Here is a 57,671-nt window from a genome sequence, read left to right as displayed (position 1 = left end):
AATTGGGGTTAGCACTCTTAGAGAAAGAGTGCTAAGATAGTTTCAAATGTTTATCACCGAGGTGAAAAATGAGTAAAGATTTATACGCAATGGCACTTACAGTCGGACAACAAAGCGCAAGCATGGACGGTTACCTTCAAGCGGTAAGCACTATTCCTATGCTTAAAGTTGAACAAGAGCAAGAACTTGCTAAAAGACTTCAGGAAGAAGGCGATCTTAGTGCTGCCAAGCAACTCATTATGTCGCATTTACGCTTTGTAGCACATATTGCTAAAAGCTACTCGGGATACGGCTTACCACAAGCTGACCTTATTCAAGAAGGTAATATAGGCCTGATGAAAGCGGTTAAACGTTTTGACCCTACAGTGGGTGTACGTTTAGTGTCGTTTGCAGTGCATTGGATTAAAGCCGAAATTCACGAGTTTGTTCTTAAAAACTGGCGCATAGTTAAAGTTGCAACCACTAAAGCGCAACGTAAATTGTTTTTTAATCTTCGTAAAAACAAAAAGCGTTTAGGCTGGTTCAACCAAGCTGAGGTTAGCACTGTTGCTAGCGAGCTAGGTGTGAGTGAAAAAGAAGTACGTGAAATGGAATCGCGCATGAGCGGCCAAGACATGGGCTTTGACCTAACTGGTGACGATAACGACGATGCACCAACAAGTACATACTCTCCAGTACAGTATTTAACAGATGGCGCAGCAGACTTAGCTGACGACGTTGAACAAGAGCAGTGGAAAGAGCAAGCGCATACTCGTTTATTTAGCGCACTTAAAACACTAGATGAACGTTCACAAGATATTGTTAGCGCACGTTGGTTGTCTGATGATAAAGCAACCCTTCAGGAGCTTGCACAAAAGTACAGTGTATCTGCTGAGCGTGTTCGTCAGCTTGAAAAAACAGCGATGAAAAAGTTACAAAGCGCTATGAGCTAATATTGCTCAAGCAGCAAAATTTAAAAAGCCCTGCATGAAAATGCGGGGCTTTTTGCTTTTGAGTAGGTTGGTTTGAGCGAAGCGAAACCCAACGATAAAATATCTAATCAAGTAATACCGATACTCTGCATTATCGAATGGTTATACCAATCCGCAATAATACTTAATCATTTTGCGAGGCTAAACGTGTCGCTACCTGCGTTAAAAAAGTCTCATTTAGAACAACTGAATAGTGAATTTTTTGCCTAGCTATCAACACGTTTTTCCGCCCTCAAAATAGACCACTTAATTAAGCGAATTGGTATTAGTTTATTATTCGGATATAGCATTATTTAAAGCTTATATTACCTAGCACTCACTCCCTTTCTCTCAGCATGCGCTAACTGAATGTACTTACGTTCAACTAATTGCGAAACCGGTACGAGTTCAAAACCTTGCTTAGTTAGCTCTGGTAAGGCATGGCGTAAAAATTCGATGGTTTCAGGGTAGGGATGAGCAATTGCAATGGCAAAGCTATGGGAAATGGCTAATTGTTTTAACTCTTCAAGCCTTAGCTGCAGTTGTTCTGGTGTAGTTATGTTGTCTAAAAACACTTGGCGACTAATATTAGCAACACCCAAAAAGTTAGCGGCATTTTGTGCCTGACTCAAATCGGTTGTGCGACTATCTAAAAAATATAAATGACGCTTTTTAAGTACTTCCATTGTCCACTTCATAGCTTGGCTTTTTTGTGTAAGCGCTGAGCCCATGTGGTTATTAACGCCTTTAACTTGCGGTAAACTAGCGAGAGCTGTTCCAAGAGTTTGCTGAAGCTGCTCTTTATTCATATTTAAAGTAAGCGCACCAGGCCCTAGTTCTTTACCGTTAAGTGCTTGCATAGGTACATGAAGCAATAACTCTTTATTTGATTGACTGGCAAGTGTTGCAAAAATTTGCGAATAAGGGGTATGGGGCAAAATTGAATACGACAATTGCCCAGGTAAGGAAAGGAACTCTAAGTCCCGTTGATGATAGCCTATATCGTCTATCACTATTGCTATTTGCTTGGCGCTAATTGTTGCAGAGCTAAAACAAATAGCTAATGTTAGCCATTTTATTATTTTCACGTTTATAGTTTTTATTATCTTTTTAGCTTTATTTATACAGCTTATACAAGCTATTGCATGCTGAGTAATTGTTTGGCTTTAACCAACTGTAAATCGGTTAGATTACCAGTAAGTAATTGCGCATTATTGTTAGTGTGTTCATTTTTTATTATAACGGCTTTATTACTTTGTGAAAGGTTTGTTTGATTAACCGCCACATCTGGGGTTATTCCTATTCCATCAATCGATTTACCTAACGGTGTGAAGTATTTCGCTGTGGTGAGCTTTAATGCGGTATTGCCATCACCGAGTGGAATGAGTGATTGTACAGAGCCTTTCCCAAAAGATTGGCTGCCAACAATGGTTGCTCGGTTATTATCTTTAAGTGCTGCTGCAAGTATTTCGGCTGCAGAGGCAGAATTTTCGTTTATAAGCACAACTATGGGCGCATTTTTTAGAATGTCTCCACGCTTTGCATAAAATGCTTGGTTAGCATCGTAAAAACGTCCTTTAGTCGTCACTATAGTGCCACTTTGTAAAAATAGGTCTGATACAGCCACTGCGCTTTGTAATGTCCCCCCTGGGTTATCACGTAAATCAATTACTAAGCCTTTAAGTGGGTAGCCAAAATGGCTTTGCAGGGCGGCAACTTGTAGTGCAACTTCATGTAATGTGTGGTTAGAGAAGTTATTGATAGCTATGTAACCAGTTCCAAAATCTAAAAGTTCGCTTGTTACACTTTCGAGGTTTATTTGGCGACGTGTGACATGAAAAGTGAGTGGGTTTTTATTGTTATCGCGATTTACAATTATATCTATATTCGAAAATTCACTGTCTCTTATTAGTGTTGCTACTTCGTCGATAGTACGGTTTTGAGCTGCGTTGTTGTTTACACTTACAATAATATCGCCTGGTAAAATACCTGCTGCTTTTGCGGGCGAATTATTAACCACGTTAACAATAGTCATATTCTCGTCTATGTTCTTAACTTCTATACCAATACCTGTGTAACGACCATTTGTATTATCAAATAATGAGGCTAACTCATACTCATTTAAGTACTTAGAATAGGAGTCGAGTTTTGAATATAAACGCTCAAACTGCTGGTTGTTATATTTAATATGGTGGCTATTTTGTAAGGTGAGATCTTCAACGTAATAGGTATGAATGTTAAAGAGTATTTCGTCTATTTGTTGTCTTTTAAGATCTTTAATTGAGCTTGCTAGTGCATTACTAGTAAAGGTAATTAGGGTTAGTAATACAAGTAAGTACAGACTTATATAAAAGTCTGTACTTTTTTTATTAACGGTATTTATTGTGTGTTTTTTAGTTGTCATCAGCTGCTCCAAGGCGGTGCAGCGATTTATCTAATTAAATACGTTTGCACCATTTTACAGGATTTACTGCGCGTCCTTTGTGCCGTATTTCAAAGTATAGACCAGAACTTGCCTGTCCGCCGCTTTGGCCTACTAAAGCGAGGGTTTCGCCTTCACGTACCATATCCCCTACATCTCTTAGTAGCGTTTGAGCGTGGCCATATAGGCTCATAAAACCTTCACCATGGTCTACAACAATTACCCATCCATAACCTTTTAGCCAATCGGCAAATACAACTTGGCCGTTGTGCACGCTATTAATATTAGTGCCTTCTTTTGCACCAATTAACACGCCTTTCCAATCAATACCACCATGCTTACGTTGGCCGAATGTGTGCTCTAACTTGCCTTTGCTCGGCCAGTCTAATTTGCCCTTGCTCTTATTTAGGCCAAGTAATTCTATTTTTTGTGTTTTTTCTTTTTCGAGCTCTTTAATCGTTGTTACTAAAGTTTGTTGGTTTTCTTTTAAATAATTTATTGAGCTTTTAGTGCTGTTGAGCTGAGCTTGTAAGTTTTTAAGATTAGCTTGGCGTTCACTTTGTGCATTAAGTAATGCAGTTTGGCGCCTTTTTTGTTCATCAAATAAAAGCTCTAGTTTTTCTTGCGTTTTAACGAGCTCTTCTTGGTTTTGTACTATTTGCTGTTGAAGATCTTTTAGATCTTCGATTTGTTCAATACGGGCTTTATTTAAGTAATTGTAATAGCTAAGTGTGCGCTCAAACTTGGCTGTGTCTTCTTGATTCAACAGCATTTTAGAGTAGTCGTCGCCACCGGCCATATAGGCACTTTTGAGTTGCGCGGCTAAAATTTTCTGAAACTGAGTGTGTTTTTTATCAAGCTCATCGGCTTTACTTTGTAACTCTTTTTGCTGTGTTTTAGTCTCTTTTACGGATTGCTCTGCCATGTTAAGTGCTTTAGCATTTTTAGCTATATCGAGTTCATGGCTTTTTAGATTTTTTTGTAGCGACGCTATTTTTTTTCTTTGGGCGTTATATTCAGCTTGGCTTTGCTCAAGTGCATTTTGAACCTCTGATAAGTCTTTTTTAGTACGATCTTCATTAGCAACTGCAGATGCAGCCACTAATGAAGTTAGTATCAAACCGCACTTAATTAACCGGTTAATACGTTTGTTCATGTGTTATTTCAACATCATGATAGGCGTACCAGTCATTTCTTTTGGTTGCTCCATACCCATTAAGTGAAGCATTGTTGGGGCTACATCACTCAAGGCTTTACCTTGCATTGGCTCTGCATCGCGACCAACATAAATAAAATGCACCGGTTCGCTAGTGTGGGCAGTATGTGCTTGGCCTGTTTTGAGATCAGCCATTTGCTCAGCATTACCATGATCGGCTGTAATTAGTGCTTCACCACCAAACTCTTCTAGCGCATCAACAACACGTCCGATACAGCTATCTACAGCTTCACAAGCTTTAACAGCGGCTTCAAATACACCTGAGTGACCAACCATATCGCCATTAGGGTAGTTACAAATAATAGCATCGTATTTACCGCTTTTAATTGCTTCTACTAGTTTGTCGGTTAGCATTTCTGAGTTCATTTCAGGTTGTAGGTCGTAGGTTGCTACTTGCGGCGAAGGAATTAGCTCGCGTGTTTCACCTTTAAATTCGCTTTCACGTCCGCCACTAAAGAAAAATGTAACGTGTGCGTATTTTTCGGTTTCTGAAATACGAAGCTGTGTTTTATTATTTTTTTCAAACCATTCACCAAGTACGTTTATTAGTGGTGTAGGTCCAAATGCAACAGGTGCGTCTATATCGGCTGCATACTCTGTCATCATTACAAATGCGCTAAGCTCTGGCGTTCTTTTTTTAGTAAAACCATCAAATTCAGGCTCAACAAAAGCGCGGGTAATTTCGCGGGCTCTATCTGCTCTAAAGTTAGCAAAAATAACGGTGTCGCCATCGTTTATTGAAGCCGGAGTGGCACCTGTTGGCGTAATAGTCGTAGCTGCTACAAACTCGTCGTTTTCGTCGCGCTCGTACGCTGCATTAAGTGCTTCAACACCATTATCAAAATTAAAGTCGCCTTCGGCGAGCGTCATTACGTTGTAAGCTTTTTCTACACGGTTCCAACGGTTGTCTCTGTCCATTGCGTAGTAACGGCCAATAAGTGATGCTAAACGTCCGCACTTAAGTTTACTAAATAACGCTTCAATTCGTTCAATTGATGCTTTTGCGCTACGTGGAGGTGTGTCACGGCCGTCTAAAAATGCATGGAAATAGACTTCTTTAGCACCACGTTTTGCCGCCAGCTCAATACTTGCAACTATATGATCTTCATGGCTATGCACACCACCTGGGCTTAAAAGACCCATTATGTGAACCGCTTTACCAGCACTTACTGCTTTGTCTATGTTTTCAACTAAGGCTGGGGTTGAATCAAACTCGCCATCGTTAATTGCTTTGGTGATACGGGTAAAATCTTGATACACAATGCGCCCTGCACCTAAGTTTACATGGCCAACTTCTGAGTTACCCATTTGACCATCAGGAAGACCAACATCTAAACCCGAAGCCGATATTAATGTGTGTGGGCGGGTGGCCCATAAGTTGTCTAATACAGGTGTGTTAGCTGCAAGAATAGCATTACTTTGCGTATCTTCGCGGTGTCCCCAACCGTCTAAAATCATTAATACCAGTGGTTTTTTATGCTCTGTCATAATAGCTCCTGAAAATTAGTATCTGTTGATGGATACTGTGCACCTAAAAAGGTTTATTAGCGTGGTTTTAGCATACCGTGTTTTTAAGCTAGGATCAGCATTGAAAACAAGATATTAAATTTTTTCACTTATACCTCATTGACTAACCTGAACTCTGCTTGAGATAGATTTATTATCCAGAGTTCTTGTTAACTATATATGGGGGGCTTTATCGTTTTTTAAACGCCTCTAAGTGCTCCTAAACTCGCATTTTAGGTTGGTTTGGGTATACTTGCGTGGCTAAAGTACAAAATCCTTAAAACATCACGTTTTAAAACATAATTTCATAGTGGAAGTAGAATGGAACAATATATTGAATTTATTACAAATCATCCCATTTTAAGCCTTGCTTGGGTTGGTATTGTTTTCCTTATTGTTAGTGGCTGGATAAAAAGTAAGCTTTCAGCTGTTCGTCAAATAAATCCCCAGCAGCTTACGTTACTTATTAACCGTGATGACGGTCAAGTAATCGATATACGTGCGCAAAAAGAGTTTAATGCAGGGCGTATTTCTGGTGCTGAGCACTTAAGCCCAGAGAATGCGAAAAAATCTGACTTTTCAAGCCTTGAAAAGTACAAGACTAAACCCATTATAGTTGTATGTACTACAGGTATGACTGCCCAAGGTACTGCAGCCGCTATGAGTAAAGCTGGTTTTGAACGAGTTTACTTATTAGCAGGTGGCATGGGTGCGTGGCAATCTGCCAGCTTACCAACTACAACAGGTCGCTAATCAGTTTAGCTAGGCCGATAGAGGATTTATTATGAGTAATGTTGTTTTATACACCAAGGCGTATTGTCCATTTTGTCAGCGTGCTCTTTCGCTTTTAAACAGCAAAGGCGTTGAATACACAAATTATGATATTGGTGTGCAGCCTGAGCTACGCGATGAAATGATTGCCAAAGCAGGTGGTGCAAGCACAGTACCGCAAATTTTTATTAATGATGAACATATCGGTGGCTGCGACGACATGATGGCTATTGAAGCGCAAGGTAAACTTGACGCTAAGCTAAACGCTTAATTTAATTATAATAACGAACAAGTTAGGAATAACAATGAACGAAGAAAATCAAAACGTAGCAGCTGCAGAAGCTGGCGCACAATTTACTATTCAACGCATTTACACTAAAGATGTATCGTTTGAAACGCCAAACTCTCCGGCCATCTTTCAAAAAGAATGGACACCAGAAGTTAAGCTAGACCTAGATACACGCTCAAACAAGTTGGACGAAGGTGTATTTGAAGTTGTTTTAGCGCTAACTGTAACTGCATCTATTGGTGAAGAAACTGCGTTCTTATGTGAAATTCAACAAGCAGGTATTTTTACTATTGCTGAAGTTGAAGAAGTGCAACTTGCGCACATGCTAGGTGCATTTTGTCCTAACGTATTATTTCCATATGCACGTGAAGCTGTTTCAAATCTTGTTAACCGTGGTACTTTCCCACAGCTTAACCTTGCGCCAGTTAATTTTGATGCGTTATTTGCACAATACATGCAACAACGTACTGCGCAAGCTGACCAGGCTTCAGCAGACGCATAACTTATGAGTACAGCAACTACAGCTGTTACTGTATTAGGGGCGGGGTCTTACGGCACCGCCCTTGCTATTTGTTTAGCCCGAAATGGTCACCAGGTGACACTTTGGGGAAGAAATAGCGACGACGTTGCCACGCTTGCAGCTGAGCGGAAAAATCAACGTTACTTACCTGATGCTCCTTTCCCAGATACTCTTACTCTTGAAGCTAACCTACAACATGCCGTTGCTAGCAGTGCTATTGTACTTGTTGTTGTGCCAAGCCATGCTTTTGGCGACACGCTTGCGCAGATAAAACCTGCATTGCAAGAGGGTGCTAAAGTAGCGTGGGCAACTAAAGGGCTTGAGCCTAATACTGGACGTTTGTTACAAGAAGTTGCTTTGCAAGAATTGGGTGATGACATACCACTTGCGGTACTTTCGGGTCCTACGTTTGCAAAAGAAATGGCGATGGGGTCACCTACAGCTATTTCAGTGTCTTCTACGTCACCTGAATTTGCGCAGCAACTGGCTGATTTACTTCATTGTGGTCGCTCATTCCGTGTGTATAACAATGATGACTTTATTGGTATACAGCTCGGTGGTGCGGTTAAAAATGTAATTGCAATTGGCGCCGGTATTTCGGACGGTGTAGGTTTTGGTGCTAATGCGCGTACCGCGCTCATTACCCGAGGCCTTGCAGAGCTCACTCGTTTAGGCTGTGCTTTGGGTGCTAAGCCAGAAACCTTTATGGGAATGGCAGGCCTTGGTGATTTAATACTAACCTGTACAGATAACCAATCACGTAATCGTCGATTTGGTTTGGCGTTAGGTAAAGGCGAGAGCGTTGATGCTGCTATTGAGTCTATTGGCCAAGTAGTTGAAGGCTTTAGAAACACTAAAGAAGTGTACTTACTAGCGCAGCGTGCTGGCGTAGAAATGCCAATCACTGAGCAAATTTATAAAGTACTTTATGAAAATAAAGACATGAAAGAAGCCGCTATGGCTCTTTTAGGACGAGAACAACGCGCTGAATAAGCGCTTGAGCTAGGCCTTAACTAAAAAACCGACACTATGTCGGTTTTTTATTGCCTAACGGATTATATTTACTGGGCGTTAGGGAAGCCCAACTGACGCCACGACTCGTAAACAAACACGGCGACTGCATTTGACAGGTTCATACTACGACTATTTGCTTGCATAGGAATACGTACACGCTGATCGTTTGGTAATGCTTGAATCATTTCATCAGGCAGGCCGCGTGTTTCAGGACCAAATACCAAGCAGTCGCCAGCTTCGTAACTTGCTTCATGATGAAATTGACTGCCTTTAGTTGTACAGGCATACACTTTTTTAGGTTTGCATTTCTCAAGGTAGTCCTCAAATGAGGCATGGCGTTGAACATGGCTAAATTCATGGTAATCAAGGCCCGCACGTTTCACGCGTTTATCGTCCCATTCAAAACCTAATGGCTCAATTAAATGTAATGCATAGCCAGTATTGGCACATAGGCGAATAATATTACCTGTGTTAGGCGGTATTTCAGGTTGGTATAAAACAATATCCAGCATAATGAGCCTTATAAAATAATCTGTAGTTTGACGAAGGGCAGTATACACGAAACCTTTTAAAAAAATGATATACTCAACACATTCAATACAGTGATTAATGGATACACGCGTGCATAACCGTAGCTACGAATTTTGGGTTAAAACTTCCAGCATTGTTACCATGGTCATGGTTAGCTTAATGATCGGCGCAAAAACATGGGCCTGGCTGGCTTCTGGCTCGGCTTCAATGCTTGGCTCGTTAACTGATTCGTTAATGGATATTACTGCCACCGCTATGAGCTTTTTAGTGTTGGGTTACGCACTGCGCCCAGCAGATGATGACCATAGATTTGGGCACGGAAAAGCTGAAGCACTTGCAGGACTTGGCCAAGCCGCATTTATTGCTGGATCAGGTTGCCTACTTGCTTTTCATGGTATTGAGCGATTATTTAACCCTATACAGTTAAGCCATTCTTTATTAGGTGTGTGGGTAAGTATTTTTGCTATTGCGTGTACGCTCGTCATTGTATTTGTACAAAACAAAGTGGTTAAGTATACCGATTCAATTGCTATAAAAGCCGACTCAGTACATTACAAAGGCGATTTAATATTAAACGCTGCTGTGCTGTTAGCTATTTTGTTAGCTTATTATGGCGTGTTGTATGCAGATCCTATTTTTGCAATAGGTGTAGCGGGTTACTTACTTTATAACAGCTGGGATATAGCTCGCGATAGTGCCGATCATTTAATGGATAAAGAGCTACCTGATGATGAAAAACAAAGCATATTTGACATAGCCAGAGCCCATGCTGATGTGCATGGCGTGCATGATATTCGTACTCGCCAAGGCGGAAAAGTTAAGTTTATTCAAATGCACTTAGAGCTTGATGATCATTTAAGCTTGATTCGCGCGCACAATGTGGCTGATGAAGTAGAGGCAATGCTCAAAGAACGTTTTGAGTCTGAGGTAGATATACTGATCCACCTCGACCCTTTGTCAGTACTTGTTAAGCCGTCACCGACTCACAAAATTGATAAAAGTTAGTTAATAGCGGCTTTCGAATTTCGTCACGTTCAAAAAGTAGCTCGTGTTTAGCGCCTTCAAAACTTTCAATCGTTGCATGAGCATGCCTTTTTGCAATACTGTACTGTGCTTCGTTGTTTACCACTGTATCGCTAGCTGCACTTGCTATAAACAAAGGGATTGATACGTTTAGGTTATCAACAGACTTTAAAAACGATATTGTAGCTGCTAGCCAGCCAAACGTAACGCCACCTAATTGTATGTTAGGTTCTAATTTATAGGTTTGCCTAAAGTAGGTGTAACGCTTCTCACTGCTAGTAAGTACGTTTTCGGTAAATGGGATCGGGTTGTAGTTGCCTTGTCCAAATGCATAGCAAGAGTGTAAACCAAGTAAAGTGGCTAATTTAACAATAAACTTCGTTGGTATTTTTGGTACGTCTTTTGTAAAAATATCAAACATAGGAGCAGACAAAAACACGCCTTTATAGCTATTTTCAAATTTTGCTAAATAATCAATAGCAATGGCGCCACCCATTGAATGAGCTAGCATGACTTTTTTACCTTGCCAATGCTTTGAAACTATTTGCTGATCAAAGTTATTTAGGTCACTGCTGTAGTTATTATAATGTTTTACAAAGCCTTTATGTTTATTTTTAAGGTGCCTGTAAGAGCGGCCCTGACCTTGATGATCCATAATAAACACAGCAAAATTATTACTATACAGCTCCCATAGCAGTTCTTTATATTTTTCTAGGCCTTCAATACGCCCTGTACTTACTACTATTGCGGTTGTCGCGTTTTTAGGGATTGCGTATGCGTAAAATAGCTTTCCTGATGGCGTATCTAAGTAGCTTTTAATTAAATTTTCAGTATAAAAAACATTAATGGCCTCTTGATTGCTCTCAAGCTGGGCTTCTGAACTATAAAACATGCTTTACTCTTTTATTAATGGCAAGGTTATATTAGCACACAAGCCACCTAGTTCTTTATTTGATAATACTAAACTGCCACCATGCGCAGTAATAGCATTTTTAGCAATCGCCAGCCCTAAACCCGTACCACCACTTACGCGATCCCGCGCATCTGATTGCCTAAAAAAGGGCTCACAAAGCTTGCTCAGTTGATCATCGGGCACACCAGAGCCATCATCACATATTTCTATATAAATGGCATCTGTGTGCTTTAGAGTAATGCTAATTGTATTGTTTGCGTATTTAATAGCGTTACGAAGTAGGTTTTCAAGCGCACTGGCAATAAGTGTTTCGTCGCAATTAATATTTACCTCTACAGCGCCCACTATATTTAGCTGCTTATTATTTTGTTTTGCTTCAAACTGCGCATCGTTAATAACGTGATCTACAATTATTTGTAATGATTGTTTTTGCAGTGAAAGCGCTTGGCTTTTTGCTTCTAAGCGAGAAACTTGCAGCACGTCTGCAATCATCTTATCAAGTTGGTTTGCTTCTTTTTCTATGCGTAATAAATACGATTGGCTAGCGTCGTTAGCTTGCATTTGCGCAAGACCGGTAGCCATTTTTAAACGCGTAAGGGGCGAGCGTAACTCATGTGATATGTCGGCTAATAAGCGTTTTTGTGAACTAATTAAAAGCTCTAACTGATTGGCCATACTGTTAAAGTCTCGCCCAAGTATTCCTAGCTCATCTTTTCGGTTTACAGAAATGTCGGCTCTTGCGCTTAGGTTGCCCGCTGATAGTTTAATAGCTGCTTTTTTAAGACTATTTATAGGGGCTATTAAGTTACGGCTAAATACAAAGCTTAAAATAAGAGAGGCAACAATTGCGATGACTATTTTCATCCAATTAGGCATAAGCTTAAAGCGCATTAATAGCGGCGGTTGATGGTTAATATCTATTTCATAAAGATAAAAACTCCCTTCAGGCACGTTTATATTAACAGGGCCGAAGGCTTGATATTTTTCAGTAAAAATAATTTGTGGTGACATATTTTGAGTAAAGTTTAATAAACTTAAGTCGATGCTCTCTGGCACCTCTTTACTACTAAGGGAGTCTTCGCTTTGAGCTGCGCTTAAGTATAAAAGTTTACGCTTTGATAGGCGAGGGTGTACTAATACATCGCCTAGGCTGCGCTTATGTTTAATAGCAGTGCGCTCAATACTTTTGGCGGTATATATTAAGTTTTTTTTCATTGGGCCATAAAGCGGCTCGTTAGTTACCGCGTTAATAGCGGTAATGTTACTTAAAAATATAAGCGCTGCAACGGTGCCGATTATAGTTAACCAAAACCAAATAAATATTTTAAAAAACAGGTAGTGCCCAGGGTGTTTTAACCAAGCAAAGTAAGTGCTTTTATTCGCCTTGGATAAAGACATAACCCGTACCTCTCATTGTTTTAATTCGCTCACCTGGAATATGCTCTGCTATTTTTTTACGGATATTACTTACATGCATATCGATAGAGCGATCAAAAGAAGCTAAGCGCCTACCTAGTACTTCTTCACTAATTTGCTCTTTACTAACCACTTCACCTGCATTTTTACACAATAGCGTGAGTATTTCGTACTCTGTACCAGTAAGCGTTAGTGTAGAGCCGTCTATTGAGGCTTCTCGAGCTGCAAGGTTAACAGTAATGCCATTAACGAGTAACTTACTCGTTGTAGCTATATTTAAACTATTAATGTGCTCTATACGGCGAGTTATCGCTTTTACGCGGGCTAGTAATTCACGATGATTAAAAGGCTTTGGAATGTAATCGTCAGCGCCTAGCTCTAGACCAAAAATACGGTCAAAGTCTTCACCTTTTGCTGTAAGCATTATTACCGGTGTGAGTTTTGTTTGCCTAAGTTGTTTAAGTACTTCAAAACCATCAAGCGTTGGTAACATTACATCTAGCAATATAAGGGCGTAGTCATTTGCTTGTGCTAGTTTAAGGCCTTGTTCACCGTCGTGTACGCTTTGTATTTCAAACCCTTGGGCAGTTAAATATTCACTTAATAGCTCACAAAGGCCAGTGTCATCATCAATCATTAATAGTTTCATTTACAAACCCTTAGAGTTGTTTATAGCGTTATTTTACCCGCTAAATAGTGCAAAGGTGAATCTTTACACAACCTTTACACTGCTTTGCGTTACTTTGCGTTGAGTTAGGTATAGTTAACTCACTGGCTTAGCAGCCACAACCAACCCAATATTAAGGTAATGATTATGACTAAATTAAACACACTTTCAAAATTAGTACTTATCTGTGGCTTAGCAACAGCAACGCTTGGTGCTGGTAGCGTGTTAGCTAAAGGCGACGGACATAAGCAAGGCCATTCTCAAGCTCGTTTTTTACTTTCTGAGCGCGGCGTTGAAAAATTAAACCTAACAGATGAGCAGCAAACTAAGCTAAAGGCTATTTTTGAAGCGCAAAAAACACAAATGAAAGCTCTGCGTGGCGACGATAAAGAAGCCCGTAAAGCGATGCGTGAAGCGCACAAAGCAAAAATGGATGCATTACTTTCGGCTGCGACATTTGACGAAAATGCAGCAAAAGAGCTATTAAATGAACGTCATGCAAAAGGTGAGCAATTTGGTTTAATTAAACTAAAAACACAACACCAAGTAATGCAAGTGCTTAACGCTGAGCAAAAAGAGAAGTTTGCTAAAATGCAAAAGCGTATGAATAAAAAGCACCGTAAACAAAAAAGTTAATTTTACTTTTTTGTAAATACTAAAAAACCAGCGTAATGCTGGTTTTTGTATTTAGGGCATTATGAAGATAAATTATTTAAAAAAGTCATCTTCATTTTTAGCCATCATTGCCTCAATATCTTCTATCATGTCTTGGCTAAACTCTTGTGCCGAGGTGATTGGTGCAGAAATTTTATTATTTTCGAACGACCATTCACCTAAATCAATTAGTTGGCAGCGCTTTGAGCAAAAAGGGCGAAATGGGCTTTGCTCTGACCATTCAACTTTAGTTTTACAGGTTGGGCAGTTTACAACAGTAGGCATAAATTACTCTCTACAAATTTTTGGTGCATATTACATTACTTAGATATGAGTCTCTAGCTATAAGGCTCTGAGCTTAGAGCCTTATCTTTTACTGTGGGACTTTAAAAATTGGTTACGCGGTTTATTTCACCAAGGGATGTAAGGCCATCGGCTGCTTTGCGTAAACCCGATAAACGTAAATTATTAAAACCGGCTTTAAGTGATACCTCTGCTATTTCAAGCGAATTTCCACCGCGCATAATAATTTGGGCAATTTCAGGAGTAATTTGCATTACTTCGTAAATACCCACACGCCCTTTGTAACCATCAGTACAGCTATCACACCCTTTAGGCATATATAACGTCATTTCTTCAATTTGCTCGGCACTAAATCCTTGGCGAGCCAGTTCTTCACTCGGAAGTTGTTCTGGCGTTTTACATTTAGGGCACAAGCGACGTGCTAAACGCTGGGCTATAATTAAGCTAATCGAACTTGCTACGTTATAAGCAGGCACACCCATATTTAATAAACGAGTGATTGTTTCCGGCGCTGAGTTTGTATGCAATGTTGATAAAACCAAGTGACCTGTTTGCGCCGCTTTTATTGATATTTCTGCGGTCTCTAAGTCACGTATTTCACCTACCATAACTACATCAGGATCTTGACGTAAAAATGCGCGCAGTGCGTTGGCAAAAGTCATGTCGGCTTTAATATTTATTTGTACTTGGTTTACACCTTCAAGGTTAATCTCAACCGGATCTTCCGCAGTACTAATATTACGCTCAGGTTGGTTTAGTATATTTAAACCTGTGTATAGCGATACTGTTTTACCAGAACCCGTTGGCCCTGTTACAAGTATCATCCCTTGAGGCTGGGCAAGCGCGTCCATGTAGAGCTTTTTCTGCTCAGGCTCATAGCCTAATACATCAATGCCTAACATAGCGCTTGATGAATCAAGGATACGCATTACTATTTTTTCGCCCCACAAGGTAGGCATGGTACTTACACGAAAGTCGATACTTTTGCGTTCAGTAATTTTTAGCTTTATACGACCATCTTGTGGTTTGCGTTTTTCGGCAATATCGAGTCGCGACATTACTTTAATACGCGCAGAAAGCTTGGTTGCTAATGTATTAGGTGGGCTTGCCACTTCATGCAAAATGCCATCAATACGAAAGCGAATACGGTACTTGTGCTCATACGGTTCAAAATGTAAATCAGAGGCGCCTTTTTTAATGGCATCCATTAAAATTTTGTTGATATATACGATGATAGGCGCATCATCTTTATCGTCATCTTGTGGTGCTGTATCTCTTTGGCTTTCTGAGTCTAAATCAGCAAATTCTTGAAACTCGTCATCAGTTAGATTTAAGCTGCCAGTGGCATCTAGCAACTGCTCAATTTTGTTATCGAGTTGAATATAATCAACAACAACAATTTCGCATGAAAGACCGGTACTAAACTCAAAGTTTTCGAATGCGCCGTAATCTGTTGGGTCTGATGCTGCTATATAAACTTTTCGATCTTTTTGAACAAGCGGCAAAATATGATGTTTACGTATAAGTTTTTCTTTTACGAGATCGGCCGGGATTCTTGTAGGATCAAAGTCTTTTAAATCAAAATAAGGTACGCGAAACAAATCAATGCATTGTTCAGCTAAATCTTTACTATCGATTTTTCCACATTTAGAAATAAGCTCAGCTGTTGAGGCAAATTCATTTTGTTTGTTTTTAACCGTGTCGGCATCAATGCGGCCAAGGGTTATAAATTTTCTCAATAACGGTGAGTTAATATTCATTGCGCACCTGTTTTATTCCTTCAATAGTAAGCAATTTATCAGAAAAAAGAAGGTGATTACATCACCTTTCATTCTTTGTTGTGATTTTACTAACTAAAATACGAGTTTGTGTGAGTTAGGACAGTGTTAATGTGAGTTAGTTTTGTTGTGTAATGCATATTGTAGGTACTTTTTATGCAGATCAACAAGTTCTATATGCACTAGGTTTAAACTACGGTCGTTATTTAAAATATCATCCGCTTTTTGCTGTTTATCGGCACGTGACATTTGCGAGGCAATAATACTTTTAACTTGCTCACGACTTGTGTTGTCACGTTTTGCTGTACGCGCTATTTGTACACAGCTTGGTACGTCAATAAGTAAGGTATGGTCGCAATATTTATCAAGGTTGTTTTCAAATAATAAAGGCGCTACTAAAACAACATAAGGGCTAGTTGCACTATTTAAATCGTTTAGTATTTTTAACCGAATAAGAGGGTGTAGCAACGCATTAAGCCATTCTTTGTCACTGTTGTTAGTGAATATTTTTGCGCGCAATTCTGCTCTATTTAATGTGCCATCAGGCAATAAAATATCTTTGCCAAAGTGTGCTGTAATCGCTTTTAGCCCTTTGCTATTTGGGAGTACGACTTCACGCGCAATTATATCGGCATCAACTATTGTAATACCAAGCTCTTCAAACATGTTACTGATGGCCGTTTTACCACAGCCAATACCGCCTGTTAAGCCTAATACCCAGCTGTTTACTTTAGTTATTTGCTCACTCATTTTAATAACCTATTAAATTAAAATAAGCGCCTTGAATTTGGTTGCCCCAAAGCATAGTGATCCAGCCTGCTATCGCTAAATAAGGGCCAAAAGGGATAGGGGTCGCTTTGTCTTTACCTTGTATGCTCAACAGCGCAATACCTATAATGGCACCTACTATGCTCGAAAGCAGAATAATAGTAAGTAATGACTGCCAGCCAAGTAATGCCCCAAATACAGCGAGTAGTTTAAAGTCGCCATAACCCATGCCTTCTTTACCGGTTAATAACTTAAATAGCCAAAACACGCTCCATAGACTTAAATAACCACAAGCTGCACCAATAATTGCATCGGTTGGTGTAATTGTGTAACCCATTACAGAAGCAATAAGTGCAAGCCATACTAGCGGAAGTGTAAGTTGATCTGGCAGTAACATGTGGTCAATATCAATAAAGGTCAGAGCTACCAATATCCACGTTACAAAAATATATAAAAGGGCTTGCTCGGTCGCACCAAAGCTATAGGCAACAATTAAACTTAATAGGGCAGTAATTAGCTCTACAGCAGGGTATCGGACCGAAATAGGATTACTGCAGCTTGCGCATTTACCTTTAAGTATTAACCAACTAATAATAGGAATATTCTGCCAAGGCTTAATGGCTGTTTTGCATTTAGGGCAGGTAGAGTTGGGTTTTACTAAGTTAAAAGGCTTATTGATATTGGCTTGTTTAGATTTATTAGCTGAAAGCTCATCATCTAGCAATATGCGGCATTCGCTTTGCCACTCACGTTGCATCATCAACGGTAAGCGATAAATAACCACATTTAAAAAACTACCAATACATAAACTAATTAAGCCAATAGTGGTTAAATAAAACCACAACTGGCTTTGCATTACTTCAATAATACTTTGCATTATGTTACCTGAAAACTGTTCTAAAAGATTAAGTGTCTAAAAATTAAGTGAAATTATTATCACAAAGAGAAGTGAAAGAGAGTAAATGAGAAGGCATTAATAGCTATACCTTAACAAAAAAGTAAGCCTCTCTTTTATTTCCTGTAAATTGTTATTCTTGGTAATTAAATAACAGAGCCAAGTTGGAAAATAGGTAAGTACATCGCAACAATCAAGCCACCAACAAGTACGCCAAGTACAGCCATAATAAGTGGCTCAAGTAGGCTTGAAAGGCCGTCTACCGCATCATCAACTTCTTGCTCGTAAATAGTCGCTACTTTAGCAAGCATGCCGTCTAGTGAGCCAGATTCTTCACCAATCGCGACCATTTGTATTACCATATCAGGGAATATTTTTGAGTTACGCATTGCCCAGTTCATCTGATTACCAGAACTAACCTCAACTTTAATATCTAAGATGGCATATCGGTACACTGCGTTACCTGAAGCACCTGCGGCAGAGTCAAGCGCATCAACCAGCGGCACACCTGCAGCAAACGTAGTCGAAAGAGTTCGCGCATAACGAGCAACAGCGGCTTTATTTAAAATCATGCCAATAACAGGCAGTTTTAGTATAGCCCTGTCTGTAGCATCTCTGAGCTTTAAACTTCTTAAACTTGCCTCTTTAAATATCCAACCTGCCGCAACTACGGTAATTAGCGCAACCCACCAATACTCTTGCATAAAATCAGAAATACCAATTACAAATAAAGTAAATGCAGGCAGCTCTGCACCAAACCCATTGAAAATCTCTTGAAATTGAGGAACTACAAATATAAGCAAAATTGAGGTAACAATTAGCGCAATAACTAAGACTGCGATAGGGTAAAACATCGCTTTTTTAATTTTAGCTTTTAGCGCTTCAGACTTTTCTTTATATAGGGCTACACGGTCAAATATTTTATCAAGCGCACCCGATTGCTCACCAGAGGCTACAAGGTCGCAATATAAGTCATCAAAATAGCGGGGATGTTTTCTTAAGGCTGTAGATAATGGTTGGCCCGCTTTTACTTCATCCGCAATGGTTTCCATTAACTTGGCCACACTTTTGTTAGTAGACCCAGTTCCTATCATTTCGATAGATTGAATTAGTGGTACACCTGCCATCAGCATAGTTGCTATTTGTCTGGTTACTAAGGCTATGTCTTTAGGGGTGATCTTTTGAATACGCGAGCCAAATAAAGATTTTGGCTTTCTTTTTACTTTTGATGGGGTTATGCCTTGCTTTCTAAGCTGTGCTTTTACTAAAGCGATACTACTGCCTGATAGTTCACCTTCTAGACGTTTTCCTCGAGCGCTAACACCTATCCATTGAAATGTATCTAGCTTATTTTTCCCTGAGTTTTTTGCCATGTATAATTTCCAAGTGTTAATTTCAATTAAAAAGGTAGCTAAGATTAGCTACCTTTTTAGAATTTTAACTTAGATTAAATTTGACAAGAGCTTGGAACGTATTTATTGCTAGTAGCTGCACCTACTTTACATTCCCAGCTAATTTGGCCTGATGGAGGTGTGCCAGCTACAAGTGCTGCACCAGCAGTAGTTCCGTCGTTACCAGATGTTGGAGTCATTGTTAGTGATACTTCACCAGCTTTAGTTGTAGTTTTTACTTTTATTTCACCTGTAGTATCACTAATCTTTACAGCTTCACAGTTTTCAGTTTCGCCATTGGCAGTAAAACCTGAACTGAAAGCAGAGCCCTCTGATGCATTCATTGCAACAGTTGTTTTTGCTGAACTCATTAGATTGATACATTCTGAAACTCGAGCTTTAACAGTATAATCTTGGTATGCAGGTAATGCTACTGCAGCAAGAATACCGATGATTGCTACTACAATCATTAATTCAATTAGGGTGAAACCCTGTTGTTTTTGAGTCATTGTTTTCATGTTTCCTCTCCTAAAGGATAGATTTTTGTAACTTAAATCACTTAAGCGGCAAAATGCCTCACTTAATTTAACTGATTTACTTTACAGTTTTACTTAAAATTAATTTTATTACACTTTAGCTTTAGAGTATGAAACACAAAAGCCGAATGTGAATTCATTATGTTTAGTACTAATTATAAAAGTTTACTAAATGCACTACATGTTGTAGCAACAAATAGTATAGGCATAAAGTAAGTAGTTTAGTTGCTTTAGTTTTTAATTATGTCTTTAAAAACTAAAGGTACTAGTTATTTATGACTACCTTTTTAAATAAAATAGTACAACAGAATTAGTCTACCATTTTATTTTAGTATTTAGCACGTATCTTATTATAAAAAAGCTATTTTATTTAACAATTTGTTACAAAGTAAGCCTTTTGGGTTATTTAATGCTTTTTTACTTAACTTGTCAATTAATTAGCGGTATTAATTACCCATTATTGCTTTAAAATTGTTCAAAACGCATCGACAAATCGATTGATTGTAAGTTTTTTGTTAATGCCCCGCTTGATATAAAATCGACACCTGCTTGTGAATAAGTTTTGAGCGTTTCTAGGGTCATATTGCCTGAAACCTCTAGTTTTGCGCGCTTATTGGTTAAAATTACAGCTTGCTTAATTTGCTCTACGCTAAAGTTGTCTAGCATAATTATGTCGGCGCCAGCTTCAATTGCTTGCTTAAGTTCTGGGAGGGACTCTACTTCTACTTCGACAGGTTTGTTTGGGTGATTTTGTTTAGCCTGAGTTACGGCTTTGTTTATTGTGCCACAAGCCGCTATATGATTTTCTTTAATTAAAAATGCGTCAAATAAACCAATACGATGATTTGCACCGCCGCCACATTTTACTGCGTATTTTTGAAGTGCTCTAAGGCCTGGTATGGTTTTGCGTGTATCGAGTAGTTGCGTTGTTGTGCCGCTTAGCTCTTTTACATAATGTGCTGTAGTAGTGGCTGTGCCCGATAACGTTTGCACAAAGTTAAGTGCAGTTCGCTCGGCAGTTAATATTGAACGAGCTGAACCAGTGGCTGTAAATAATGTGCTGTTTGCTTTAACTGCGTCGCCATCATTAATAAGTACATTAACCTTAACGCTTGGGTCTACTTGTTTAAATACTTCAAGGATGATGTCTTTTCCGCAAAAAATACAGTCTTCGCGGGTGATTACTTTGGCGTTTGCTTGCTCATTTTGAGGGATCAATTGCGCGGTAATATCGCCTTCTTGTGCGGTTTGATAATTTAAATCTTCGTTAAGTGCTAGAGTAACAAGCTGAGTAATAAGAGTGTGCGAAATAGACATGGAATGCTCATAAGCGTTAATAAATTAAGCAAATTTTACTATGTTTATAAAAGAAAGAGAAGCGATTGCCTTTTCACCAATATAAAGATAAGCGCGTATAGTAAATTAGTATCTACGTGTGGGTTTGTATTATCTGTAGGTGAGGTTTTATACCTCGCTTTTAATTTTAAAAGTTACGTAACATGAGCGGACTTAAATTAGCACCTACGTGTGGGTTTGAATTATTTGCAGGTAAGGTTTTATACCTGTTTGTTACTATCATTGTTTTAATAAATCCTTTAGCATCAGTACTATGTATATCTTGATATTTATATAATAAACGTATCATGAAAATAGATTTAAACGGTGTTTTAAGTACTGTAGCGCAGCGGCCTTGTTCGCATTTTGATGAACGCCCTGATGAGGCTGATATTTCTTTATTGGTTATTCACAATATATCATTGCCAGCAGGGCAGTTTGGTACCTCTTTTGTTGATGAGTTATTTATGGGTAGCATTGACTGCAATGCTCACTCGAGTTTTAGTGACTTAAAAAATTTACGTGTGTCGGCCCATTGCTTTATAAAGCGCACCGGTGAGGTTATACAATACGTGCCTTTTGAAAAACGTGCTTGGCATGCCGGGCAATCTGAGTTTGAGGGCGTATCTGCTTGTAATAACTTTAGCATTGGGATTGAGCTTGAAGGTACCGACACCACGCCATACTCTTTAGCGCAATACGAAGTATTAGCTACACTTAGTAAATCTATAATACAACGCTATCCAAAAATTACCCCTTCGCGTATTGTTGGGCATTGCGATATTGCCCCGGGACGTAAAACCGATCCTGGCAGTAGCTTTAATTGGCCATTGTTTTTTAATATGCTTGAACAACTAAGTTAAGAGAGTTATTCCCATGATTTTAGTTTCTATAATAATTGCATTAATTCTGGAGCGTTTAGGAGCTCGGTCTAATTACTGGCAGATAAGCTATTACACAAATGGTTATTTAAATCGCTCTAATAAGCTACTAGGTGACAAAGGCTTATTTAGTTCTGCTCCGGGCTTTTTAATTTGGCTGTTACTTCCAGTAATAGCAATAGCGTTTATTTATTGTTTATCTGATTTTGTACTATGGCAGTTAGCTATTAATATTGCTGTGCTTTTGGTTTGCTTTGGTTGTGCCAAGCAGCGTGCTTTATATAAGTCTTACTTAAATGCCTTAACGCGAGATGATGGTACTGCTGCATCTTTATATGCGCTGCAAATAGGTCAAAAGCGTACTGATGATCAAGATGGTGGTGAAACCTTTGGGCAAACATTGGCATGGGTAAACTTTAGATTTTACTGTGCGGTGATTTTTTGGTTTGTTGTTTTAGGTGCGCCGGGCGCAGTTTTATATGCACTGGTACGTACTTTAGCTGATTTAGTACGAGAAGATCATAAAGTAATATTTGCTAAGCGTTTTAAACTTATACATAAACTACTGTTCTGGCTTGACTGGTTGCCTGCACGCATCACCAGCTTTGGTTATTTAGTAATAGGTAACTTTAATAAAGGCACAAGTTGTTGGCTACGTTACGTACTTAACTTTAAATCTCCAAATCGCGAAGTAGTAACATGTACTGCACTTGCTGCAGAGCGAGTTGAAAAGCGTTATTACGGCTGTACTTACGAGGCCACTTGTATGATTAAACTTGTTAAGCGTAATGTATTATTTTACTTAGTACTTATAGCGTTGCTTACATTATTTGGTGGGCTGTCTTAAGTTAATACTTTTTTAATAAAGTACCTTATGCAATGTAAGGTGCTTTAATCTCTTCCTGCAGTTTTTAAGTACAATAAAATAGAGCTAATATTCTAATTTATTCTGGTCAGACCAATTGTTTTCATCCCAAATACGTTATAACAATTTTTGTAAATTGCGCATTGTTTGATCTTCGTTCAAAATGCGTTACGCTACTTTAATTGCTCAAACTACCTGTAAATTGACAGCTAATAGTGTTTTTGATACCGTATTGAAAATTTTTGGTATGACCAATTTACCTTTTGGGTAAATCATACTACTTAAAGCCCCGTTTTATGGGCTCTTGGTATTTATACAACGCGGACGTTGATTCATGTCTTTAAAGATTAAAGCGGCAAAATTATCTGATGTTATTTTACAGCAACTTGAGAATATGATTCTTGAAGGCTCGTTAGCACCAGGTGAAAAGTTGCCACCAGAGCGTGAACTAGCAAAGCAGTTTGAAGTGTCTCGCCCGTCACTGCGTGAGGCAATTCAAAAATTAGAAGCGAAAGGTTTAGTTACGCGTCGCCAAGGTGGCGGCACGTTTGTAAAAAATCAGCTCGAAGAAGGGCTTACTGATCCACTTTTTGATTTGATTAGTAAACACCCTGAGTCGCAGTTTGATTTACTTGAATTTCGTCATGCATTAGAAGGGATTGCTGCTTACTACGCAGCACTGCGCGGGACCAGCAACGATTTTAGCAAAGTAAAACAAAGCTTTGATGAAATTGCCTTAGTTAATGATGATTTACAGCAAAAAGCAAAAGCAATTAATGCATTTCACTTTAGCGTGGCAGAAGCCTCGCACAATGTGGTGTTACTGCATTTAGTTAGAGGTATGAAAGCGCTGCTTGAGCAAAATGTATTGCAAAATTTAACTGTTTTATTAAAAAAGTCAGATATTAGCAGTCAGTTAGCCCAACACAGGCGTTTATTAATGGATGCCGTTATTGACGGTAATCCAGAACAAGCCCGTTTAGCAAGTAATGCGCACTTAGCATTTATCGAAGAAGCACTACTTGAAGCAGGCAAAGAACATTCGCGAATTGAACGTAGTTTAAGACGCACTAAACAAAATTAAGTTAGTACATAACTACTTTGAACACACAAATTAAGTAGCTGTGATATTAAATTAACAATATTCGTATTTTAAACATAAGGAAACCTCCATATGTCTGAAGTCAATAAAATTGACGTAGACGCGCTAGAAACACAAGAGTGGTTACAAGCTCTTGAATCAGTTGTGCGCGAAGAAGGTGTTGAACGAGCTCAGTTTTTACTTGAGCAAGTATTAGAGCAAGCCCGTTTAGACGGCGTTGATATGCCAACGGGTATTACCACGAACTACGTTAATACTATTCCTGTAGATCAAGAGCCTGCTTACCCAGGTGATGTAAATCTTGAACGTCGTATTCGTTCAATTATACGTTGGAACGCGATTATGATCGTTCTACGTGCATCTAAAAAAGATCTCGACTTAGGCGGCCATATGGCGTCTTACCAATCATCTGCTGCATTTTATGAAGTGTGTTTTAACCACTTCTTTAAAGCACCAAATGATGTAGACGGTGGTGACTTAGTTTATTACCAAGGTCATATTTCTCCAGGTATTTATGCACGAGCATTTGTAGAAGGTCGTTTATCGGCTGCGCAACTAGATAACTTCCGCCAAGAAGTTGATGGCGAAGGCTTACCATCGTACCCACACCCTAAGTTAATGCCTGAGTTTTGGCAGTTCCCTACGGTATCAATGGGCTTAGGTCCTATTTCATCAATTTATCAAGCACGCTTCTTAAAATACTTAGATGGTCGTGGCTTAAAAGACACTAAAAACCAACGTGTATATGCGTTTTTAGGTGACGGTGAAATGGATGAGCCAGAATCACGTGGTGCTATTTCTTTCGCTGCACGTGAAAAACTAGATAACCTTTGTTATTTAATTAACTGTAACTTACAGCGTTTAGATGGCCCAGTTATGGGTAACGGTAAAATTATTCAAGAGTTAGAAGGCTTGTTTAAAGGCGCTGGCTGGAACGTAATTAAACTAGTGTGGGGCAGCGGTTGGGATATTCTGCTTGCTAAAGACACAACAGGTAAATTACTACAATTGATGAACGAAACAATTGATGGCGATTACCAAACATACAAAGCTAAAGATGGCGCATACGTTCGTGAGCATTTCTTTGGTCGCTACCCTGAAACAGCTGCCCTTGTTGCAGATATGACAGATGACGAAATTTTTGCGCTTAAGCGTGGTGGTCATGAGCCATCAAAACTATTTGCTGCATTTAAAAAAGCAGAAGAAACAAAAGGTCGTCCAACTGTAATTCTTGCTAAAACTGTAAAAGGTTACGGCATGGGTGAAGCAGCTGAAGGTAAAAACATTGCGCACCAAGTGAAAAAAATGGACATGTCGCATGTTGCACATTTACGTTCACGCCTTGGTCTTGATGACTTAGTATCTGAAGAGCAATTAAAAGAATTACCATACCTAGAGCTTGAAGAAGGTTCACCTGAGTACAAGTACCTACATGCGCGTCGTGATGAGCTTAAAGGTTACACACCTAAGCGTATTCCACGTTTTAGTGAAAAACTTACGTTGCCAGAAGTAGATGCATTTAAGCCACTACTTGAAGAGCAAAAGCGTGATATATCTACTACTATGGGCTTTGTTCGTGCACTTAATATCTTATTAAAAGATAAAGGCATTGGTAAAAATATCGTACCAATTATTGCAGATGAAGCGCGTACATTTGGTATGGAAGGTTTATTCCGTCAAATCGGTATTTATAACCCGCATGGCCAAAACTACACGCCACAGGATCGTGATATTGTTTCTTACTATAAAGAAGCAACTTCAGGTCAAGTATTGCAAGAAGGTATCAATGAGTTAGGTGCTATGTCGTCATGGGTTGCTGCTGCAACATCATACAGCACTAACGATTTACCAATGATCCCATTCTACATTTACTACTCTATGTTTGGTTTCCAACGTGTTGGCGACATGGCATGGATGGCGGGCGATCAACAAGCACGTGGTTTCTTATTAGGTGCTACAGCGGGTCGTACAACGCTAAATGGTGAAGGCTTACAACACGAAGATGGTCACAGCCACATTCTTGCAAACACGGTTCCTAACTGTGTTTCTTATGACCCAACTTACGCGTTTGAAGTTGCAGTTATTGTACAAGACGGTATTCGTCGTATGTACGGTGACGACCAAGAAAATATTTACTACTACCTAACGCTTATGAACGAAAACTACCATCAGCCAGCTATGCCAGAAGGCGCTGAAGAAGGTATTCGTAAAGGTATTTACAAGCTTGAAAGTTACGAAGGTAAAAAAGCCAACGTACAGCTATTAAGCTCAGGTACTATTATGACTGAAGTGCGCAAAGCTGCTTCAATCTTAAGCGAAGAATATGGTATTGCATCAGATGTTTACTCAGTAACATCTTTCAATGAGCTAACGCGTGATGGTCAAGATGTTGAGCGTTTCAACATGCTTAATCCTGAAAGCGAGCAAAAAACAGCATTTATCACAAGCGTATTAAACGACTCTGTGACTGTTGCAGCAACGGATTACATGAAAAACTACGCAGAACAAGCGCGTTCATTCATTCCAAGCAGCAACTACAAAGTGTTAGGTACAGATGGTTACGGTCGTTCTGATAGCCGTGAAAACCTACGTCGTCACTTTGAAGTTAACGCAAGCTACGTTGTTGTTGCTACGTTATCTGAACTTGCTAAACGCGGTGAAGTTGAGAAGTCAGTAGTTGTTGAAGCACTTAAAAAGTTCAACATCGACACTAACAAACTTAACCCACTGTACGCATAAGAGGTTTGCAATGAGTATTGAAATTAAAGTACCTGATATTGGTGACGACGAAGTAGAAGTAACCGAAATATTAGTAAGCGTTGGCGATAAAGTAGATGTTGACCAATCATTACTAAATGTTGAAGGTGACAAAGCATCAATGGAAATACCTGCTTCTCAAGCGGGGACTGTAAAAGAGATTAAAGTTAACGTTGGCGACACCGTTACAACAGGCTCTTTAGTATTTTTGTTTGAAGGCGAGAGTGAAGGCACTGATGAGGAAAATACATCAGCCGCTGCTCCAGCTAAATCTGAAGAAGCAGCACCAGCTGCTTCTACAGGTTCTTCAATTAAAGAAGTAACCGTACCAGATATTGGCGATGATGAAGTTGAAGTAACTGAAATCATGGTTGCTGTTGGTGACACCGTTGAAGAAGAGCAATCTATCTTAAACGTGGAAGGCGACAAGGCAGCAATGGAAGTACCAGCTCCATTTGCCGGCACAGTTAAAGAAATTAAAGTAGCCGCTGGCGACACAGTTAAAACTGGCTCGTTAGTGTTTGTTTTTGAAGTAGCAGGAAGTGAATCTGCAGCACCGGCTAAAGAGTCGGCTCCTGTAGAAGCGCCAGCTGATAGTTCAACAGCAAGTTCAGCACCAAGCACTAAAGAAGTTAATGTGCCTGATATTGGTGGCGATGAAGTTGAAGTAACTGAAATTATGGTTGCCGTTGGCGACGAGGTTTCAGAAGATCAATCAATCTTAAACGTTGAAGGCGACAAAGCTGCAATGGAAGTGCCAGCTCCATTTGCAGGTACAGTTAAAGAAATTAAAGTAGCCGCTGGCGATAAAGTATCGACTGGTTCATTAATTTTTGTATTTGAAGTTGCAGGCAGTGCGCCAGCGGCATCTGCACCAGCTGAAAAATCAGCACCTGCAGCAGCGGCTAAAACTGAGTCAGCACCGGCTCAAGCAGCACCTGCAAAAGCAAGTAATGAAAGCTTCACAGAAAACAGCGCGTATGCTCATGCATCACCCGTTGTTCGCCGTTTAGCGCGTGAGTTTGGTATTAACCTAGCTAACGTTAAAGGCACTGGTCGCAAAGCCCGTATAGTTAAAGAAGACGTGCAAAACTACGTTAAAAACCTAGTTAAGCAAGTTGAATCTGGTCAATTATCTGCAGGCAGTAGCGCAGGTGGTAGTGAGCTTGGTCTTATTCCATGGCCTAAAGTAGATTTTGCTAAATTTGGCGAAATTGAAGAGAAAAAACTGTCTCGCATTCAAAAGCTATCAGGTAAAAACTTGCACCGTAACTGGGTACAAATCCCACATGTTACACAGTTTGATGAAGCTGATATCACAAGTCTTGAAGTATTCCGTAAAGAGCAAAATGCACTTAGCGAGAAGAAAAAGCTTGGCGTTAAAATCACACCACTTGTGTTTGTGATGAAAGCAGCGGCTAAAGCACTTGCAGACTTCCCAACATTTAACTCTTCACTGTCTAGCGACGGCGAAAGTTTAATTCTTAAGAAGTACATTAACATTGGTGTTGCTGTTGATACGCCAAATGGTTTAGTAGTGCCAGTGTTTAAAGATGTTGATAAAAAAGGCATTATTGAATTATCACGTGAACTAATGGAAGTATCTGTTAAAGCACGTGACGGTAAGCTTACATCGTCTGATATGCAAGGTGGCTGTTTTACTATCTCTAGCCTTGGCGGTATCGGCGGTACGGCATTTACGCCGATTGTTAATGCGCCAGAAGTTGCTATTTTAGGTGTATCTAAATCTGAAATGAAACCTAAATGGAATGGCAAAGAGTTTGAACCAAAACTAATGGTTCCGCTGTCTATGTCATACGACCATAGGGTTATTGACGGAGCATTAGCTGCACGCTTTACTGTGACTCTTGCAAGTTACATGAGCGATATTCGCCAGTTGGTAATGTAACCAGTTTAGTAAAATTGGTATACGCAATAAAATAAATAGAATCAAATCCCAGCCAGTTGTTTTTAGCTGGGATTTTTACCATTTGCAATGATACAATCTTTGTACGAATTGCATCACTTTGTGCGCTGCTCACTCTTTCTGCCTTGCAGAAACATGGCAGTTAAATTTTAGGGCAGTGTCCCGTTCAAACAATTAAGGTAAAAGCATGAGCAACGAATTAAAAACTCAAGTTGTTGTACTAGGCGGTGGTCCTGGTGGTTATTCTGCGGCTTTCCGTGCTGCTGACTTGGGCTTAGAAGTTACATTAGTAGAATCTCGCGAAACATTAGGTGGCGTATGTCTTAATGTTGGTTGTATTCCTTCTAAAGCACTTTTACACGTAGCTAAAGTGATTGATGACGCAGCAGAAATGTCATCTCACGGTGTTACTTTTGGCGCACCAAAAATCGATCTTGACCAAGTTCGTACTTGGAAAGATTCTGTAGTTAGCCAGTTAACTGGTGGACTAGAAGGCATGGCCAAAATGCGTAAAGTGAAAGTTGTATCTGGATACGGCAAATTCACTGGCAGCAATACTTTAGTAGTTGAAGGCGCAGACGGCGCTACAACTATCACGTTTGATAACGCGATTATTGCAGCAGGTTCTAAACCAGTTAACTTACCTTTCATCCCAGAAGATGACCGTGTAATTGATTCAACTGGTGCATTAGAACTTAAAGACGTACCAGAAAAGCTACTTGTACTTGGTGGTGGTATTATCGGTCTTGAAATGGGTACGGTTTACCGTGCGCTAGGTTCTGCAATTGATGTTGTAGAATTTGCTGATCAATTAGTACCAGCAGCTGATAAAGACATTATCAAAATTTACCAAAAATACGTAAGCAAAAAATTCAACGTAATGCTTTCAACTAAAGTTGTTGGTGTTGAAGCTAAAGAAGACGGCTTATACGTAACGTTTGAAGGTAAAAACGCACCAGCAGAACCAGTACGTTACGACAAAGTACTTGTTGCAGTTGGCCGTACTCCAAACGGTAACTTACTTGATGCTGAAAAAGCGGGCGTAAACGTTGATGAGCGTGGCTTTATTAATGTTGATAAGCAATTACGTACTAACGTAAGCCATATTTTTGCAATTGGTGACTTAGTTGGACAGCCTATGCTTGCGCATAAAGCGGTTCATGAAGGTCATGTTGCTGCAGAAGTTATTTCTGGTCAGAAGCATTTCTTCGACCCTAAATGTATTCCTTCAATAGCGTACACAGACCCAGAAATCGCTTGGGTAGGTGTTACTGAGAAAGAAGCAAAAGAGCAAGGCTTAAAAGTTGAAACTGCGGTATTCCCGTGGGCAGCATCTGGTCGTGCAATTGCATCTGCTCGTACTGAAGGTTCTACTAAACTTATCTTTGATAAAGAAAGTGGCCGTATAATCGGTGGTGCTATGATCGGTATTAACGCGGGCGAAATGCTTGGCGAAATCGGTTTAGGTATTGAAATGGGTGCTGATGGTGAAGACTTAGCGCTTACAATTCATGCTCACCCAACATTGAATGAATCAATCGGCCTTGCAGCTGAAATTTTTGAAGGTTCAATCACTGATTTACCAAACAAAAAAGCAGCTAAAAAGAAGTAATTTAACTTTTTAGTATTTGCTTAAAAAACCCAACTTCGGTTGGGTTTTTTTATGTCTATTTTTAACTTAGATAAATATAAGATTAAATAACAAGAAGTCGTTACAATGCGCGCTTAATTAATTGAAGGTAAATACAGTGAAAAACTCAGTTCTAGCATTACGCGCTCAACAAATAAGTGAATCTCGTCGAGAGTTTAATGCTCGAGGCGGTAAATTAGATCGCTGTGAACAATGCCTGATTGCTAAGCACTACTGTATTTGCAAAGGTGTTGAGCATGCAGATTGTAAGGCCGCTGTGTGCTTACTGATGTATCATAATGAAAGCTTTAAACCTTCTAATACAGGGCGTTTAATTGCTGAAATAGTGCCAGATAACCACGCATTTAGATGGGATAGAACAGATCCTCACCCCGCTCTTTTAGCTTTAATAAATGATTCGCAGTATCAGCCTATGGTCGTCTTTCCCGCAGAAGATGTAGAAGAGGGCAGAGCCATTACAGAAGTGAGTATTGAATCAGGTAAAAAGCCGCTATTTATATTCTTAGATGGTACGTGGCGCGAAGCTAAAAAAATGATTCGCAAAAGCCCTTATTTAGATAACTTGCCTGTACTTTCTGTTACTGCTGATAAACTATCTGATTACCGATTACGTGTAGCCCCTCATGCGCATCAACTAGGCACTGCTGAAGTGGCTATTATGGTATTAGCACTTGCGGGCGAAATGGATGCATCGACAAAATTAGAGCAGCATTTTATTAAGTTTCGTGATGCGTATTTATTGGGTAAGCGCAATAAAGGCCGACCGCTAGAAGGTTAATTTTACGAAGTTAAGCAAATGCTTGTTGATTTTTTAAGTGAGCAAGTGCTTTATTTTGAATTGCTCTGAAGCCTTCTTCAGATGTTAATTGTAAAACAGTATTATACAATTGACTTATACTATTATGCACTTGAATAAACGAGATACAGTCTTCACCAATCATTTCTTTTGCTTCTTCAACTCGTTTTAAAAAGTAGCAGCTAATGTCTATTTTGCCATTAAATTGAGTCGTTGCAATTGCGTCTGCTATTCTATTAAGTTGATAGCTAAACTCATCAGGTCGAGCACCTTCACCCCACTTGCTAATACGAATGTCGCGTTCTAACTGAATAATTTCGTTAAGTATATTTTTAAACTCACTCATTGGCATATTTAAAAAGTTATAACCTTTGGGGTTAAATAAAGCTTTATAGGGATTTTCGCTGGGGGTTTGGGCACTAAATACACCAATTGGTTTTGCTGTACTTGCGTCTGATACTTTACATAAAAAGGTATTACTTTGAGATGTTTTAAAATTCATATCCATTGAGTATTTATGATCCTTGCGTTATTTAGTTATCGGCGCAATTAATAAAAAACTTAGCGAAATTTAAAATATTAATAAAGTATTTTAAGGTCTTAGCATTGATTTGCTGTGACGCGATATTACTCAGTAAAGATTAGTGATAGTTGCTCAGTGCTTTACTCAGCCAAATTTTAGGCAAAGAAAAGCGCGCTCTATCTCTAGGCGCGCTTGCGGAATCTTCTAATTTTCTGCATCCTGCAATTGAACTTAATCAACTCCAATTTTCACTAATCCATGTTTATTACTATATTACTTTTTAGTTCTATGTAATGTAGACCGTCCGGGCCTGTATCCTTTAATTCCTAAACATCCTGTAGGGTAAATACTATTACCAAATCCTTAATTACACTTCCTAGTGTATCCTTGTTTTAACCAATCCCTTGTGTTGCCTTAAAGGCCTGTCCATTTATTCCTTCAACATCCTGTTGAACAACTTAGCCTTGTTGTTATCCTTTTCGCATCTTCCTGACGCTGTCCTTTTTACAACATTGCGTTGTGATACTCATCCTGAGCCTGTCCTAAAATCCGTGTTGTCCTGATAACCTAATCATTGGTTGGTTGAGTAAGCAGTCCATTTCCTTTTACTCAATAAGCGTCATTGCTTGGTTGATGCGTAAATTATAGTGCAATAGAGCAACTAAAATAGAGATAAAACTACATTCAATTAGTGTTTTTGCAATAGCAATAAAAATAAATCTCATATAATTCATGTGTTTAACTGTTTTTAGGTTGTTTTTTATCTTGTTTTTTACTCATTAGCTGTCACATCCGTAAGACATCTCTTACACCGTATTTCCTTTTTGGGCGTTATTTACATTTATTTAAAGTGTGCACTTTTAGAATGAGCACGGTAGAATTCGTTGATAATAACAGTTATTTAGGTGAAATAATGAAGAAAGTATTTGCACTTGTTTTAGGGGTAGTTGCATCGGCACCAGTCTTTGCAAACGATGTTGTTAACATCTACTCTTTTCGTCAACCGTTTTTAATTCAGCCAATTTTAGAAGACTTTACAAAGCAAACAGGCATAAAAACCAATGTTGTTTTTGCTAAAAAAGGGCTAATTGAGCGTGTTAAACGCGAAGGCAAGCACAGTAAAGCTGATTTAGTATTAACCTCTAACTTTAGCGCGCTTATTCAATTAGAAGATTTAAAATTAACACAAACTATAAAAAGTGACAGTGTAAATAATAATGTTCCAGCCGCCTTTCGTGACGGTGATGGCCAATGGGTTGCGCTTACTAAGCGAGTGCGTAATGTGTATTCATCAAAAGAGCGAGTTGGTGAGTTACCTAAGCTCACTTATGAAGATTTAGCAGACTCTAAATACAAAGGACAAATTTGTATGCGCTCAGGCAAACATCCATATAATTTAGGTTTAGTAGCTTCTATGATTGCACACCATGGTGAAGCGCAAACTAAAGAGTGGCTTGAAGGTGTGAAGGCTAATTTAGCGCGCAAGCCTCAAGGTAACGATCGTGCTCAAGTTAAAGCTGTTAAAGAAGGTTTATGTAACTTGGCATTAGGTAATAGTTACTACCTTGGCAAAATGCTAGAAGATAAAGAACAAAAAGGTTGGGCAGAGGCCGTAAATATTAACTTTCCGAATCAAGTTAATCGTGGCTCACATATAAATGTATCGGGTGCGGTTATTACCAAATACGCTAAAAACCCTGAAAATGCATTAAAGCTCATAGAGTATATGACCGACAGCAAAGCACAAAACATGTATGCCTCATTAAATATGGAGTATCCAGTTAAGTCGGGTGTTGAACTATCAAGTTTGGTTGCCTCTTGGGGTAGCTTTAAAGAAGACAGCTTGCCACTTGATGAGATTAGTAAATATCGTCCGTTAGCACTTAAGCTAATTGATGAGGTGAAGTTCGATCTTTAATGACTAATAAATTTAAGCTGTCTAAATGGCAGCTCTTTGCGTGGTCGACTGGCTTAATACTATCGGCCCCGTTGTTTTTTCTTCTTTTTGAATCTCTACAAGGTAGCTCTAAGGTGTTTTCTCACCTGTGGGATACCGTGCTTTGGGATTACATAACCAATACCGTATTGTTAGTTTTAGGTGTTTGCGTCCTTAGCTGCGCCATAGCTTTGCCACTTGGGTGGCTAACGGCTTACTGTAGTTTCCCGGGTAAAAAACAGTTTGAATGGGCACTTATGCTACCCCTTGCTATGCCCACCTATATTATTGCCTATGTATACACTGATTTATTAGATTATGCGGGCCCTGTACAAATAGCACTGAGAGAATGGTTTGGCTGGCAATCGCCTAGCGACTATTGGTTTTTTGATATACGTACACTACCCGGCGCCATAGTTATGATTGCCTTGGTGCTTTACCCGTATTTATTTTTAATTTTTAAAACGGCCCTTCGCGAGCAGTCATTCAAATTAGTGCAAGCTAGCCAGTTAATGGGGTTATCTCCTTGGCAAAGCTTTTTTAAAGTTAGTTTAGTGCTCTCTCGTGGGGCAATTGTGGCGGCTCTTGCACTTATTAGTATGGAAACCATGGCCGACTTTGCAACAGTGAGTTATTTTGCCGTAAGTACATTAACAACCGCCGTATACGATACGTGGTTTGGTTATTACTCACTTACAGCGGCCGCTAAAATATCGGGTGTGATGTTACTGCTGTTATTTTTAGCATTAATGGCAGAGCGTTTTAGTCGTCGTAATCAAGCGGTATTTGAGCGCCAATCAAGTGTAAATAGTGAATCTCTCTATGTATTAAAAGGAAAGTCTGCTTGGCTCGCAACGGCATTTTGTAGCTTTATTTTACTTATCGCTTTTGTAATTCCTATTGCAGTACTTATAAATTACGCCATTACCTACTTTGATAAAGCATGGAATGTTGAGTTTTTTAGTTACGCTTGGCAAAGTTTAAAAGTGGCAGGGGTTGTAAGTGTTATAACCATTACATTGAGTGTTTTTGTGGTTTTTTATCAGCGTGTGGCAAAGCAAACGTATCCGCTTATTCCTGGGCGTTTAGCAAGCACAGGCTATGCGCTGCCTGGCACAGTACTCGCTATTGCGGTTTTGTTACCTCTTACATTGTTAGAGAACACCATTAACACAGCGCTCGAGCCGTATAATTTAGATATTGGCTTACTGCTTACAGGTAGCATTCTTACTATTATTATTGCTTATATTGTTAGGTTTTACGCCATTGCACACGGAGCAATTGAGTCGAGTTTTTTACGTATTAGTCCATCACTTGATATGGCAAGCCAATCAATGGGTAAAAGCCAAGGGCAAACGCTGCGTTTAGTGCATCTACCTTTACTGCGAAGAGGATTGCTCACTGCTGCCTTATTGGTATTTATTGAGTGTATGAAAGAGTTGCCGGCTGCGCTATTGCTCAGACCGTTTAATTTTGAAAGCTTAGCTACTCATGTATTTCAGTATGTGAGTGACGAGCAGTTAGAGCTTGCTTCAATATCTGCATTATTTATTGTTATTGTTGGGTTTATTCCTTTGTATTTTATTAATCGTTCTATGGAGCAGCGTAGTTAAATGAGTAGTTTAATTTTACAAGGCGTGAGCTATCACTATAACGGCACAAAGGTTATTCACGATTTAGATTTAACAGTAGGTAAAGACGAAATTGTTTGCCTACTCGGGGCGAGTGGATGCGGAAAAACAACCACATTAAAAGCGATTGCAGGTTTAATTGAAGCCAAGCAAGGGTCTATTTTTATAGACGGTAAATTAGTGAGTGATGAGCAATCTTTTGTCTCACCTGAGCACCGTAACATCGGCATGATGTTTCAAGATTATGCGCTGTTTCCGCATTTAACGGTGGCAAATAATATCGCATTTGGGCTTAGTAAAATGAGCAAAGCTCAAAAGCAGCAACGCGTTGATGAAATGCTTAAGCTTGTACATTTAATTGGCTGTGCTGACAGGTTTCCACACCAGTTATCGGGTGGCCAACAGCAACGCGTCGCTATCGCTCGTGCATTAGCTTATAAACCTAGTTTATTACTCCTTGATGAGCCTTTTTCAAACATCGACACACAAGTACGCTTTGAATTAATTGCCGATATACGTCGAATTATTAAGGCAACTCAAGTATCTGCTGTGTTTGTTACACACTCAAAAGAAGAGGCGTTTGCGTTTTCAGATACACTTGCCATTATGCATCGCGGTAAAATTGAGCAACAAGGCACGCCTGAGCAGCTTTTTGCAGCTCCATGTTCAAAGGAGGTTGCAGAGTTTCTGGGTCAGGGCATATACTTAAGCGCAGAAGTGTTAACCGCAACTGAATATAAAACACCATTTGGTTTAGTCGAATCTTATGTTGAGAGTAAGCATAATGTAACTGCAGGGCTTATATATGTGCGCCCTCATCAAATAGAATTAGTGGCAGATAACCAAAGTGACAAATTCAGCAAGCGAGCTACAATCATAAGTCGTCGCTTTATTGGTTCGGCGTATGTTTATTCGCTTGTTATTGATGAACAAGAAATTGAAGTTGCTGCACAATATGGCCAGTCATTTGAAAATAATGATCAGGTTATAATAAAAATAAAACCTCACACGGTGAATTTTTTCGAATCGTAATTAATTTGTTATTCGCTGTGTTTTTATCTGTAAAACTAAGGAATAACAATGGCGCAAGCGCAATCAGGGATTTGTGCTGAAGCAAACTTACACGGTTTGCACTTATTTTTTAATGTGTTTGATGGTCAAGACGAATCACTTCGCGCAAAGTTAAAACAAGTAAGCGCTATAGAAGAAGAGTTTAGCGATCAATTTTCAGAATCAATGCTCTCTTGTATGGTTGCTATTGGTGCGCAATACTGGCCGCATATCCTCCCTGAATACATTCCAAGCGAATTACAGAGCTTTCCCAATATAACCCATAGCGATCACCAAATGAGCGTACAACCGTGTGATTTATTTGTACAAATTCGCTCTGACCGTGAAGATGTTAACCATTTATTTGCGCTGCAAATTTTAAAATTATTTGCCCCCGATGTAGAGCTGGTGGAGCAAATTCGTAATTTTCGTTTTTTAGATGGTCGTGATTTTAACGGTTTTATTTATGGTGGCGACACCGCACATGGAAGAAAAAAGCGCGCTACGGCTTTAATCAGCAACCCTGGTAGCTTTGAAGATCAGGGGAGTTATATTCATGTTCAGCGTTATAAACATGATTTAACTATGTGGCAGCATTTATCATTGAGTGAGCAAGAGCAAATAATGGGACGTACGCGTCTTGATAACACGCTAATTACCCCAGCGATCGAAACCAGCCATGCTTCGCGAAGTGAGCTAAAAGACGAACACGGACAACCGCTACTATTAAATCAAAGCATGCCTTATGGCGACGTGTATGAGCAGGGAATGTTATCAATTACATGCGCTTGTACGGGCACCGCATTTGAAAAAGTACTTAATAGTCGTTTAGGGGAAGGGGATTGCTACGACCACTGGCTTGATTTTACTCAAGCCGATATGGGCTCTGCTTTCTTTGCACCTTCAATAGGGTTTTTAAAACAAATTTAGTTTGCTATTAAACTGTATCAAATAAAATGCGAACACGTTCAAGTGTTACATCTATTTCAGATATTTTAGCAGGAGCGATAAAAATAGTATCGTCGCCTGCAATTGTTCCTAGTACGCCATCTGCTTTACCTAATGAATCTAATAAACGTGCAATAAGCTGAGCAGCACCTGGGCTGGTACGAATGATGATCATCATTTCGTTGTGCATAATGTCGATTACTAATTGGCGTAATGGGCTTTTAGCCGTAGGTACACCCATTTCAGCAGGTAAGCAGTAAACCATTTCTTGTTTGGCATTACGTGTGCGTACAGCGCCAAATTTACTTAACATGCGTGATACTTTACTTTGGCTTATATTGTCAAAACCTTGATCTTTTAACGCATCAACTATTTCGCCTTGAGAGCCAAAATTTTCTTCTTTTAATAGTGATTTAAATGCTTTTACCAGTGCTTCTTGTTTATCTTGTGGTTGCATAGTCTTTATTCGTTTTTGTTATTTATGCCGCAAATTCTACACAAAAATGAATAATTATGCAGCAGTTGTTTAGTTAACTTGCCAGTTTGATGCGTTAAATCACATAAGTTTACGACTATGGTCGAAAATATACTTGAAATAGACAGGATAAATTTGTTTTTAGTCGCTAATTTCATTATCTTAAGAGCCACAAATGTTTCCTACCTCAAATTACGGAGAATTCCAATGAAAGTTGCTGTATTAGGTGCTGCAGGCGGTATCGGCCAAGCGTTGTCTTTATTATTAAAAACAGGCTTACCAGCTGGCTCTGAATTATCACTTTATGATGTTGCACCAGTAGTACCAGGTGTTGCGGTTGACCTTTCTCACATCCCAACAGATGTTAAAGTTGCAGGCTTTGGCGCAGACGATTTAAATAAAGCGCTTGAAGGCTCTGACATCGTTCTTATCCCAGCGGGTATGCCGCGTAAACCAGGTATGGATCGTGCTGATTTATTCAATGTAAATGCTGGCATCATCAAAACGTTAGCAGAAGGCATTGTTGCCAGCTGTCCTAAAGCGTTAGTAGGTATTATTACTAACCCAGTAAATGGCACAGTTCCAATTGTTGCTGAAGTATTCAAAAAAGCAGGTACTTACGACGCTAAACGCGTATTCGGTATTACTACGCTTGACGTTATTCGTTCAGAAGCATTTGTTGCTGAACTTAAAGGCGTAGACGTAGCAACTGTAAAAGTACCAGTAATTGGTGGTCACTCAGGCACAACTATTCTGCCTCTACTTTCTCAAGTTGAAGGTGTTTCTTTCACTGATGAAGAAGTTGCTGCACTTACTCCACGTATCCAAAATGCGGGTACTGAAGTTGTAAATGCTAAAGCAGGCGGTGGTTCAGCTACGCTATCTATGGGTGCTGCTGCAGCTCGTTTTTGTATGTCTTTAGTTAAAGGCCTACAAGGTGAAGAAGTTGTAGATTACGCTTACGTTGCTGTTGAAAATGGCGATGCAGAGTACTTTGCACATCCAGTACGTTTAGGTAAAAACGGCGTAGAAGAAATTCTTTCTTACGGCGAACTAAGCGCATTTGAAACAAAAGCAAAAAATGACATGCTTGAAACTCTGAAAAAAGACATCAAAGAAGGTGTTGATTTCATGGCGTAATAGCCGCTTTAAGCAACAAAAAAGCCTGCATTTGCAGGCTTTTTTATTGCTCAGAATTAATGTCACACTGTGTAACTAGTTAAAACTAGTGGTCGCGGTCAACCGCAATACGGGCAAGGCTTATAAGTGCTTGCTTATAGTCAGACTCAGCTAAAAAGTCTAAACAGGCAATGGCTTTTTCGGCCTCAAGCTCTGCTTTTTGCATTGTAAACTCAAGCGCATTAGTTTGTTTTAGTGCAGTTAAAATTTCTTCTAAATGCTCCATACCATTACTGTGCTCTATTGCATCACGAATGAGCTGTGTTTGCTGCTCGCTACCATGTTGCATAGCATAAATAAGCGGAAGGGTTGGTTTGCCTTCAGCTAAATCATCGCCAATGTTTTTACCTAGCTGCTCAGCATCTGCATTGTAATCGAGTACGTCATCTACTAGTTGAAACGCAGTACCTAAATGCATACCGTATAGGTTTAGTGCATCAAGTGTCGCTTGGTCTTGCTCTGTGATAATGGCAGCAAGGCCTGTAGCTGCTTCAAATAATTTAGCCGTTTTAGAGTAAATAACCTGCATATAGCTGGCTTCAGTCGTATCTGGGTCATTGCAGTTCATCAGCTGCAATACTTCACCTTCAGCAATAATGTTTGTTGCATCGGCAAGTACTTGCATAATCTGCATTTTTCCAAGGCCAACCATAAGCTGAAATGAGCGAGTGTAAATAAAGTCACCAACCAATACGCTAGCAGCATTACCAAATTCAGCATTTGCTGTAGGCGTGCCACGTCGTAAGTTTGATTCATCTACAACATCATCATGCAATAGCGTTGCTGTATGGATAAACTCAACAATTGTTGCAAGTGTTATGTGATCTTTACCCTGATAACCGAGCGCTTTGGCTGCTAAAATAGCCAGCATTGGACGAACGCGTTTGCCGCCACTGCTAACTATATATAAACCAAGCTGATTAACTAACGCCACATCTGAGCGCATTTGCGCATGTATAAGTTGATTGACGTCATTCATATCGCTTTCGATTAACGCCTGGATAGCTTTTATATCCATTGATCTCCGAGCCAATTTTTATGTGTGAACGGCGCAGATTGTACAACAAAAAATGCACTAGCTCGATATTTTGTGACGATTGATTGAAAAAACACTATTAAAGTACTTAATTTAGACTGAATTAGCCAAGATAACTGATTAATTGATAATCAATATAGAGTTTATGGTGTGCTTAGATATTGAGCTGTGAGGGTCATATTTGAGTACATTAATTTATTTCGGCTAAGAGTTAAAAAGCGCTTGGCAAAAGGGCCAATTAATATAAAATGGGGTAAATATTGAATTGCTCTCAAAGCAGCTACTTTTTATTCATTTTAATTACAAAATAGGCTTGCTAGTTATTTCGCGTTAGCGTAAACTTCGCGCCCTATCGAAGAATATTTTAGTTGCGCCGATTTGAGGGTGCACAGACGGAGTTAATTATGTACGCGGTTTTCCAAAGTGGTGGTAAACAGCATCGTGTGACTGAAGGTCAAACGATTCGTCTTGAAAAATTAGACGTTGAAACTGGTGCGGCAGTAGAATTTGATTCAGTACTTTTAGTTGCTGATGGTGAGAAAATCGAGATCGGTGTACCGTTCGTAAACGGTGGCAAGATAACAGCTGAGGTTGTTTCACATGGTCGCGGTGAGAAGATTAAGGTTGTTAAATTTAGACGCCGTAAGCATTCTCGTAAGCAAATGGGCCATCGTCAATGGTTCACTGAAGTTAAAATCACTAGCATTAGCGCTTAATTAGAGGTACTTAGAAATGGCACATAAAAAAGCAGCTGGTAGTACTCGTAACGGTCGCGATTCAGAAAGCAAACGCCTAGGTGTTAAGCGTTTTGGTGGCGAATCAGTTCTAGCGGGTAGCATCATTGTTCGTCAGCGTGGAACTCGTTTCCACCCTGGTACTAACGTAGGTATCGGTAAAGACCACACTATCTTCGCAAAAGCAGATGGTAAAGTTCAGTTTGAACAAAAAGGTCCTTTAAACCGTAAATACGTAACTATCGTAACTGAGTAATCAGTAAGGTAGTTAAAAACCCCGCCTTTGCGGGGTTTTTTGTTTTGTAGTCAGCCAATATATACCCAAGCCTGCATTTGTGTTGGCTTGGGTATATAATAGAGTTATTAAACAAGCCAATCCCTAAAGTGAGTAATCATGAAGTTTGTAGATGAAGTAGAAATTCGCGCAGAAGCTGGAGACGGTGGCAGCGGCATCGTGTCTTTCCGTCGTGAAAAATATGTTCCAGATGGTGGACCAGACGGCGGTGACGGTGGAGACGGTGGTAGTGTTTATCTACAAGCTGATGAAAACTTAAATACCTTAATTGATTATCAGTTTGAGCGCTTCCATAGAGCTGAACGTGGTACTAACGGTCGTAGCCGTAACTGTACAGGCCGAAAAGCTGATGACTTATTTGTTATGGTGCCTGTGGGCACGCGCATCATGGATGTTGATACCCAAGAGGGACTTGGCGATTTAACGCAACATGGTCAACGAATTTTGGTTGCAAAAGGTGGTTTCCACGGCTTGGGGAATGCGCGTTTTAAATCAAGTACTAACCGAGCACCTCGTCAAAAAACATTAGGCACACCAGGTGAAGTACGTAACTTAAAATTAGAGTTACTATTATTAGCTGATGTTGGTTTACTTGGATTGCCAAATGCCGGTAAATCTACGTTTATCCGCAGTGTATCTGCAGCAAGACCAAAAGTAGCTGATTACCCATTCACGACGCTTATTCCTAATTTAGGTGTAGTACGTCCTGAAGCAAATAAATCATTTGTTATAGCCGATATTCCGGGTCTAATTGAAGGTGCATCTGATGGCGCAGGCCTAGGTATTCGCTTTTTGAAACATTTAGAGCGTTGTCGTGTGTTATTACACATCATTGATGTAATGCCGGTAGATGGTTCAAACCCTGTTGATAATGCGTTTTCGATTATTAACGAACTGCACCAATACAGCCCTAAATTAGCTGAGAAGCCACGCTGGTTAGTATTTAATAAAATAGATTTATTACCAGAGGATGAAGCAAAAGCGTTATGCGAATCGATTGCAGAAGAGCTGGGCGAAACTGAAAATATCTATCACATTTCAGCAATTAATAAACTTAACACTCAACCATTAATCCACAACATAATGACACTACTTGATAGCATGCCTAAAGAGAAGTTTGTACAAGTGGAAGATGAAGAAGTTGAATTTAAGTGGGATACCTATCATGAAAAAGCCACTAAAGGTAAGGGCAATGATGATGATTGGGATGACTGGGATGAAGATGATTACGACGTAGAAGTTGTCTACGAGCGTTAATTAAATAGAATTTACTAAAAAGGAGCTTATGCTCCTTTTTCTTTGTTTAAGAATAAAGTACTAGGTGTTTATTATGATAATTTCAATGATAGCAGCAATGGCAAATAACCGTGTAATTGGTCTAGATAATAAAATGCCATGGCATTTACCTGCAGATCTTCAGCATTTTAAAAAGGTCACTACGGGTAAGCCTGTGATCATGGGTCGTAAAACTTTTGAGTCTATAGGCCGTCCATTACCTGGGCGCCGTAATATTATTATTACTCGAAACAGCGAATATACTGCACAGGGTATTGAAGTAGTAACTACGCCAGATGCCGCATTAGAACTCGTTGCTACTGCTGAAGAAGTAATGATTATTGGTGGTGGTAATATCTATGAGCAATTTTTACCAAAAGCAGAGCGCCTGTATCTAACTTTTATTGATTTAGATGTTAAAGGCGATACACAGTTTCCTGATTACAATAAAGTTGCTAATTGGTACGTGAAAGAAGAGCAAGAAAACCATCCGGATGACAAGAATTTATCTAGTTATAAATTCGTAACTTTATATAAAGAACGTTAACATTATTGCGTAAATTTTGATAGATTGATATAATATTCGATAGTCTATATAAGAACAAAGCATTATAAAGGGTTTGTCATGTTTAAATTACCAAAGCTAGTTGCACTTACTGCCGTTGTAGCTGTTAGTTCGTTTTCGTATACAGCACCTGTAAATGCTGAAGATCAATTAGAAGTATCTATTTGTGAATATATTGCGGCAGACGATAAAAACCGATTACGCAGCAAGCTTAAAAGCTCTCGTGTAAAAATTCGTAATATTTATGATGCAGTACAATGTAATGGTAATAACTTATTACGTCATGCTGTTGCTAGTAATGCAGTAGATACTGGTGAGTATATAGTTAAAAACTTATCAAAAAGTGCGTTAACAGATGGTGCTGATATTGCTTGGGCTGAAGGGAATTTTGCCAGCTCACCACTTATTGCAGTAATTAAAGATCGTGCAGGTCTTTAATTATAAAAAGGTTTTGCAACGCTACCTTTAGTTAGAAATTTATTGGTCTGGGTTTGTTATTTATAGCAAACCCAGGCTTTTTTCATTTAGCTAATGTAATCTCACCCCACAACAAAATCATTAATAAACTTCATAACTTACCTGCTCATTTTAAATAACCAAAAATGTAGAGTCTTTATTTAATAAACAGCTTCAAATTTACTTCTTCAAAAGAGGTAACTTTATTCAGCTGGTATCTATTTTGTATCTGCTAGTTTGTACCAATACGCAATAATACTTAATTATTTTGCGGGGCTAAACGTGTCGCTACCGGTGTTAAAAATTCTTATTTAGAACAACTAAGTAGCGAATTTTTTGCCTAGCTATCAACACGTTTTTCCATCCTCAAAATAGATCACTTAATTAAGCGAATTGATATTATTTACAAACTTAATCACTAAGGACAGATATGAAAGCTGTAATTCCAGTAGCTGGCTTAGGGACGAGAATGCTCCCTATGACAAAAGCTATCCCAAAAGAAATGCTCCCGATAGTCGATAAGCCTCTAATTCAATATATTGTCAGCGAATGTGTGTCCGCTGGTATTAAAGATATTGTATTAGTTACACATAGCTCTAAAAATGCAATCGAAAACCACTTTGATACAAGTTATGAACTAGAAGCGACTCTTGAGAAGCGTGTTAAACGAGCTTTATTAGATGAAATTCGCTCTATTTGTCCGCCTGATGTAACTATTATGAGTGTACGCCAAGGTGAAGCTAAAGGGCTAGGGCATGCTATTTTATGCGCTAAACCAATAGTTGGTGATAACAACTTTGTTGTGCTCCTGCCTGATGTGATACTTGATGCCTATACTGCGGATCAAGAAACTGAAAACTTAGCGGCCATGATTAAACGCTTTAAAGAAACTCAAGCAAGCCAAATAATGCTTGAGCCGGTAGCTAAAGAAGACGTTAGTAAATATGGTATTGCTGATATAAACGGTGTTGAGTTAATGCCAGGTAAAAGTGCTGCAATTAAAGCAATGGTTGAAAAACCTGATGCAGATTTAGCGCCTTCTAATCTAGCTGTTGTAGGGCGATATGTACTGAGTAAGAATATTTGGCCTCTACTTGCAAAAACGTCTGTAGGTGCTGGCGGTGAAATACAACTTACAGATTCTATTGACGCATTAATGGCACAAGAAACCGTTGAAGCATTTCATATGAGTGGTCGCTCTCACGATTGTGGAGACAAGTTAGGCTACTTAAAAGCAATTGTTGAGTACAGTCTGCGAGATGAAAAGCTAGGTAATGATTTTTCAAGTTTTATAAATGATTTGAATTTACCTTAATACAGAGCGTATTCTTCGTTCTATGGTAGGCTATTTTGAGCTACTAAGTTAGCCGTACTTTTTATACCTAGTAGTGTAGGCTACGTAGTACGATTGTTACTTATTCTGTATTAATCTTTTCAAGGAATTACCATGATTGAGCAAGGCCAAGAATTACCAGCAGTGACGTTAACGCAATTAACTGACGACGGTATGCAATCTCTTACAAATAAAGAATTGTTTGAAGGTAAAAAAGTCGTGTTATTTGCAGTACCAGGTGCGTTTACACCAACGTGTTCAAATGCCCATTTACCTGAATTTATTACCCTTGCTGATAAAATTAAAGCAAAAGGTGTTGATGCTATTTACTGTGTATCTGTTAATGATGCATTTGTTATGAAAGCATGGGGTGACTCACAAAACGCGCAAGAAATTACAATGCTTGGGGATGGCGATGGAAGTTTCACTAAATCTTTAGGGCTTGATAAAGATACTGCTAGTTTTGGTGGTATACGTTCAACGCGTTACGCTATGATTATTGAAAATGCGCTAGTAACAGGTTTATTTGTAGAACAAGATAAAGAGTTTGTTGTAAGCCGCGCAGAATCAGTACTAGAGAAGCTATAACAGTAATAAAGTGTAGATTTTAGTTTTAACTAATCTGCTAGTTATTATTGAAAAACCGATGTTGGCAGCAACATCGGTTTTTTTATTAAAGGCCCAAACTTTAAATTACGGTTGGTATTGCCCGCTAAGCGTTAAACCAGAGAAAGTGCTATAAGCGTTAACGCTTAAGTGCCAAGTACCTGCTTGTGGATTAGTAAATGTACATGTTTCTGCATTGCCATTTTTATAAGGGCGGCAATCGTATGAGCTTGCTGTTGGTTGGCTACCGTATTTTACAAATAAATCAGCATCGCCACTGCCACCCGATGTTGTTACTGTAAACGTAGTCATTCCAGCTGGTACATCTAACGTGTAATGTTTCCACTGCCCAGTATTGGCTGACACATCGCTTATAGTGCCGCCACCTGCTTGTGGAGTACCTGAACCGCCACCCGATGATGAACCACCAGTAATATTACCTACCAAGGTAACAGCTGAATACGCAGAGTAGCCGTTAAGCATTACGTGGTAAGTTCCCGCAGTAGGGTTATCAATAGAACACTCTTCGCTATTACCGCCTTTATATGGACGACAATCATAGGTAGTAGTTGTAGGTTTACTGCCTGCACGTACGTATAAATCAGCATCGCCAGTACCACCACTCATAGTGAATGTTACGTTAGTTGCACCGCTTGGTACTGTCATCGTGTAAAATGCTTGTGCATTTGCAGCCCCACTTAAACCTGTTTTAGCTTCACCATTAATAAGCTCGCTATCGCCACCGGTAGGTGGAGTAGTGCCGCCACTTGCTGCTGCAACAGCTGCGGCAGCATCAACAATACCCGTACCACAGCTAGTACATGTTGCAGGGAACGAACGGGTAGTTGATTTTAAAATACTTTCTATTTCGTCAGGCGTTGCATCTGGCTTTGCTTGCTTAATAAGTGCCGCAACACCTGCTACGTGGGGCGCAGCCATTGATGTACCTTGTGAAAAGCCATAGCTGTCGCTTGAAGGTGTAGACGAACCTGAATTGTAAGTTGATAGAACGCCTTCAGAGTCGTTTGCAAAGCTTTGTGCGCCACCTGGTGCTGCAACATCAATATTGCTACCGTAGTTTGAGTAATAAGCTCTGCCGCCATTACGGCCCACTGAGGCTACGTTTACTACACCGTTACAGTTACCTGGGTTGTAGTTTGCTGAGTTATCGTTATCGTTACCTGCAGCAATAACTACCACAGTGCCGTTACTACGTGCTGTGTTAATTGCATTTTGAGTTGTAGAGCTACATGAACCGCTCCCACCTAAACTCATATTAATTACATCAGCAGGGTTTGAGTTAGCAGGAATACCTGAAACACTTCCACCAGATGCCCAAATAATACCGTCTGCAATATCAGAGGTTAAACCACCACACTTACCTAGTACACGAACAGGCACTACTTTTGCGTTATAAGCTACGCCTGCAACACCTTCACCGTTATTGGTTACCGCAGCAACTGTGCCGGCTACGTGCGTGCCATGCCAGCTAGAGTTTTGTGCACCGTTAGTACCACATTCATTCGCAGCAACTGCATCACCAGGATCACGTGCATCGCTATCGCGACCACCACCGTCATTAGCTACCGAAAGGTTAGAGATCATATCGTAACCCGGTAAAATATTAGCGTTTAAATCAGCATGAGGGCGGTAGCCCGTATCTAGTACAGCTACAACTACACCGCTACCCGTTGCGGTATCCCATGCGGTCGGTAAGTTTAAACCACCGGCTTGCTCGTAGTAGTGCCATTGGTCATCAAAACGTGGATCGTTAGGAGTTGAAAACGGCTTTAGCATTTGATCCACTTCAATGTATTCAACATTGCCAGAATCAACCATTTCTTGCATAAACTCTTGGGCCTCAGCCGCACTTAATTTTTTATCAGCACGCATTACGTGATGATTATTAAGTGCCATTGCACGAACGTATTTTGCTTTTACTTTGCCTTTTTTAGAAGCGAAGTTTTTAACAAAGCTTTGTGCGCGCTTTTTCATGCTAGCTGGGCTTGCGTCTGCAGTTGAGAGGCTCGCCATTTCGTTATTATTTTTATATTTAATAATGAACTGAGTTTCGAAACCGCCTTGGCTTTGTAGTTTAGCCGATGTTTCAGCCATTGAACTTGAAACTGATTGAGCCATGCCAGATGTTGCAGCAAAAAGCGTACTAACTGTAATTGCAATTGCGCATCTTTTAAAAGTTTTACTTGTTGTCATAATTATCCCTAGATTTTTATTTATTATTTCGTGATGTAGGATCACGATGCGGGAACAAAAGTAAACGATCTGTTAACTAGGTTAAAATATCAATTTATTATGTACCTCTTTCATTTAGTTATAACTCAGGTTTTTAGCGGTTTACTCGTTGTTTAGTATTTGTAATATAAATTAAAAATAAGTATAAAGGGTTGGTTTATTGTGCGGGTAATTATTCCCGACTTATTACTGATGCGTTTTTGTTGTGTTATTGCTAATAATTTAAATGCTACGTTGTTAGCTATCAAACTTTGCTATAATCGGAAAAATTTTTTAGTAGGGTAAAATAATGAGTCAAGTAGATGTAATTGTAATAGGTGCGGGAGCTGCAGGATTAATGTGTGCAGCGCAAGCTGGATACCGTGGCCGAAGCGTTACAGTACTTGATATGGGGAAAAAACCAGGTCGTAAAATTTTAATAAGTGGTGGTGGGCGTTGTAATTTTACAAATGAAAACGCAACCCCTGATAACTACTTATGCGCAAATGCTCATTTTGTTAAATCATGTTTAAGTCGCTATACACAGCATGACTTTATTGAGCTGGTAGACAGACATGGCTTGGCGTATCACCATAAAACACTAGGTCAGCTTTTTTGCGATAACAATGCACAAGACATTGTTGATATTTTACTGACCGAATGTGAGTGGGCCGGGGTAAATATAAAACTACGCAGTGAAGTGATCAGCGTATCAAAAACCGAAACCGGCTATAGCGTTACCACAGAGCAAGAAACCTTAAGCTGTGAGTCGTTAGTTATAGCATCAGGTGGCTTAACTATGCCAAAACTAGGGGCTACACCAATAGGTTATAAAATTGCAGAGCAGTTTGGCTTAAGCGTGTTACCAACTATGGCTGCACTTGTGCCGTTTACTTTGCATCAGCATGATAAAGAGCGTTTTGAAGGGCTCTCGGGAATTAGTATCCCTTGTGAAGTTTCAAGCGAAGACGGCACCGTATTTAAAGAAAACATCCTCTTTACTCACCGAGGGTTATCGGGCCCAGCAATATTGCAAATAAGCTCATTTTGGCGAGCAGGGCAGGCTGTAACTATAAACTTATTACCTGAAATTGATTTAAGGCAGCAACTTGCTGATTGGCGAGAAACGCAAGCCCAAAAGTCCTTAAAAAATAGCCTTGCAACTATTTTACCTAAACGCTTTATAGAAATACTGCACGAAAGCAAAGCGATACCAGATTGTAATATTAATCAGCTTACCCATGCTCAAATAAATGAGTTAGTAAATTATATTCATGCGTGGCAAATTAAACCCAATGGCACAGAAGGTTATAGAACAGCAGAAGTAACATTGGGCGGTGTAGATACCGACGAGTTGAGCTCAAAAACCTTTGAAGCTAAAAAAGCTAAAGGCCTATACTTTATAGGCGAAGTAACTGACGTAACAGGGTGGCTTGGAGGCTACAACTTCCAATATGCGTGGAGCTGTGGATTTGCTTGTGGGCAGCACGCTTAAGTTTAGGCTATAAACCCATCTAAGTAAGTTGATTGAGCGATAACGGTTGAATCGTTATCGCTAACACATACTTTATTGCGTCCATTATTTTTAGCCTTATATAGCGCTGTATCAGCCCGCTCCAGTAGTTTTAGCACTGTATCGTCTTTTTGTATCGTTGCTAATCCAATACTTATAGTAAATGCTACATTTGTAACTGTGTTTTCGGCAATATACTTTCTCAGGTCATCGGCTTTTTTAGCGCTATCATTTAAATAGGTGTTGGATAAAATAATAGTGAATTCTTCTCCACCCCATCGCGCAATAAGTGCGTCATTTCCCATACGGCTTTTTAATATTTTTGCAAATTCAGTTAGCACGTTATCACCAACCAAATGCCCGTAGGTATCGTTTATATTTTTGAAGTGATCTATATCGCAAATAAGTAAGCAATGTGGGGTTTTAAAAACGTCATTTTTAGCAATTAACTGTGATAATTCAAAATCAAATTTTTGCCTGTTATAAAGCCCCGTTAACTTATCGGTTTCTGCTAAGTGTTGAATTTCTAAGTTACGGATAGATAATCGAGTGTATGCCGAAAACCGTGTTTTTTCGTAAAACCTAAAAATTAAAATATGAGCAAGGCTTACCTCTATAAGATTAAATAAAGAGCCTAAGCCAATTGTTACAGTTTGCTGTTGTTGTAAATACACAAGATACGCACAAATAGCAAAAGCGACTGCACTAAATAGGCTTCCCCAGTTTCTTCCAACTAAAAAAAAGCTAAAAGGCGGGATCAACGTTGCCCAAAATAAAGAATGCGCATGTCCGCCTACAGAAATCACAAACATCATTATTAAGCTAACAACCATAAGGGCAACGGCCCATGCTGCTGCATTTACGTTGGCTGTTTTATTAAACCAAGTATAGATACCTAGTGATATAGTCAGCCCTAAGGCATCAATTAAAGCAATGTTATAGCTTTCAAAGTAGAAAAGGTTGAGGAGGGTTAAAACTAAAAAATAACTCGTAGTTATTAGTAAAGAGTGGGCTATTAAACGAGTACGCCAAAAGTCTTTATGATCTTTAGGGTATTGCGGAAACTCCTTATACCAAAAACCTAGCATACCAAATAATCCTTGAGTCCATTAATTTAAAGATTATTACCTATATAAGATTTTTATTATAGTTTTTTACTTTGATTAAAAGTGTATTACAGATTGGAAGTGAGTTATTTATATGAAAGCTTAACGGGTTAAGTGCTAACCACGCTAAGCTTTATAATAATTCAGGTTAAAGCTGAATAGTTAACTCTTTATAGCAGGGCGATAATCACTCTTAACGCCTGCGTAATTAGGGCCAAATATAGAAAGCCCTTTTGGCGTTGTAAACTCAACAGGTGCTGGCAAAATAATAACAGATACAGGCATACCTATTTCATAATTTGGGTTAGTGATTGGTGTACCCGCTTGTGTGTTTAAGCAACAAATTAAATCAGGAATGGTAACGTGGACTTCTTTATTTAAAAACGCAGCCATATTTTCGTTTTTAACCGTAATTTTATAACTGTTACCAGCAAACTCGCCAGTACCAGCAAGCATAACTTCGCCTATAGTAAATCCTTCAAGTGTTTTAAATTCAAACTCACTAACAACGCCTTCAAACGCGACAAATCCATTACCTTGCTCGGCAACTACATTAATAGTGTTTTCATTTGAGTTATTGGCTTCACGCATGGCTCTTCCAAGCTTTAATGCTTTACTTATCGTGCCGTGAATAACCGCATCTTTCATCTGTTCAATAGGAAGAATATGATCAATGGCCGCGATGTCGTTACGGCTTATTTTGGCAAGGGCACGCACTACGGTTTCAGCGCGTAAGTCATCCATAACGTTTTCACAAATAAAGCATTCGCCAAATTCGTTCGCGGTAATAATTGGTGCTGCAGGTAAATTATTTAAATAATAGGTTGAGTGGGTAATTTCAGGAACTGCTCGTCCAGCAGGGTCGGCATCAATAATGTAGCCGTCAAACATAGCCGCTAAATAAAACGATACCGCAGTGTTAGCGCCACCTAGTTCGCAACAAATCGTTCCGTAAATGGACTCTTTATTCATGTACTCAAGGGCGCGATCGTAGGCCGCTAAAATAGAATGCTTACCTGTACGTGGGAGATTAGCGTAAGCGCGCTCTTCCGTATCTGTTAGTGGCGAGATTGCCCCTAAAATATAAGGTGTGCATACAAGCTCACCCGCGGGTACTTCATCTGCGCTAATAAGTTTAAACGTTTTACCTAATGCCAGGGCTTCGTCAATGTAATTTATGCCTTCACTTAGCTCACCGCCACCACCGGTACCTAAAATGGCGCAGCCGTATAAAATATCAATTAGTTGTTCACGATTAAGAATTTGCATGTGTGTATCGCTATTGGTTATCTAAAAAAAGAGGCTGCCTTAAGATTGTTTAAAGCAGCTATTTGAGAGTTGAAATTAAAAGTCGTAGCTTAGCTCTACGCCGTAACTACGTGGTTTATTAGGTTGGCGCGCAAGTTCAGTAATCCCATCGCCATATAAAAATATATCTTCAATGGCACGCTCATCAGTGAGGTTGTCTACGTAAACTTGCACTGTCCATTGCTCAGATTTAACACCAACCCCCGCATTTAGGTAGGTGTAGCGTGATGACTCTACATCTGGAATATCAATGCTGAAGGTTTTAGGTCCTTCTATTAACACCTCCGCGCGGGAAAACAGTGACCACTGGCCGTTTAATTGCGTATTATGATTGGCCGATATGCTGTAGTTGTATTCAGGAACCCAAAACTGTGGTCTGCCAGTAAGCTCAGGGCGCAGTGCAAAGCTTTTTATTTCTGAATCAATAATACCGGCGCTTAGGTTTATGCTTAAATTGCTGGTGGCTGCATAGGCGGCTTCTAGCTCTAAGCCTTTGGTTTGTACTTCATCAATTGATAGATTTTCGAGGGTGAAGGTATCTACATTAAATTGCGTAAATTGAGCATCGTCTTGGTCAATAATAAACGCAGCACCATTAAGGGTTAATTTGCTATCAAACAAAGACGTTTTAAAACCCATTTCGTAGCTATCAGACACTTCTTGATCAAAGGTACGGCTAATTCCTTCTGCAGGCTCATTAAAGCCGCCACTTCTAAATCCGTGCGAATAACCTGTATAAAGTAAAAAGTCATCCGTAACTTGGTATCCTAAAGTTACTTTTGGCTGTAGTTGGCTAAACGACTTTTTAGCGTAAGTATCTGTTTTATTAGTTGGGTCGAACGATTCACGGGTATCGTGATCGTAACGTAGTGCGCCGGTTAGCTCTAACTGCGAGGTAATATCGTAGTTAAATTGCCCCGCAAGAGCCCACGCATCACTGCTGTTATTATCGATAATAGATAAGTAAGGTTCATCGTTTGCAAAGTCTTTACGGGTGAGTATTTGTGCATCGGTAAAGTCATCGTAAAAAAGTACCGCAGTGTCGCGGTCGCGCTGTTGATAAAATGCCGACACAGACCATCTAAACTCCTGATCTGACTGAGATATAAAGCGAGATTCAACAGTTAACGATTCAACATCGTATAATCCTTCAGTACCAAACGGTGCTCTAAAAAAACCGTCTTCGTCAATAAAGGTTGCATCGGCAGAGTAGTCGCCATCGTAAAAGTGCTCGTTTTCTGAATTGCTGTAGGCAGTTACAAACTCAAACTTACCTAAATCGTAATGTTGGGTAAGTTTAGCGCTTAGCTCATACACATCACGCTCGTCTTCGTTAATAATATTTTGCGAGGTATTAATTGAGAAGTCTTCAATAGTGTCATCGTTTACGCCTTGATAGTAAGCAAAACCCGCTTCGCTCGACGTGTATTTACCTTTAAGGTTTATTGATGTGTCTTCAGTCAATTCAAATTCTAATTGCGAAAATACAGATTGTTCTTTTAATGGATCGGCTTTATCACCCGTGTAAGTATTTTTAATAAGGCCATCGGTATCTTTTATATAACCACCGGCTCTAAAATAAGCCGTGTTTTCATCATTTAACGACCCTGACACAACTGCATTTAGGTTATAAGTATTACCATTACCAATTGAGCCTTTAACTTTACCTTCAAAGTCTTCAATAGGTTTTTTTGTCGTAACAATAACCGCGCCACCAATAGCGCCTCTGCCGTATAACGCGCCCTGCGCGCCACGCATAACTTCAATGCGCTCAATATCTACTAAGTCTTGGTTAATAAACTCTAAATCGGGGGCGGTTACACCATCAACAACAAACGCCAGTGGCGGATCGCCTACTTGCGGTGTAATTAACCCTCGAATAGTTATACGCGCAAGGCCGGGTCTAAAGTTATCAAGTTGCGATAGATTAGGCGTTAAATTAGCAACATCACGAAAGCTGGTAATACGAGATTTTTCAATCGTATCGGCGCTAAAGGCGGTAACAGAGTCTGGCACGTTTTGAATTGACTCAACACGTCCTCGAGAGATAACAGAAATTTTTTCGATAGTGTTGGCTGTATTATTTTGTTCTTGTGCATTAACGTGTGACAAGCACGATAAACTCACCGCCGATGCTAAAAGCGTTTTATGGAATTTTGTTCTATTGTATCTGCTCATGTTATATGTCCTAATGTCACGACTAAGGTAATGTTTTTAACGTACAAACATTGTCGCTTTTTCAGACAAAATAATATTTTGTAAAACCTCAAATGAGGACAAACATATTGTGAAAATATCTAGCAGGCGCTAAGTTTTATGTACATTTTGACAATAGGTTTACAAAATTAATTATTTTTCAATGTGAAACCAGTTATGAAAAAAACGATAAAAATAGACAGATATAACCAAAAAATATTAGCAATAGTGCATCTTACTGCCGATCTCACTAATGTAGAGTTAGCAGAGCGAGTAAACCTTTCTCCCAGCGCTTGTTTTCAACGCGTTAAAGCATTAAAAGAAGCTGGGTATTTTCGTACATTTCATGCCGATATTAATCTTGAACAAATATGTGAACATGTGTTTGCTTATATGGAATTTACTCTTGAGGACAATAATTTAGCTGCTAGGCGTAAGTTTTTAGCTGAAATACACGATATCCCTGAAATAATGGATTGCATGCAGTTAAGTGGTGATATTGATTATATTTCTTTTTGTTGTTTTGCAGATATTCAGGCGCTTAACGCAATGTGCGATAAGTTAACGGGCAGTAGTAATTATACGATTAAAAAATTAACCACACGTATCGTGCTTGAGCGAGCCAAGTTCTTTTTAGGCTACCCGCTTGAAAAACTAAGATGGCGAGACGAAATGAAAATAGAAGAAGACGAACAAGGCGCTGATTAAGCGCCTTGGTTAGTTATAAGTGCTTATTAACTGGTTTTGGTTTAATTACCTTTACAAAAAAAGTATAAATAATTGCGGTTAAAATAATGGCATCAATAACAGTAATGCCACTCAATGACACGTTAAATATCGCCCCATTACACACTGCAAATGCCGCACCTACAAACCAAGCCGTAAATGCAGGTACAGAAAAGCGCGCGTTATTGGTAAGCGTACTTGCGTGGTACGCATCAGGCTTTATAAATAATGCATCAACAATAATAACGCCTGCAACGGGCACAAAAATATCTGACAAAAATGCTAAAAAGCTAATAAACATATCTAAAATATTTATAAATGCCGCGCCAATTCCTACTAGCCCTAATAAAACAATAACCCACTTTTTATGCCAATGCGGAAAAGTTGCCTCTACACTGAGTGCGGTACTGTATAAGTTTAGTGAATTTAAAATCCAACTTCCTGCAATCACAATAAAAAAAGCCGAAAATCCTAGGTTGAGCGCAAGCATTAAACTGAGTATTTCGGTTTCTTGCATGGCGGCTGCTGCAAATACAGCTACAAAAATAACGAGCAGTTCAATAATCATATAAGCAATAAAAGAGGTGTATATGCCGCCACGTTTTTGTTTAGAAAAACGGGTTATATCGGGCAAGATAATTGCGCCAATAATAACGCCACCAACAATGGCGGCTACACCATCTTCAAGTGATAAGTCTGCTGACTTTTCTAAATTAATAAAATCAATAAATGGCATGTTATCTAATGCGCCAAATAGCATCATTGCGGTCACAACAGCTAAAATGGGGATCATAATAGAGGCCAGTACATTAATAGCTTTAAATCCGTATAATGTGGTTATGAGCATGGCGCAGCCAGCAGCTATATCAATTGGCCACTCAGGCATAATAATATTAAATTCAGCGCTCAGTAGGCGTACTACTGCATTCGAAAACAAGTCAATATTTACTCCAAACCAGCCAATTAATGACAAAGCAAAAGCTATATTTACAATGCCAGCACCTGCATTACCAAAGGCTATTTTTACTAACAGATAAGAGCTTAAGCGACTTTTTACACCTATTGTGCCCATGGCACCGCCAATTACGGTTAAAATGATAGATCCAATAACTAATGCCCAAAGTGTATTACTCACACTTGAACTTTGATGAATTTCTAAGCCGGTTATAAATGTGGGTAATGAAAAGCTTAGCATTGCAGCAATTGCGGCAATACGTGGCCAAGCAACTTGTTCGCTTGTGCATATGGCGTGGGGATCTTTCTCGTTGGGCATTACCTGTTCTCTTATTTTTATATCTTTAATATTACTATACGCTGCTGGCGTGCAAAATTTTCTATTATTGGTGTGGTATTCAAAAGATTAGGTTTAAAAAAATGGCTGTAAAAAAATATTATTTTGTTAAGTTGATAACCCTTTTTGAGGTGAATTAAATCCAGCGCAAAAAAAACCGCCAAGCTGGCGGTTAAAAGGTCTACACAACACTGTAAAAGTTATAACTACATAGTTACTTTAATAGTTCGAGCACATCAAAACAGGCACCCATTGTATGGTAATCAGTTTTACCTATTGGGCTTTTCATCGTGTCTATTTTTTTATTGTCAGCGGTTAAAATTCTAAACCAGGCTCCGTATTTATGATCAACTAAATGCTGCCACGAATACTGCCAAATTTTGTCATACCATTGCTGATATTTTTCATCCCCTGTTGCTTGATAAAGATACGCTGCACAACACAGAGTTTCGGCTTGAACCCAAAAGTATTTATCGTCATCGCAAATAGTTTTATCAGGGGCAAAGCCGTAGCAAATACCGCCGTGCTTTTTATCCCATGCTACATTTATTGAGTTATCAAATAAGGCTTGAGCGCGTTCAATAAGCCATTTTTGTGGCTTATGCTTATTTAAAAACATAAGCAGTTTTGACCACTCTGTTTGATGGCCAGGTTGAAAGCCCCACGGACGAAATAAATTTTTAGGATCGTCTTTGTTGTACTCTAAATCGACCTGCCAATTTATATCGTAATGCTCCCAAATAAGCCCACCCATTAAACTAGCTTGGCGGTTAACCATGTTGTCGGCAAGTGTGAGCGCACGGTTTAAAAATATTTCGTCTCTTGTGGCTTCATAAGCGGCAATAAGTGCTTCACAAGTATGCATATTGGCATTTTGGCCGCGGTATGAATCACATTTTGTGAAGTCGCTGTTATGCTGATCTTTATATAAACCGGCTTTTGCATCCCAAAAATGTGTTTCCATTGTTTGAAATGTATCGTTGAGGTATTCGCGCGCCTCTGTAACACCTGCGCGATATGCCCAGCTGTACGCTAAAATAACAAATGCAAAGCCATAACAATGATTGGTGTTATCAAGCACGGTAGCTTGAGCGTTTTCAACTTTTAATAACCAGTTATAGCCGCCTGTTTGCTCAACAAGGTGATGCTTACGAATAAACTCAATTCCCGATTTAACACGGTTTAGGTACTTTTCGTCATTAAAGGTTTGGTACGCACGCGCATAGTTAAATACAAAACGAGTAGAGCTTACTAAATGGCGCGTGTGTTTATCAAATACCTCACCGTTATCAGAAAAGTTTTGGTAAAAACCACCGTGTTCATCGTCAATATTTGGCTCATAAAACGCTAACGTGTCGCTAATGTGCTGCGTTAAAAATTCACGGCTTTTAAAGTTATCAGGTGTGCTTTTCATAGTTCGCTCCTAAAATCGTGTAGAGACTTTTGGTTAGGTAGGGAGTTAAATGCCCCTTTGTAAGATGCGGCATGGGCACCACATAACGAAGCAAATTCAAAAATAGTTGTTAGTGTTTCGGGCGTGTTGCAAAGCTCGCTAAAAGAGCTGGGTGTTAGGTTTTGTAAGCCTAGTTGATACAGCAGTCCACCTACAAACGCATCTCCTGCAGCGGTGGCATCAACCATAGTAACCTTTTTAGGGTGAAGCGTTTGCTTGGCATTTTTTGTATACCAATGCATAGGGTTGCCTGCATCGGTAACTACAAATAGCTCACAACCGTTATTAAGTGTTTGGGCAATAAACTCATCGCTCGATTGCTCACCCGCTAAGTATTCAAGCTCTTCTTTTGAGGCTTTAATAATTGAGCAGTCTTTTAATAACGGTAAAATATGCTCGCGAGGGTTGGCATCGCTTGGCCATAAATTGAGGCGCAAGTTAATATCAAAGCTCACAATTGAGTTATTTTGTTTTGCAAATTTAACACCGTAAACGGTGGTGTTTCTGATGTTTTTGTCGGTTAATGTGTTTGAGCAAATATGAAAAATATCGCATTGCTCAAACCATTCGCGACTAAAGTCATCGTTACTAAAGTGCAAATCGGCGGTGTTATCACGGTAAAACTCAAACGTGCGATCGCCATCATTATCGAGTGATACAAACGCGAGAGCTGTTTTTGCTTGGTTGGTAAAACGCATAAAGTCGGTTTTTACACCTTGCTCTTTTAATGCATTATGTAAAAAGTCGCCAAAGCTATCAGTGCTTAGCATTCCTGCAAAGTAGGCATTACCGCCTAGCTTTGCAATAGCAACGCTTACGTTTGCAGGCGCACCGCCTGCAAACTTTGTAAACGCTTCGTGTTCGTTGCTGTTTTGGCTCAATTTATTTGAAAGTAAATCAACCAGTACTTCACCAAAGCATATTGTG

Annotated in this window: 53 protein-coding genes (1 of these 53 cut by a window edge); 28 read left to right on the top strand and 25 right to left on the bottom strand. The window is 39.4% G+C overall.

Going from position 1 to position 57,671, the window contains the following annotated elements:
• Positions 1-68 precede the first annotated feature (68 nt).
• A complete protein-coding gene (rpoH, locus tag H5088_RS03835; RefSeq protein ID WP_002957791.1) occupies positions 69-932 on the top strand; it encodes an RNA polymerase sigma factor RpoH in 864 nt (287 codons plus the stop codon).
• Positions 933-1,276: 344 nt separating this feature from the next.
• Here rpoH and H5088_RS03830 read toward each other — a convergent pair whose 3' ends face one another.
• The 4 genes from H5088_RS03830 to gpmM are packed head-to-tail and all read right to left on the bottom strand — an operon-like array spanning position 1,277 to position 6,076.
• Positions 1,277-2,038, bottom strand: a complete 762-nt coding sequence (locus H5088_RS03830; protein WP_182720031.1) for a divergent polysaccharide deacetylase family protein — start codon at positions 2,036-2,038, stop codon at positions 1,277-1,279.
• 50 nt (positions 2,039-2,088) lie between these two features.
• A complete protein-coding gene (locus tag H5088_RS03825) occupies positions 2,089-3,354 on the bottom strand; it encodes a S41 family peptidase (RefSeq protein ID WP_182752232.1) in 1,266 nt (421 codons plus the stop codon).
• 34 nt (positions 3,355-3,388) lie between these two features.
• The gene (locus H5088_RS03820) at positions 3,389-4,528 is read right to left on the bottom strand and encodes a murein hydrolase activator EnvC (RefSeq protein WP_024603730.1); all 1,140 of its coding nucleotides are present in this window, start codon (positions 4,526-4,528) and stop codon (positions 3,389-3,391) included.
• Between the two features lie 3 nt (positions 4,529-4,531).
• On the bottom strand, positions 4,532-6,076 hold the full coding sequence (gpmM, locus tag H5088_RS03815) for a 2,3-bisphosphoglycerate-independent phosphoglycerate mutase (RefSeq protein WP_002957786.1): 1,545 nt from the start codon (positions 6,074-6,076) through the stop codon (positions 4,532-4,534).
• Positions 6,077-6,415: 339 nt separating this feature from the next.
• Between gpmM and H5088_RS03810 the strand changes: the two genes are divergently transcribed.
• The 4 genes from H5088_RS03810 to gpsA are packed head-to-tail and all read left to right on the top strand — an operon-like array spanning position 6,416 to position 8,667.
• Positions 6,416-6,847, top strand: coding sequence for a rhodanese-like domain-containing protein (locus tag H5088_RS03810; RefSeq protein ID WP_024604567.1), 432 nt, complete (start codon positions 6,416-6,418; stop codon positions 6,845-6,847).
• Between the two features lie 31 nt (positions 6,848-6,878).
• Positions 6,879-7,136, top strand: a complete 258-nt coding sequence (gene grxC / locus H5088_RS03805) for a glutaredoxin 3 (protein ID WP_002957783.1) — start codon at positions 6,879-6,881, stop codon at positions 7,134-7,136.
• Positions 7,137-7,170: 34 nt separating this feature from the next.
• Positions 7,171-7,656, top strand: coding sequence for a protein-export chaperone SecB (gene secB, locus H5088_RS03800; RefSeq protein ID WP_002957782.1), 486 nt, complete (start codon positions 7,171-7,173; stop codon positions 7,654-7,656).
• 3 nt (positions 7,657-7,659) lie between these two features.
• The gene (gene gpsA, locus H5088_RS03795; RefSeq protein WP_024597561.1) at positions 7,660-8,667 is read left to right on the top strand and encodes an NAD(P)H-dependent glycerol-3-phosphate dehydrogenase; all 1,008 of its coding nucleotides are present in this window, start codon (positions 7,660-7,662) and stop codon (positions 8,665-8,667) included.
• Between the two features lie 68 nt (positions 8,668-8,735).
• On the opposite strand, the gene trmL is transcribed toward gpsA, so the two are convergent.
• The gene (gene trmL / locus H5088_RS03790; protein WP_002957780.1) at positions 8,736-9,200 is read right to left on the bottom strand and encodes a tRNA (uridine(34)/cytosine(34)/5-carboxymethylaminomethyluridine(34)-2'-O)-methyltransferase TrmL; all 465 of its coding nucleotides are present in this window, start codon (positions 9,198-9,200) and stop codon (positions 8,736-8,738) included.
• Between the two features lie 160 nt (positions 9,201-9,360).
• Here trmL and H5088_RS03785 point away from each other — a divergent pair, with 160 nt between their 5' ends.
• On the top strand, positions 9,361-10,224 hold the full coding sequence (locus tag H5088_RS03785; protein ID WP_076914922.1) for a cation diffusion facilitator family transporter: 864 nt from the start codon (positions 9,361-9,363) through the stop codon (positions 10,222-10,224).
• Here the strand turns inward: H5088_RS03785 and H5088_RS03780 are convergent.
• The 3 genes from H5088_RS03780 to H5088_RS03770 are packed head-to-tail and all read right to left on the bottom strand — an operon-like array spanning position 10,187 to position 13,220.
• A complete protein-coding gene (locus H5088_RS03780; protein ID WP_182752231.1) occupies positions 10,187-11,134 on the bottom strand; it encodes an alpha/beta fold hydrolase in 948 nt (315 codons plus the stop codon). The genes H5088_RS03785 and H5088_RS03780 overlap by 38 nt on opposite strands.
• A 3-nt stretch (positions 11,135-11,137) precedes the next feature.
• On the bottom strand, positions 11,138-12,553 hold the full coding sequence (locus tag H5088_RS03775) for an ATP-binding protein (protein ID WP_182752230.1): 1,416 nt from the start codon (positions 12,551-12,553) through the stop codon (positions 11,138-11,140).
• Positions 12,531-13,220, bottom strand: coding sequence for a response regulator (locus tag H5088_RS03770; protein ID WP_182692886.1), 690 nt, complete (start codon positions 13,218-13,220; stop codon positions 12,531-12,533). The genes H5088_RS03775 and H5088_RS03770 overlap by 23 nt, the downstream gene beginning before the upstream one ends.
• Positions 13,221-13,385: 165 nt before the next feature.
• Here H5088_RS03770 and H5088_RS03765 point away from each other — a divergent pair, with 165 nt between their 5' ends.
• Positions 13,386-13,874 carry a periplasmic heavy metal sensor gene (locus H5088_RS03765; RefSeq protein ID WP_002957775.1) on the top strand — a complete coding sequence of 163 codons (489 nt, stop codon included), beginning with the start codon at positions 13,386-13,388 and terminating at the stop codon, positions 13,872-13,874.
• 72 nt (positions 13,875-13,946) lie between these two features.
• Here H5088_RS03765 and yacG read toward each other — a convergent pair whose 3' ends face one another.
• The 7 genes from yacG to nadC all read right to left on the bottom strand — a co-directional run bounded on the left by yacG (position 13,947) and on the right by nadC (position 20,880).
• The gene (yacG, locus tag H5088_RS03760; RefSeq protein ID WP_024597564.1) at positions 13,947-14,177 is read right to left on the bottom strand and encodes a DNA gyrase inhibitor YacG; all 231 of its coding nucleotides are present in this window, start codon (positions 14,175-14,177) and stop codon (positions 13,947-13,949) included.
• 101 nt (positions 14,178-14,278) lie between these two features.
• The gene (pilB, locus tag H5088_RS03755) at positions 14,279-15,955 is read right to left on the bottom strand and encodes a type IV-A pilus assembly ATPase PilB (RefSeq protein ID WP_002957773.1); all 1,677 of its coding nucleotides are present in this window, start codon (positions 15,953-15,955) and stop codon (positions 14,279-14,281) included.
• A gap of 126 nt (positions 15,956-16,081) precedes the next feature.
• Positions 16,082-16,723, bottom strand: a complete 642-nt coding sequence (coaE, locus tag H5088_RS03750) for a dephospho-CoA kinase (protein WP_182695578.1) — start codon at positions 16,721-16,723, stop codon at positions 16,082-16,084.
• A gap of 1 nt (position 16,724) precedes the next feature.
• Positions 16,725-17,618, bottom strand: coding sequence for an A24 family peptidase (locus H5088_RS03745; RefSeq protein WP_182752229.1), 894 nt, complete (start codon positions 17,616-17,618; stop codon positions 16,725-16,727).
• A 164-nt stretch (positions 17,619-17,782) separates the two neighbouring features.
• Positions 17,783-19,009 carry a type II secretion system F family protein gene (locus H5088_RS03740; RefSeq protein ID WP_182752228.1) on the bottom strand — a complete coding sequence of 409 codons (1,227 nt, stop codon included), beginning with the start codon at positions 19,007-19,009 and terminating at the stop codon, positions 17,783-17,785.
• A gap of 74 nt (positions 19,010-19,083) precedes the next feature.
• Positions 19,084-19,545 carry a pilin gene (locus H5088_RS03735; protein WP_310737271.1) on the bottom strand — a complete coding sequence of 154 codons (462 nt, stop codon included), beginning with the start codon at positions 19,543-19,545 and terminating at the stop codon, positions 19,084-19,086.
• Positions 19,546-20,028: 483 nt separating this feature from the next.
• Positions 20,029-20,880 (bottom strand): carboxylating nicotinate-nucleotide diphosphorylase, encoded by an 852-nt coding sequence (gene nadC, locus H5088_RS03730; protein ID WP_182752227.1) that lies wholly within the window; start codon positions 20,878-20,880, stop codon positions 20,029-20,031.
• Positions 20,881-21,206: 326 nt separating this feature from the next.
• Between nadC and ampD the strand changes: the two genes are divergently transcribed.
• The 7 genes from ampD to H5088_RS03695 all read left to right on the top strand — a co-directional run bounded on the left by ampD (position 21,207) and on the right by H5088_RS03695 (position 30,859).
• Complete coding sequence (gene ampD / locus H5088_RS03725; RefSeq protein ID WP_182752226.1) at positions 21,207-21,761, top strand: 1,6-anhydro-N-acetylmuramyl-L-alanine amidase AmpD; 555 nt, start codon at positions 21,207-21,209, stop codon at positions 21,759-21,761.
• A gap of 13 nt (positions 21,762-21,774) precedes the next feature.
• Positions 21,775-22,626, top strand: a complete 852-nt coding sequence (ampE, locus tag H5088_RS03720; RefSeq protein ID WP_182752225.1) for a beta-lactamase regulator AmpE — start codon at positions 21,775-21,777, stop codon at positions 22,624-22,626.
• 352 nt (positions 22,627-22,978) lie between these two features.
• A complete protein-coding gene (pdhR, locus tag H5088_RS03715; RefSeq protein ID WP_002957764.1) occupies positions 22,979-23,728 on the top strand; it encodes a pyruvate dehydrogenase complex transcriptional repressor PdhR in 750 nt (249 codons plus the stop codon).
• 90 nt (positions 23,729-23,818) lie between these two features.
• The gene (aceE, locus tag H5088_RS03710; RefSeq protein ID WP_002957763.1) at positions 23,819-26,485 is read left to right on the top strand and encodes a pyruvate dehydrogenase (acetyl-transferring), homodimeric type; all 2,667 of its coding nucleotides are present in this window, start codon (positions 23,819-23,821) and stop codon (positions 26,483-26,485) included.
• Positions 26,486-26,495: 10 nt separating this feature from the next.
• Positions 26,496-28,412 carry a pyruvate dehydrogenase complex dihydrolipoyllysine-residue acetyltransferase gene (gene aceF, locus H5088_RS03705; RefSeq protein ID WP_182737053.1) on the top strand — a complete coding sequence of 639 codons (1,917 nt, stop codon included), beginning with the start codon at positions 26,496-26,498 and terminating at the stop codon, positions 28,410-28,412.
• A 205-nt stretch (positions 28,413-28,617) separates the two neighbouring features.
• On the top strand, positions 28,618-30,042 hold the full coding sequence (gene lpdA, locus H5088_RS03700; protein ID WP_182752224.1) for a dihydrolipoyl dehydrogenase: 1,425 nt from the start codon (positions 28,618-28,620) through the stop codon (positions 30,040-30,042).
• A 136-nt stretch (positions 30,043-30,178) separates the two neighbouring features.
• Complete coding sequence (locus H5088_RS03695) at positions 30,179-30,859, top strand: tRNA-uridine aminocarboxypropyltransferase (RefSeq protein WP_182695571.1); 681 nt, start codon at positions 30,179-30,181, stop codon at positions 30,857-30,859.
• A gap of 10 nt (positions 30,860-30,869) precedes the next feature.
• Here the strand turns inward: H5088_RS03695 and H5088_RS03690 are convergent, their stop codons facing one another.
• A complete protein-coding gene (locus tag H5088_RS03690; protein ID WP_182752223.1) occupies positions 30,870-31,385 on the bottom strand; it encodes a hypothetical protein in 516 nt (171 codons plus the stop codon).
• Positions 31,386-32,313: 928 nt separating this feature from the next.
• Between H5088_RS03690 and H5088_RS03685 the strand changes: the two genes are divergently transcribed.
• Genes H5088_RS03685 through H5088_RS03670 form a run of 4 tightly spaced genes read left to right on the top strand, consistent with a single transcriptional unit; the run spans position 32,314 to position 36,947 of the window.
• Complete coding sequence (locus tag H5088_RS03685) at positions 32,314-33,318, top strand: Fe(3+) ABC transporter substrate-binding protein (RefSeq protein ID WP_182752222.1); 1,005 nt, start codon at positions 32,314-32,316, stop codon at positions 33,316-33,318.
• Entirely contained in the window at positions 33,318-34,949 is a 1,632-nt protein-coding gene (locus H5088_RS03680; RefSeq protein WP_182752221.1) for an iron ABC transporter permease, read from the top strand. Before H5088_RS03685 ends, H5088_RS03680 begins: the two co-directional genes overlap by 1 nt.
• The gene (locus H5088_RS03675; RefSeq protein WP_182752220.1) at positions 34,950-35,999 is read left to right on the top strand and encodes an ABC transporter ATP-binding protein; all 1,050 of its coding nucleotides are present in this window, start codon (positions 34,950-34,952) and stop codon (positions 35,997-35,999) included.
• Positions 36,000-36,047: 48 nt separating this feature from the next.
• Complete coding sequence (locus H5088_RS03670) at positions 36,048-36,947, top strand: Dyp-type peroxidase (protein ID WP_182752219.1); 900 nt, start codon at positions 36,048-36,050, stop codon at positions 36,945-36,947.
• Between the two features lie 7 nt (positions 36,948-36,954).
• On the opposite strand, the gene argR is transcribed toward H5088_RS03670, so the two are convergent.
• On the bottom strand, positions 36,955-37,422 hold the full coding sequence (gene argR / locus H5088_RS03665) for a transcriptional regulator ArgR (RefSeq protein WP_002957753.1): 468 nt from the start codon (positions 37,420-37,422) through the stop codon (positions 36,955-36,957).
• Positions 37,423-37,647: 225 nt separating this feature from the next.
• Between argR and mdh the strand changes: the two genes are divergently transcribed.
• Complete coding sequence (gene mdh, locus H5088_RS03660; protein WP_002957751.1) at positions 37,648-38,580, top strand: malate dehydrogenase; 933 nt, start codon at positions 37,648-37,650, stop codon at positions 38,578-38,580.
• 85 nt (positions 38,581-38,665) lie between these two features.
• Here mdh and ispB read toward each other — a convergent pair whose 3' ends face one another.
• A complete protein-coding gene (ispB, locus tag H5088_RS03655; protein ID WP_024596483.1) occupies positions 38,666-39,637 on the bottom strand; it encodes an octaprenyl diphosphate synthase in 972 nt (323 codons plus the stop codon).
• A 422-nt stretch (positions 39,638-40,059) separates the two neighbouring features.
• On the opposite strand from ispB, the gene rplU reads away from it, so the two are divergent.
• The 7 genes from rplU to H5088_RS03620 all read left to right on the top strand — a co-directional run bounded on the left by rplU (position 40,060) and on the right by H5088_RS03620 (position 44,901).
• Positions 40,060-40,371, top strand: coding sequence for a 50S ribosomal protein L21 (gene rplU, locus H5088_RS03650; protein WP_002957748.1), 312 nt, complete (start codon positions 40,060-40,062; stop codon positions 40,369-40,371).
• Positions 40,372-40,387: 16 nt separating this feature from the next.
• Complete coding sequence (gene rpmA / locus H5088_RS03645; RefSeq protein WP_002957747.1) at positions 40,388-40,645, top strand: 50S ribosomal protein L27; 258 nt, start codon at positions 40,388-40,390, stop codon at positions 40,643-40,645.
• 138 nt (positions 40,646-40,783) lie between these two features.
• Positions 40,784-41,941, top strand: coding sequence for an Obg family GTPase CgtA (cgtA, locus tag H5088_RS03640; RefSeq protein ID WP_002957746.1), 1,158 nt, complete (start codon positions 40,784-40,786; stop codon positions 41,939-41,941).
• 73 nt (positions 41,942-42,014) lie between these two features.
• Positions 42,015-42,506 carry a type 3 dihydrofolate reductase gene (gene folA, locus H5088_RS03635; protein WP_138489689.1) on the top strand — a complete coding sequence of 164 codons (492 nt, stop codon included), beginning with the start codon at positions 42,015-42,017 and terminating at the stop codon, positions 42,504-42,506.
• Between the two features lie 78 nt (positions 42,507-42,584).
• A complete protein-coding gene (locus tag H5088_RS03630) occupies positions 42,585-42,962 on the top strand; it encodes a DUF3718 domain-containing protein (RefSeq protein ID WP_182752218.1) in 378 nt (125 codons plus the stop codon).
• Positions 42,963-43,410: 448 nt separating this feature from the next.
• Complete coding sequence (gene galU / locus H5088_RS03625; protein ID WP_024599885.1) at positions 43,411-44,295, top strand: UTP--glucose-1-phosphate uridylyltransferase GalU; 885 nt, start codon at positions 43,411-43,413, stop codon at positions 44,293-44,295.
• A gap of 132 nt (positions 44,296-44,427) precedes the next feature.
• Entirely contained in the window at positions 44,428-44,901 is a 474-nt protein-coding gene (locus H5088_RS03620) for a peroxiredoxin (RefSeq protein ID WP_024594812.1), read from the top strand.
• A 105-nt stretch (positions 44,902-45,006) separates the two neighbouring features.
• Here H5088_RS03620 and H5088_RS03615 read toward each other — a convergent pair whose 3' ends face one another.
• Positions 45,007-47,133: a S8 family peptidase gene (locus H5088_RS03615; protein ID WP_182752217.1), complete on the bottom strand. Its 2,127-nt coding sequence runs from the start codon at positions 47,131-47,133 to the stop codon at positions 45,007-45,009.
• Between the two features lie 328 nt (positions 47,134-47,461).
• Between H5088_RS03615 and H5088_RS03610 the strand changes: the two genes are divergently transcribed.
• Positions 47,462-48,646, top strand: coding sequence for an NAD(P)/FAD-dependent oxidoreductase (locus H5088_RS03610; RefSeq protein WP_024595536.1), 1,185 nt, complete (start codon positions 47,462-47,464; stop codon positions 48,644-48,646).
• A gap of 2 nt (positions 48,647-48,648) precedes the next feature.
• Here H5088_RS03610 and H5088_RS03605 read toward each other — a convergent pair whose 3' ends face one another.
• The 3 genes from H5088_RS03605 to H5088_RS03595 all read right to left on the bottom strand — a co-directional run bounded on the left by H5088_RS03605 (position 48,649) and on the right by H5088_RS03595 (position 53,256).
• On the bottom strand, positions 48,649-49,752 hold the full coding sequence (locus H5088_RS03605) for a GGDEF domain-containing protein (RefSeq protein WP_182752216.1): 1,104 nt from the start codon (positions 49,750-49,752) through the stop codon (positions 48,649-48,651).
• A 180-nt stretch (positions 49,753-49,932) separates the two neighbouring features.
• Positions 49,933-51,039, bottom strand: coding sequence for a DUF917 domain-containing protein (locus H5088_RS03600; RefSeq protein ID WP_182752215.1), 1,107 nt, complete (start codon positions 51,037-51,039; stop codon positions 49,933-49,935).
• 75 nt (positions 51,040-51,114) lie between these two features.
• Positions 51,115-53,256 carry a TonB-dependent receptor gene (locus H5088_RS03595; RefSeq protein WP_182752214.1) on the bottom strand — a complete coding sequence of 714 codons (2,142 nt, stop codon included), beginning with the start codon at positions 53,254-53,256 and terminating at the stop codon, positions 51,115-51,117.
• A 195-nt stretch (positions 53,257-53,451) separates the two neighbouring features.
• On the opposite strand from H5088_RS03595, the gene H5088_RS03590 reads away from it, so the two are divergent.
• On the top strand, positions 53,452-53,982 hold the full coding sequence (locus H5088_RS03590) for an Lrp/AsnC family transcriptional regulator (RefSeq protein WP_002957736.1): 531 nt from the start codon (positions 53,452-53,454) through the stop codon (positions 53,980-53,982).
• A gap of 13 nt (positions 53,983-53,995) precedes the next feature.
• On the opposite strand, the gene H5088_RS03585 is transcribed toward H5088_RS03590, so the two are convergent.
• The 3 genes from H5088_RS03585 to H5088_RS03575 form a co-directional block, all read right to left on the bottom strand.
• Positions 53,996-55,273 carry a cytosine permease gene (locus tag H5088_RS03585; protein WP_182752213.1) on the bottom strand — a complete coding sequence of 426 codons (1,278 nt, stop codon included), beginning with the start codon at positions 55,271-55,273 and terminating at the stop codon, positions 53,996-53,998.
• Between the two features lie 232 nt (positions 55,274-55,505).
• Entirely contained in the window at positions 55,506-56,705 is a 1,200-nt protein-coding gene (locus tag H5088_RS03580) for an AGE family epimerase/isomerase (RefSeq protein ID WP_182712076.1), read from the bottom strand.
• Positions 56,702-57,671 carry the 3' portion of a carbohydrate kinase gene (locus H5088_RS03575; RefSeq protein ID WP_182752212.1) on the bottom strand. It continues 8 nt past the right edge of the window, so only the last 970 of its 978 coding nucleotides appear in the window; its start codon lies off the right edge, out of view; the stop codon is at positions 56,702-56,704. Before H5088_RS03575 ends, H5088_RS03580 begins: the two co-directional genes overlap by 4 nt.

Source organism: Pseudoalteromonas sp. SR43-3, assembly GCF_014163875.1.
GTDB lineage: Bacteria > Pseudomonadota > Gammaproteobacteria > Enterobacterales > Alteromonadaceae > Pseudoalteromonas > Pseudoalteromonas distincta.
The sequence above is the reverse complement of the archived record's forward strand: the minus strand, read 5'-3'. Positions and strand labels throughout refer to the sequence as shown.

Coding starts and splice junctions, on each gene's coding strand:
- rpoH (WP_002957791.1), top strand. CDS start 69: ATGAGTAAAGATTTATACGCAATGGCACTTACAGTCGGACAACAAAGC.
- H5088_RS03825 (WP_182752232.1), bottom strand. CDS start 3,354: ATGACAACTAAAAAACACACAATAAATACCGTTAATAAAAAAAGTACA.
- H5088_RS03820 (WP_024603730.1), bottom strand. CDS start 4,528: ATGAACAAACGTATTAACCGGTTAATTAAGTGCGGTTTGATACTAACT.
- gpmM (WP_002957786.1), bottom strand. CDS start 6,076: ATGACAGAGCATAAAAAACCACTGGTATTAATGATTTTAGACGGTTGG.
- H5088_RS03810 (WP_024604567.1), top strand. CDS start 6,416: ATGGAACAATATATTGAATTTATTACAAATCATCCCATTTTAAGCCTT.
- grxC (WP_002957783.1), top strand. CDS start 6,879: ATGAGTAATGTTGTTTTATACACCAAGGCGTATTGTCCATTTTGTCAG.
- secB (WP_002957782.1), top strand. CDS start 7,171: ATGAACGAAGAAAATCAAAACGTAGCAGCTGCAGAAGCTGGCGCACAA.
- gpsA (WP_024597561.1), top strand. CDS start 7,660: ATGAGTACAGCAACTACAGCTGTTACTGTATTAGGGGCGGGGTCTTAC.
- trmL (WP_002957780.1), bottom strand. CDS start 9,200: ATGCTGGATATTGTTTTATACCAACCTGAAATACCGCCTAACACAGGT.
- H5088_RS03785 (WP_076914922.1), top strand. CDS start 9,361: ATGGTCATGGTTAGCTTAATGATCGGCGCAAAAACATGGGCCTGGCTG.
- H5088_RS03780 (WP_182752231.1), bottom strand. CDS start 11,134: ATGTTTTATAGTTCAGAAGCCCAGCTTGAGAGCAATCAAGAGGCCATT.
- H5088_RS03775 (WP_182752230.1), bottom strand. CDS start 12,553: ATGTCTTTATCCAAGGCGAATAAAAGCACTTACTTTGCTTGGTTAAAA.
- H5088_RS03770 (WP_182692886.1), bottom strand. CDS start 13,220: ATGAAACTATTAATGATTGATGATGACACTGGCCTTTGTGAGCTATTA.
- H5088_RS03765 (WP_002957775.1), top strand. CDS start 13,386: ATGACTAAATTAAACACACTTTCAAAATTAGTACTTATCTGTGGCTTA.
- yacG (WP_024597564.1), bottom strand. CDS start 14,177: ATGCCTACTGTTGTAAACTGCCCAACCTGTAAAACTAAAGTTGAATGG.
- pilB (WP_002957773.1), bottom strand. CDS start 15,955: ATGAATATTAACTCACCGTTATTGAGAAAATTTATAACCCTTGGCCGC.
- coaE (WP_182695578.1), bottom strand. CDS start 16,723: ATGAGTGAGCAAATAACTAAAGTAAACAGCTGGGTATTAGGCTTAACA.
- H5088_RS03745 (WP_182752229.1), bottom strand. CDS start 17,618: ATGCAAAGTATTATTGAAGTAATGCAAAGCCAGTTGTGGTTTTATTTA.
- H5088_RS03740 (WP_182752228.1), bottom strand. CDS start 19,009: ATGGCAAAAAACTCAGGGAAAAATAAGCTAGATACATTTCAATGGATA.
- H5088_RS03735 (WP_310737271.1), bottom strand. CDS start 19,545: ATGAAAACAATGACTCAAAAACAACAGGGTTTCACCCTAATTGAATTA.
- nadC (WP_182752227.1), bottom strand. CDS start 20,880: ATGTCTATTTCGCACACTCTTATTACTCAGCTTGTTACTCTAGCACTT.
- ampD (WP_182752226.1), top strand. CDS start 21,207: ATGAAAATAGATTTAAACGGTGTTTTAAGTACTGTAGCGCAGCGGCCT.
- ampE (WP_182752225.1), top strand. CDS start 21,775: ATGATTTTAGTTTCTATAATAATTGCATTAATTCTGGAGCGTTTAGGA.
- pdhR (WP_002957764.1), top strand. CDS start 22,979: ATGTCTTTAAAGATTAAAGCGGCAAAATTATCTGATGTTATTTTACAG.
- aceE (WP_002957763.1), top strand. CDS start 23,819: ATGTCTGAAGTCAATAAAATTGACGTAGACGCGCTAGAAACACAAGAG.
- aceF (WP_182737053.1), top strand. CDS start 26,496: ATGAGTATTGAAATTAAAGTACCTGATATTGGTGACGACGAAGTAGAA.
- lpdA (WP_182752224.1), top strand. CDS start 28,618: ATGAGCAACGAATTAAAAACTCAAGTTGTTGTACTAGGCGGTGGTCCT.
- H5088_RS03690 (WP_182752223.1), bottom strand. CDS start 31,385: ATGGATATGAATTTTAAAACATCTCAAAGTAATACCTTTTTATGTAAA.
- H5088_RS03685 (WP_182752222.1), top strand. CDS start 32,314: ATGAAGAAAGTATTTGCACTTGTTTTAGGGGTAGTTGCATCGGCACCA.
- H5088_RS03680 (WP_182752221.1), top strand. CDS start 33,318: ATGACTAATAAATTTAAGCTGTCTAAATGGCAGCTCTTTGCGTGGTCG.
- H5088_RS03675 (WP_182752220.1), top strand. CDS start 34,950: ATGAGTAGTTTAATTTTACAAGGCGTGAGCTATCACTATAACGGCACA.
- H5088_RS03670 (WP_182752219.1), top strand. CDS start 36,048: ATGGCGCAAGCGCAATCAGGGATTTGTGCTGAAGCAAACTTACACGGT.
- argR (WP_002957753.1), bottom strand. CDS start 37,422: ATGCAACCACAAGATAAACAAGAAGCACTGGTAAAAGCATTTAAATCA.
- mdh (WP_002957751.1), top strand. CDS start 37,648: ATGAAAGTTGCTGTATTAGGTGCTGCAGGCGGTATCGGCCAAGCGTTG.
- ispB (WP_024596483.1), bottom strand. CDS start 39,637: ATGGATATAAAAGCTATCCAGGCGTTAATCGAAAGCGATATGAATGAC.
- rplU (WP_002957748.1), top strand. CDS start 40,060: ATGTACGCGGTTTTCCAAAGTGGTGGTAAACAGCATCGTGTGACTGAA.
- rpmA (WP_002957747.1), top strand. CDS start 40,388: ATGGCACATAAAAAAGCAGCTGGTAGTACTCGTAACGGTCGCGATTCA.
- cgtA (WP_002957746.1), top strand. CDS start 40,784: ATGAAGTTTGTAGATGAAGTAGAAATTCGCGCAGAAGCTGGAGACGGT.
- folA (WP_138489689.1), top strand. CDS start 42,015: ATGATAATTTCAATGATAGCAGCAATGGCAAATAACCGTGTAATTGGT.
- H5088_RS03630 (WP_182752218.1), top strand. CDS start 42,585: ATGTTTAAATTACCAAAGCTAGTTGCACTTACTGCCGTTGTAGCTGTT.
- galU (WP_024599885.1), top strand. CDS start 43,411: ATGAAAGCTGTAATTCCAGTAGCTGGCTTAGGGACGAGAATGCTCCCT.
- H5088_RS03620 (WP_024594812.1), top strand. CDS start 44,428: ATGATTGAGCAAGGCCAAGAATTACCAGCAGTGACGTTAACGCAATTA.
- H5088_RS03615 (WP_182752217.1), bottom strand. CDS start 47,133: ATGACAACAAGTAAAACTTTTAAAAGATGCGCAATTGCAATTACAGTT.
- H5088_RS03610 (WP_024595536.1), top strand. CDS start 47,462: ATGAGTCAAGTAGATGTAATTGTAATAGGTGCGGGAGCTGCAGGATTA.
- H5088_RS03605 (WP_182752216.1), bottom strand. CDS start 49,752: ATGCTAGGTTTTTGGTATAAGGAGTTTCCGCAATACCCTAAAGATCAT.
- H5088_RS03600 (WP_182752215.1), bottom strand. CDS start 51,039: ATGCAAATTCTTAATCGTGAACAACTAATTGATATTTTATACGGCTGC.
- H5088_RS03595 (WP_182752214.1), bottom strand. CDS start 53,256: ATGAGCAGATACAATAGAACAAAATTCCATAAAACGCTTTTAGCATCG.
- H5088_RS03590 (WP_002957736.1), top strand. CDS start 53,452: ATGAAAAAAACGATAAAAATAGACAGATATAACCAAAAAATATTAGCA.
- H5088_RS03585 (WP_182752213.1), bottom strand. CDS start 55,273: ATGCCCAACGAGAAAGATCCCCACGCCATATGCACAAGCGAACAAGTT.
- H5088_RS03580 (WP_182712076.1), bottom strand. CDS start 56,705: ATGAAAAGCACACCTGATAACTTTAAAAGCCGTGAATTTTTAACGCAG.